Below are 41,453 nucleotides of genomic sequence, written 5' to 3'. Positions count from 1 at the left end.
TGTGAAATTGACGGGCAAAAAGTGCGTTATGTCGCGTCACCTATGTATAAACAACGTTTTGACTTGGCAACAGGTAAGTGTCTTGATGATGAGCAAGTGGCGTTAAAATCCTACCCTGTGAGCGTGACCAATGGCGTGGTAATGATTTAGTCTTTATTAACTGTAAGGACAGATTGAATTTGCCCAAACCCCGCACAACGTTCTCACAAACATAAAAAAGGCATCAAAACCGCATGCCTTTTTTATGTTTTAGGTGTTGACAAAAATAGAGGGTAAGCAATCCGCTCCCCCCTGTGTCAGCATAGTTATTCTTCTCACTACCCACTGAGTAACTGATAAACTATGGCTACAATCTGTACAGTCTTATCATTCCTACAATGCGGCATACGTTAAAGTAGGCGCATTTAATTGATGATACAGCGATACCACATCGCCCATAATCATCACCGCAGGCGATGGCAGTTTAGCGTCATTTTGCAATGCTTGAATAGTGCTTAGCGTACCCACCAAAACTTGCTCGTTAGGACGACTGACATTGGCAATAATCGCAAATGGTGTATCGGCTGATTTACCTGCTTGTAACAGACCTTGGGTTAAATTTGGCAAGGTATTTAATCCCATATAAAACACCACCGTTTGATTATCAGTAAGTAGTTCAGCGAATTGCTCGTTAGGCGTATCAGTCTTTAAAAACCCAGTAACAAACTTCACCGACTGGGCATGGTCACGATGAGTGAGCGGAATATTGACGCTATTGGCGACTGCTAGCGCGGTAGTAATGCCGGCAATCGATTCACACGCTACCCCTGCACCAATCACGGTTTGCATTTCTTCACCGCCACGCCCAAAGATAAACGGGTCGCCCGACTTTAAGCGTACAATAGTTTTGCCTTGTTGCGCTAGGGTGACCAATAAGCCATTGATGTCTTGCTGGGACATGCTGTGCTTGTGGCATTTTTTACCCACATAGATTTTTTCTGCCGTTGTGTTAAGTGCCAAAATCTCATCACTCACCAGATTGTCATAACAAATCACATCCGCTTGCAAGATGGTTTTATAAGCTTTGATGGTCAAGAGTTCAGGGTCGCCTGTACCTGCACCAACCAGATACACTTTGCCCTGATTTTGTACAGCTTTTGCATGTCTGGGGGTTATAGGAAGGTCAAAACGATTTTCTTTCACGCTGTCATGGGGAAAAAATTCGACACTCACAGGGCTACTGATTGAAGGCATAGCAGTTTTCCAACATAATCAAACAAGGTAATTTAAAAATGCAATTACCATGCCTAAATTTTAACTCCTACCCTTAATTGATGAAATTATTTTATATTCTGTTAATGTGAATAATTTCCCAAAATTTGACCTATTTATCCTAAGTCATTGAGTGAGTTCAACGCCAAATCAAATTCATTTTTGGTATTAAAATTTGCTAAAGCTATCCATTCATTCGGCAATGCAGCGGTTTGTATTTTTTTATCCGCCAAAAACTTCATCACTGCGCGCTGACCCTTATCCAAATAATCGTATAATTTTATTAATAAATCCGTACGATACAAACCCAACAATGGATAATCCTTTTCAGCTTTTAAATAAATCACCGCTTCATTATCAGTTACCGCATAACGCAATTTATCAAAAACTTGATGGGCATGAACCAAACTATCACAGCTTATCACCAGTAAATAATGGTAAGGAGACATGACTTGATTCATGGCACTTGCCATGGCTGATAACGCCCCTGCTCCTTTGCCATTTTGTTGATTTGGCAGATAATCATCAATGATTTTGACGGTTGTATCATGACATAAGCGCTTACCATTATCCGCCACCATGACAGGGACATTTAAGCGTTTGGCATGACGAATATGAAAATCAAGCAAGGTTTCGCCATTTGGCAAGCTTAATAGCGCCTTGGGCGAACCCATCCGAGATGATTCACCCCCCGCCAAAATCACCACCCCTGCCAATTTAATGGTCATGTTTTGGATTTTCACGCATCAGATGCGGCACAAAGTTACACGGACGGGTACGGTTGTCGAGCTGTTCTTTGATAATGCCTTCCCAGCCCGTGCGACAGGCACCCGAGGAGCCAGGTAAACAAAAAATCACCGTATTATTCGCCATGCCTGCTAAAGCACGAGATTGCAAGGTTGACATGCCGATTTCATCACGAGATAGCGCGCGGAACATCTCACCAAAACCTTGTACTTCTTTATCAAACAGCGGGCTTAGGGCTTCAGGGATTTGGTCACGGATATAAAAACCTGTCCCGCCTGTGGTAATGATAGCGTGAATCGCAGGGTCGGCAATCCATTGACTCACGATCGCACGGATTTGATAAATATCATCGGTGCGTATGGCTCGCTCCGCCAGGGTATGCCCTGATTCGACAAGGCTATCGGCTAGGTATTGACCAGAGGTATCTTCTTCTAAACTGCGGGTGTCTGATACAGTTAGGATTGCGATATTAAGCGCAATAAAAGGTTTTTCAGGCTTGCTCATTTGGGTTTCCTTATTATTTGATGGGCATACAATTTTATGGGAATATCAAATATTGCCATAGATTAGGCATTTGTTATAGCGTTTTTGTTTGTAACGTATGTTTAGGCTGTCACTCTGTCAATTAACGCCCATTGCTTGACTGCCTAGACAGGCATCAGCTTTGCGACGCTTGCACCCGTCCATTTATGTTAATCAAGAAAAACAATATTAGTCATCTTTAGCCACCACGGGCGGACCGAGCAATAAGTGCTCATCAATAAACTCATTTGCTGAATTATGTTCAGCAGACTCTGTCGTGATATACCACTGTTGATTACGGTACAGGGTCAATCTATCGCGTGTTAGCCCTCGCCATAAACAATACATCATTACAAACACCACAATGGCAAACGGAAAGCCTGCAATAATTGCGACCGCTTGCAACGCAGATAACCCACCTGCCACCAATAATACTGCAGCAATCACCCCTTGGCTCAATGCCCAAAATAACCGCTGGATTTTTGGCGGATTAGTATCGCCGCCTGCCGTGAGCATATCAATCACAAGGCTTGCCGAATCTGATGAAGTGACAAACCACAACATAATCATCACCACAATCACCAGCGTCAAAGGCTTGGTTAAAGGATAATATTCAATCAGTTTAAAAATCGCACTACCATAATCGGCTTTGACTGCTTCTATCAGCCCATAATTGCCCATCAATTCCATGTGTACCGCGCTGCCGCCAAAGGTGGTAAACCAAAAGAACAACAACAGCATCGGGATAAATAACACCCCAAAAATAAACTCTCTGATAGTACGACCCCGAGAAATACGCGCCACAAAAATTCCCACAAATGGCGACCAACTCACCCACCATGCCCAATAAAAAATCGTCCAATTTGCCTGCCAGTCCGTATTGCTATACGCCTCACTCCAAAATCCTAGCGGAATAAGTTGGCTGACATAATTGCCGATATTTTCAATAAAACTATCGATGATAAACTGGGTCGGACCAAACAATAACATAAAGCCAAGCAGCAACACAGTCAGCACAATATTGATATCGCTTAAGCGTTTAATCCCTTTATCCAGTCCCATCATCACTGATAGCGTCGCCATTGCGGTAATAATCGCAATCAAACAAAGCTGTACCGGGACGTTGTTGGGAATACCAAACACATTGCTAAAGCCTGCGTTGATTTGCATGGCACCCAGCCCCAGGGAGGTCACCACCCCAAACATCGTGCCAAACACCGCAAGGGTATCGACCACATGCCCCCATTTGCCATAGATTTTTTGACCAATCAATGGGTACAGTACCGAGCGAATCGACAACGGCAAGCCACGGCGATAATGAAAATACGCCAATGACAATGCTACGACACAATACAACGCCCACGCATGAATTCCCCAATGCAAAAACGAAATACTCATCGCTTGTTTAGCCGCTTCTACGGTTTCGGCTTGCCCCATCGGAGGCGACATAAAATGATACAAGGGCTCTGCCGTCCCCCAATACAACAGACCAATCCCAATCCCCGCACTAAACAGCATCCCAAACCATGACAGTAAACTATACTCAGGATGCTCTGTTTGATGGCCAAGTCGAATATCGCCATAACGACTCAAGGCAATATATAGGCTAAACACCACCGCGACATTCATCAAAATGATAAAAAGCCAACGAAAACGGTGAGTAATAAAAGATTGCAGTTGGTTAAAAACTTCACCTGCCAACTCACCAAATAACGAACCAAAAATAATAAATCCGACAATCAGCAATGCGGAGGCAATAAAAACAGGACGATTAACCCGAGGGAAAGGGCCGAATTTTTCGACTTTCACAGAACTCATAAAGATATCTTTTCATTAGATTAACTGGAAAGCAACCTTAACAAATTATTTACAATAATTCAAATTACAGCAAGATTTAACAGGGCTTATATATTACAAAAACAAAACTAAGTTTCTGATTATGAAGAATATATATCTTAACATACTGTAACATTTCAGTAGAGCCGAGAAAATAGGATTAATTAATTTTATTTAATAACCCAATATCATTACGCAGGGGTTGATTCAACATACATCATCGGTTTATCTACTTTAATTTGGTTAACTGACGCCTCGTCTGGATTGCTACTCCATTGGATAATCAGGATGATTTCAATGATGGGCTTAAATGACGGACTTAAAGGTAAAACGCGTTAAGGCGTTAGTGGATTTTGGTTACAACAAATAGCATAGATAATAGCCATAGATAATAACATAGATAGATGGTAATCCCCCGACCATGCCAGCTACTTCACCGCAAAATAAAGCGAGATAATGCCGATTTTGTACCCATTTTATAACCATTTTATAACCCTTTTATAAATAGACACTTTGTACATAAACACTCAATTTTTAGCTACGCCATTTCTAGTTACACCATCATCGACTCACAACATCAGACTTTATAAGTTGTCAATAAAATGCTCGTTTCGGTATTATAAATGCCTGAAATTTTGCGAATTTGTTCTAATACTTTATCAAAATTTTGTAACGTATCTGCCGTGAGCTCTACTAATAAATCCCATTTACCATTGGTTGTGTGCAGCTCATGAACCGCGGGATTAAGACGCAGCTGTTGAATCACCAAACTTGCCTTATTACCTTCCACCTGAATACTCATCCACGCTCGAATCAAATTTTTTTCTGCAGTTGGCTTCATTCGAATGGTATAGCCTGTGATGATACCTTTTTTCTCCATGTATTCAATACGCTTCTTCACCGTACTACGAGACAGCTTTAGTACGTCAGCAATCGCGCTAATCGACAAGCGGGCGTTGTCTCGTAATAAACCCAGAATCTTTTCGTCATTATCATTCATTTTGACTTTTCCTATTAGCAATTTGCTCATTATAAATTAATTATAATCACTTTGTGACTTTTTTACTGGCAATTTGATTGTCTATACTAATGAACAAGCTTTGGATATTTTTACATTCGGCAATTTGCCAACGAGCACTTAGTATTTAACACCTTTTATACACAGTTATTTCTACCATTTTTTTTGATAAGGAAATCGTATGACCACGCAACCCAATCCACCAACCCGCCAAGATTTTGATAAATACATGGTCCCTGTTTTCGCCCCTGCTTCGTTTATTTTGGTTAAAGGCGACGGGGCAAAACTATGGGCACAAGATGGTAAAGACTATATTGACTTTGCCGGTGGTATTGCCGTGAACGCTCTAGGTCATGCTCACCCTGTGGCGGTGAAAGCCTTGATAGAACAAGGTCAAAAATTGTGGCATATCGGCAACGGTTATACCAATGAGCCTGTATTAAAACTGGCGAAACAGTTGGTTGATCATACTTTTGCCGACAAAGTATTTTTTGCCAATTCAGGGGCAGAAGCCAACGAAGCGGCACTCAAACTGGCGCGTAAAATCGGGCTTGCCAAGGGTAAAAGCAACATCGTGGCGTTTGACAATTCATTCCACGGTCGTACGCTGTTTACTGTGGCAGCCGGCGGTCAACCAAAATATTCAAAAGATTTTGCCCCGCTACCTGGCGGTATTATCCACGTGCCGTTCAATGATTTAGCGGCAGCAAAAGCAGTGATTGATGAGCAAACGTGTGCAGTGATTGTTGAGCCAATTCAAGGTGAAGGCGGTGTGTTGCCTGCGGATGCTGAGTTTTTACAAGGCTTACGTCAATTGTGTGATGACAAAGGGGCGCTGCTGATTTTTGATGAAGTCCAAACTGGCGTGGGGCGTACAGGGGCGCTGTATGCTTATATGAATACAGGGGTTGTGCCCGATATCTTGACCACCGCCAAAGCGCTGGGTGGCGGTTTCCCGATTGGGGCGATGCTTACGACGGATGAATTTGCCAGTCAATTTGCGGTTGGCGACCATGGCACGACCTATGGCGGCAATCCACTTGCCAGCGCGGTTGCAGGCGCGGTGTTTGAGTTTATCAATACGCCTGAGGTGTTATCAGGGGTCAAGACTCGCTCACAGCGCATCATTGATAGACTACACGCCATCAACCAAACCTATCCTATTTTTGAGACCGTGCGAGGTCAAGGGTTGTTACTGGGGGCGGTACTAAAACCTGCCTATGCAGGCAAAGCCAAAGACATCGTTACCCTTGCTAGTGAAGAAGGCGTGTTGGTCTTGGTAGCGGGTTTAAATGTCGTTCGCTTTGCCCCCTCGCTGATTATTAGCGATGACGAAATTGACGAGGGCTTAAACCGTTTAGCGCGTGCGATTGCTCGCTTTGTCGCCAATCAACCCAATGCCAATCAAGCCAATTAAGTCGATAGGTGACCGCTATGTTTATCGTTCGACACGCAAGCGTCAATGACTTGGATGATATTTTTGTGTTGGCAGAAAAATCGGGTATTGGTATGACGACCCTGCCTGCCAACAAAGAAGTGTTATTAAGCCGTCTTAAACGCATCGAAAAAACCCTCAAAGGCGACGCCAAAAAGTGTGAGCAAGGCTATTTGTTTGTGCTTGAAGACACCGACAGCCAAAAAGTCGTGGGACTTAGCGGGATTGAGGTGGCGATTGGGTTGGGTGATTCGTTTTATACCTACCACGTCGGCAAACAGGTGCACTCTTCACAAAGTCTTGACACCCATAACATCATGAAAACTTTGATTTTGGGCAATGATTTGACGGGCAGTAGCGAGCTTTGTACCTTGTTTTTGGACGAAGACTACCGCCAAAACCACAACGGCAAATTATTGTCAAAAATCCGCTTTTTGTTTATCGCTGCCTTTTCGCAGTATTTTGAAGAAAAATTGATTGCTGAAATGCGCGGCTATTCAGATGAAAACGGGCGTTCACCGTTTTGGGATGCGGTGGGTAGTCATTTTTTTGATATCGATTTTGCCGAAGCTGATTATCTTACAGGCATTGGCAAAAAAGCCTTTATCGCTGAGCTGATGCCCCGCTTCCCCATTTATGTGGACTTGCTGACCGCTGAAGCCCAAGCCGTCATTGGCAAAACCCACCCAAAAACTTTGCCTGCTAGTAAAGTCCTAGAAAGCGAAGGATTAAAGTATCAAAATTATGTCGATATTTTTGATGCAGGTCCGACCTTAGAAGCCGAAATTTGCAATCTTCGAGCGGTGCATGACAGTCAGCTTGTGACCGTCACTATTAGCGATTCAACCGCTGATAACCCGTCTGATACTCAGCCATATTTGTGTGGCAATGATAATTATTTGGACTACCGAGCGTGCTTGCTTGAATTACCGAGCGAGCTTAACGGCGCCCTATCGTTGACCACAGAACAAGCCAAACAGCTTCATCTCACAGACGGTCAGAATGTGCGAGTGTTACCGCTCAATCCTACGCGTTAATGGGTTTATAAAAGTCGATTAACATTAGGTTAATTAACATCAGCCTAACAGCACCGCGTGACCGATAAAGCATTTTACCCAACTATTTATAGTTTTATAAAAGCTATGTTTTTGTAAAAAATGGCAATCAATCATTTAAGGAAGATAAGATGACAACCGTTGACAACAAACGCCCAAACAGCCTGCAGGCGACGCTACTTATTAATGGTGAATGGGTCACAGCTCACGGTGACGTGTGGCAAACAACCAACCCGGTGAGCCAAGCGGTGATTTGGCAAGGCAACGCAGCGACGGCGGAGGATGTTGAAGCGGCGTGTCAAGCGGCGCGTCAAGCGTTCCTCAGTTGGGCAAAAAAGCCGATTAGCGAGCGAATTGCGATTATCGAACGCTTTGCCAAATTGCTAGAAGACAACAAGACTGCCCTTGCCGAAATCATCAGCCAAGAGACCAGCAAACCCCGATGGGAAACCCTCACCGAAGTACAATCGATGATAGGTAAAGTGGCGATTTCGATTCGTGCTTATCACGAGCGCACGGGCGCGAGCGAAACCAAAATGGCAGATGGCGTGGCATCCTTACGCCATCGCCCGCACGGGGTACTGGCGGTGTTTGGTCCTTATAATTTTCCAGGACATTTGCCCAATGGTCATATCGTCCCTGCCTTGATTGCAGGCAACACGATTGTGTTTAAGCCCAGTGAGTTGACCCCATGGACTGCCGAAGCAACCGTCAAGCTTTGGCAACAAGCAGGTCTGCCCAATGGCGTTATCAATCTGGTGCAAGGCGGACGTGACACAGGCGTGGCATTGGCACAATCCAAGCACATCGATGGTTTGCTGTTTACAGGCAGTGCCAACACAGGCTATCAATTACATCAGCAGTTGGCAGGTCGTCCTGACAAAATCCTTGCCCTTGAAATGGGTGGCAATAACGCCTTGATTATTGATGACTTGGATGACAGTGAGCCAGACAGCCTAGATGCGGCAGTGAATTTAACCATTCAATCGGCGTTTGTCTCGGCAGGACAGCGTTGCACCTGTGCCCGTCGTTTACTGGTCAAAAATGGCAAAGCGGGAGATGCGTTTATTGAACGCTTGGTTGATGCCAGTAAAAAACTGGTAATTGGCGAATGGGACGCTAAGCCCCAGCCATTTATGGGCGGCGTGATTTCGCTAAAAGCTGCCAACGATATGCTAGCTGCCCAACAAAAACTCATTGAGTTGGGGGCAAAACCGCGGTTAATCATGCGGTCTGTTAAAGACAACAGCAGTCTATTATCACCTGCGATTTTGGATGTGACCGATGTCAAAGACATCCCTGATGAAGAATACTTTGGACCCTTGTTGTGCATTTATCGTTACAACGATTTTGACGCGGCGTTGCGTCTTGCCAATGACACGCGGTTTGGGTTGTCGGTAGGTTTGGTATCGCCAAAGCGTGACTTGTTTGAGCGTTTATTACTGGAAGCCCGCGCGGGGATTGTCAATTGGAACAAGCCTTTGACAGGGGCATCGAGTGCCGCACCGTTTGGCGGGGTTGGTGCATCGGGTAACCATCGTGCCAGTGCGTTTTATGCGGCTGATTACTGTGCGTGGCCGATGGCGTCGCTTGAGAGTGAGCAATTAACTTTGCCCGAGAAATTATCGCCAGGAGTTGTGTTGTAAGTTACTAAAATATTATCGAAGCGAATTTTTTAAATTAATCATAGGGATATAGGGATGTCAAAAACAGGATATGAAGTCAATTTTGATGGTTTAGTGGGGCCGACACACCATTACGCAGGGTTGTCATTTGGCAATGAAGCTTCAACCAGCAACCGTAACCATGTCGCGAACCCAAAACTTGCCGCCAAACAAGGTTTAATCAAGATGAAAGCCTTGGCAGATATGGGACTAAAACAAGGCGTGATTGCCCCGCAAGCTCGTCCTCACTTACCAAGCCTACGCCAACTGGGCTTCACAGGCGATGACGCCAGTGTGATTCGTCAAGCAATGACAACCTCGCCCAGTTTGCTGTCTAACTTGACCTCAGCGTCTTCGATGTGGGTCGCCAATGCAGCAACGGTTTCACCGTCAGCCGACAGTTACGATGGGCGGGTGCATTTTACCGCCGCCAATCTCAATAACAAATTTCATCGCTCGATTGAACATGACACTACAAGCAAAGTGCTCGCAGCGATGTTTAACAACCCCAATCACTTTGTCCATCATCCTGCCCTGCCCCCTGTGGCAATGTTTGGCGATGAAGGCGCCGCCAATCACAATCGCTTGGGGGCAAACTATGCTGACCCTGCGGTACAGGTCTTCGTGTATGGTCAGCAGTTTTTAGGCGGTGACATTGCACCCAAACGCTATCCTGCCCGTCAGTCGCTCGAAGCCAGTCAAGCCATCGCCCGTTTGCATGGTCTAGATGCGCAGCGAGTCGCTTTTATCCAGCAAAACCCCGATGCCATCGACCAAGGCGTGTTTCACAATGATGTGATTGCGGTGAGCAATCAGCAAGTATTATTTTGCCATGAAGCCGCTTTTGTCAATCAAGCCCAAGCGCTAGATGAGATTCGCCGTAAGATGGCAGGCATTGAGCAAGAATTGATTGCCATTGAAGTGCCTATCAATCGAGTAACAATAAGCGATGCCGTGGCGACTTATCTGTTTAACAGTCAGCTTTTGACCCGTCCTGATGGTGGCATGAGTATTGTCGTGCCTGAAGAATCTCGTCAGCACCCAGCGGTGTGGGCGTATTTAAACGACATGATTGCCATGGGTACGCCGATTGATGATATCAAAGTGTTTGATTTGCGAGAAAGTATGCGAAACGGTGGTGGTCCTGCGTGCTTGCGGTTGCGAGTCGCCCTCAACGACACCGAGCTACAGGCGGTCAATCCGCACGTGTTGATGAATGATGGATTGTTTGAGCGTCTAAATCGATGGGTGGATAGCCATTACCGTGATTCGTTAAGTCAAGCGGATATCGGCGACCCTGCGCTAGTACAAGAGAGTTATGAGGCGTTGGATGAATTGACCCAGATTTTGCAGTTAGGCTCGGTATATCATTTTCAGCAATAAAATTGACCAAGGTTTTATCAAAGGATAGCTTGTTATGCCAAGTTTTTTGCAAGACGTGTTAAGCCGAACACGCCCCACCACCAAAGCAGGGAAAATCCACAATATCACTTGGCAATGGCTGGGTGAAGGTGTGGTGAGTATTACCCCTGCTACTTATGACAAATCAGTGGTGATTTCGGCAGGGATTCATGGCAACGAAACTGCCCCAATTGAGATGTTAGAGCAGATTTATCAAGATATATTTGCAGGTGAGTTGACGGTCAATAGCCGATTGCTGTTGATTTTGGGCAATCCTGAAGCCATTCGCCAAAACAAGCGTTTTATCGGGTTTGACATGAACCGCTTGTTTTATCAGTCGTATCAACCAAACAAAACCTCGCTCACCTCTCAAGAAGCCCTGCGGGCAAAATTACTTGAGCAATGGGTTGGCCAGTTTTTTGCTACGGTGGATAAGCGCCTTCCTCGTTATCATTATGACTTGCACACCGCGATTCGCTCATCGCTGTTGCCCACATTTGCGTTATTTCCCTATCCAGCAACCGCGGTGGATGATTTTTTGCTCAGCAGCCTAGCGGCAGCAGAACTTGATGCCTTGGTGTATCACAATACCAAAGGTGGTACGTTCACCCAGTTTAGTTGCTCAGCGCACCAAGCGTTTAGTGCCACGCTAGAGCTGGGTAAAGCCAAGCCGTTTGGGCAAAATGATTTGCGGCAGTTTGCTTCTATCGACCGTGTGCTCCGAGCGATCATCAGCGGTCAGACATTACCCACTCGACAAACAGCTGCGATACGGGTGTTTGATGTCAGCGATTCTATCATCAAGCAAAGCGATGAATTTGTACTATATGTCGAGCCGACTGCCCCTAATTTTACCGCCTTTGAAGCAGGCACACCGCTTGCCACTGATGGCGGTCAGACCTACGTAATGCACGATGGCACGGCTTATATTTTGTTTCCCAATCCCAATGTTGCAAAAGGACTGCGCGCGGGTTTGGTATTAAAAGAGCGAATGGCTGTTTAGCTACTCACTTTTACTAGGAAAAACTATTTACCCATTTCAACTCATGTATTCATTTGTCAAAGCCAGTTTTTAAGGTAGGACTCAGGGATATTGTTTTTACAGGATAACTTATGGAACGGACGCCAAGTTTAACCCACCGCTTATTGCGCCAAAAACCCATCGACCAATTGGTGGAGGAAACCCGCCAAGAAGGCAAACATCTTAAACGCTCGATTTCGTTGTTTCAGCTTACCATGTTTGGGGTGGGAGCAACGATTGGTACGGGTATTTTCTTTGTATTAAGTCAACAGGTTCCTGTAGCAGGCCCTGCCGTGTTGATTTCTTTTATCATTGCGGGGATTACCGCAGGTTTGACCGCACTGTGTTATGCTGAACTTAGCTCGATGATTCCTGCCTCTGGCTCGTCGTATTCCTATGCCTATGCCACGCTTGGTGAGGGGGTGGCGTTTTTGGTGGCAGCCTGTTTGATTTTGGAATACGGCGTATCAGCGGCGGCGGTGGCGATTGGCTGGAGTGAGTATTTAAATAACTTGATTGTCAATGTGTTTGGTGTGCATTTGCCGAGTTGGATGCTGTCTGCACCCCTACAGGCGGACGGTATCGCCTGTATTTTGGCGGTGATGGGGGTATCAATTTGCCTGCGTCGGTTTTGGTGTTTTTGTGCTGTGTACTGTTGATGCGTGGGGTGGCGGAGTCTGCCAAGGTCAATGCCATCATGGTAGTGGTCAAGCTTGCGGTGTTGGTGCTATTTATCGCCATTGCAGGCAGTGCATTTAATGCAGGCAATCTCACACCGTTTGCCCCACATGGCATAGCAGGGATTGGGGCGGCAGCAGGGTCTATCTTTTTTACCTTTATCGGGCTAGATGCGGTGTCTACCGCTGGCGAAGAGGTCGAAAATCCGCGCCGTAACCTGCCATTGGCGATTATTGCCGCTTTGTTTGTGGTGATTACTTTCTATATTTTGGTGGCGTTGACTGCCCTAGGCGCTCAGGCTCAAGGCTTGTTTGAAGGACAAGAAGCGGGCTTGGCGGTGATTTTGCAAAACATTACAGGCTCAAAATGGCCCGCCATCGTGCTGGCAGCAGGGGCCGTGGTGTCGGTGTTTTCGATTACGTTGGTAGTGCTGTACGGTCAAACTCGGATTTTGTTTGCCATGTCTCGAGATGGACTTGCGCCCAAGATTTTTCACCGGGTCAATCAACGCACTCTGACGCCCAATGCCAACACCTTGATTGTGGCGATCATTGTATCATTGTATCATTGATTGCCGGTTTTATCCCTGCTGACGTACTGTGGGATTTGACCAGTATGGGCACACTGATTGCCTTTACCGTGGTGTCGATTGGGGTGATTTTGCTACGCTATCGCATGCCCAATGCCCTTCGTGGCTTTAAAGTACCGCTGTTTCCTGTATTACCGATATTAAGCATTTTGGCGTGTTTGTATTTGATTTCAAGCTTAGCTATCATTGTGTATGTGATTGCAGGGATCTGGGTAGTCATAGCGGGCTGTTACTACTTTTTTGTCGCCTCAAAAAATTCAGCATTAGAAAAACACTCAGGGAGTCGAGTATGAAACTGTTAGTCGGTTATTTGGACAATGCAGTTGGCAAAGATGCGTTAAAACTTGGCATAGTATTGGCAGAAATGCTAAAAAGCGAGCTCGTGATATGTCAAATTTTGCCCAAACCTGCCAAAGCCAAAAAATCCTCCAAAGTTGATGAGGAATATCACCAGTTTTTGCATGAAGAAGCCAAAAAGTCATTGGATAAAGTCAAACTTGAAGTACCTAGCCACATTGATGCACAGTATGTGATTCGTTGCGCTGATTCTCCCGCTCAAGGTTTGCTGCAAACCGCCAAGGATATGTATGCTGATATCATTGTCATCGGCAGTGACAAAATGGCACTCAATGGCGAATTTATCTTAGGTAAAGTGACGCAATATTTGCTCAATCATGCGACGATACCTTTAGCACTTGCCCCAAAAGGATTTCATAAAAATCATGGATTTAGTGAGAAAATCACCCGTTTAAGCTGTGCAGTATCTGGCTCAAAAAAATCTTACGAACTGGCAGAAACTGCCGCAGAATGGGCGGCAATGTTTGATGTGCCGCTGCGGTTTGTCACTTTTGGGGTACGAGACACGGATATTACGCCTACGGCAGCAGGGTTTGATGCAGAGAATATCATCATCAACGAATGGCGTGACCAGCTTCAAGCAGGTTTTGACCACGCTACCGAGCATTGGGAAAGCGAGGTGCCAATTAGTCTAGAGATTGGCGATGGTGATAATTGGAAAAAATCTATTCGCTCGGTAACGTGGTCACCCAATGAAATACTGCTGATTGGCTTTAACAAACCTGAAAAACTCAAACATTTATTCACCAGTCACGATTTTGACAAAATCGTGCGCTATGCTTTTGTGCCTAGACTGGTTTTACCTCGACTCGATAAATAACTGAAATAAACAAGAAGAAATGACCATGAATACTAAAAAAACCGTCACTACCGCAACCCTTGCCGCGCTCGACATGGACGACATCAAGCAATTTACCCACAAGTATGTGAGTGACAGTCCAGTACTCGACAAATTTGTGGATAATTATTACCAAAACAGTCAGCAACACTTTGGGCAGGGAGCGGAAAAGCCCTTGACTAGCGAAACCTTGGCAGGGATTGCATTAAACCATTTTAGCCTATTACAACGCCATCGCTTGGGAACCCCGCAAGTGGCAGTGTTTAACCCCGATTATGAAAGCCAACACTTTCACTCAGCACACAGCATTATTCAGATTGTGGCATCTGACCGCCCGTTTTTGGTCGATACCTTGCTGATGAGCTTAGAGTCGATGAATATCACCGTACATCGCTTGCATCACACCATCATGGCAGTCAGCCGTGACGACACGCAGCAAGTGATAGATGTCAGCGTCAGTCAAAGTAGCGACACCAAGTTTATCTCATTGATTTATTGTGAAATTTCTCAGCAGTCAGCCGACAGACTTGCTGAGATCCAGACGGCGATTTTGGATAAAATCAAAGTGCTTGATAAGGTGGTCAATGATTGGCAAGCCATGCGACAAAAACTGATTGATGTCAAACAACAACTGGCAACTAGCCAGCTACCTGCCCAACAACAAGCCGAAATTCCCGAAATTCAAGCGTTTTTGGATTGGATTTTAGACAATAATTTTATCTTTTTGGGGTATCGAGAATACCATTATCGAGATGAAGCCGATGGCATCGAAATTTATCAACAAACCCAAACAGGGCTTGGGCTACTTGGCGATGACCATGATAATAAAACCTCTGATATGCAAGCCGCTAGCACCCAAAACCTAGATCATGAAAAACCGTCTGAGAGTTTTAACCAATTGCCAAAAACGTTGCGAGCGTTGGTGAATGAACCGCAAGTATTGTTATTGTCAAAATCTCGTCATTTATCGCCTGTGCATCGCCCTGCGTACATGGATTTTTTGGGGATTCAGCAATTTGATGATAACCGCAAAGTGATTGGCGAACACCGTTTTGTTGGTTTGCTTACCGCCAACGCCTATCAATTAAGTGTCACCCAAATCCCCATGCTTCGTCAAAAAGTCGCCAGTGTACTTGCAATGGCTCATTTGCCGACCAATGGGCACGCTTATCACAAGTTTCAGCATATTTTGAACACTTTGCCGCGCGATGACCTGTTTCAAGCCAGTAGCGAAGCCCTGTATCCGATGGTGATGGGTATCGCCAATTTACACAACAAACACCGTCTGCGGTTGTTTGCCCGTATTGACCATTATCAGCGCTTCGTGTCGTGCCTTATTTTTGTGCCACGGGATAAATTTAACACCCAACTGCGTAGGGCAATTCAACAAATTTTGCTTGATGCCTTTGGCGGTGAGTCGTCACAGTTTAAGGTCGATTTTGATGAGTTGCATCATGTACGTCTGCACGTACACGTTCGCACCCAGCCAGAAAATCTCAATCACATCGACATAGATACCCTACTACCGAACCTTGAGGAGCAACTCAACAAGTCCATGCAAGGATGGGAAGATGAAGCAAGACAAGTGTTTGCCGATGAACTGGGCGAGGCTCAAGGCACGCAGCTGGCGGATAACTATCTAAGAAGTATTCCTTTGGCGTATCAAGAAGATTACACGCCCCGTGTCGCTTTACAAGACCTCAAACGACTCGATAGCATCGCTACCCAGCAAGCCCTACCGATGCGCTGGTATCTGTATCAAAAGACCAACGAGCCTGCCCAAAACCTGCACCTCAAAGTGTATGGCAAATCGCAACCTGCCACCTTGTCACACATTTTGCCAATTTTGGAAAATTTTGGCTTAAATGTCATCAGTTCTCAAAGCTATGAGTTAGAAAATTTGGACTTGTGGATGCAGGCGTATGTCTTGCAACTGAAACACAGCGCCGATGCCGCCAATATTGATATGGGAGTAGTGGCAAAACAGGTTGAAGAAGGGCTTGGCTTGATTTGGCAAGGCGCTATCGAAAATGACAGCCTAAACCAACTGATTTTGACGACCCCACTCGATGCTTATGAAGTGGTGATTCTGCGAGCCTTGAGCCATTATATGTTACAGGCAAAAGCCCCATTTTCATTGCCTTATATCAAGCAAACCTTGATTAAATACCCACAATTGTGTGTCAGCTTTGTACAACTGTTTCATGCCAAAATGCGTCCGCAAGACGCGGTATTAGCAAGTGAAGTGATGTCTGACCCTACTTTAACCGTGGAAAATATTGAAGCAACCATTCAAGACACGCTTAAATCCGTGCAGACGCTCGATGAAGACCGTATTTTGCGTTGGATACTTGATTTACTGCATGCTTTACTTCGTACCAACTATTATCAGCGTGACGAACAAGGCGAGCGTAAAGACCGCTTGTCGTTTAAATTCTCTGCCAAAGACATTCCAAATTTACCAAAACCCAAGCCGATGTTTGAGATTTTTGTGTATTCGCCAAAAGTTGAAGCCGTGCACTTGCGAGGTGGTAAAGTAGCTCGGGGTGGACTGCGTTGGTCAGATCGCATGGAAGATTTCCGCACCGAAGTATTGGGGTTGGTCAAAGCCCAAATGGTAAAAAATGCCGTGATTGTGCCGGTGGGTTCAAAGGGTGCTTTTATCGTCAAAACCAAGTGGATGAAAGACGGACGAGAAACCTATATGGCAGAAGGTGTGCGTTGTTATCAGACATTTATTCGAGGGCTGCTTGATATCACCGATAACTTGGTTGATGGTCATGTCGTACCGCCTGCCAATACCCTGCGTCATGATGGTGACGACCCATATTTGGTCGTTGCGGCTGATAAAGGTACAGCGACGTTCTCCGATATTGCCAATGCTTTATCGGCTGAATACGGCTTTTGGCTAGGGGATGCCTTTGCATCGGGTGGTTCAGTCGGTTACGACCATAAGGCGATGGGTATCACAGCAAGAGGGGCGTGGGAATCGGTAAAACGTCACTTCCGAATAATGGGCAAAGACATCCAAAACCCAAACAATCCTAGTCATCAATTCACCGTGGTCGGTATTGGCGATATGGGTGGCGATGTGTTTGGCAATGGGATGTTGCTATCGCCCAATATCAAGTTGTTGGCAGCCTTTAACCACTTGCATATTTTTATCGACCCAACCCCTGACGTGGCGGCAGCCTTAAGCGAGCGTGAACGTCTGTTTAATTTGCCCCGCTCAACATGGGACGATTACAACAAAGCCTTGATTAGCCAAGGCGGTGGTGTGTTCTCTCGTCAAGACAAAGCAATCGCCATTAGTTCGGCTATGAAACAAGCATTTACCATCGAAGCCCACAGCCTTACTCCTGATGAATTAATTCATGCCTTACTAAAATCACCTGTTGATTTGATTTGGAATGGTGGTATCGGCACGTATGTCAAAAGCACCCAAGAAAGCCACGCCGATGTTGGCGACCGTGCCAACGATGCGGTGCGGATTGATGGGCATGAACTGCAAGCCAAAGTGATTGGTGAAGGCGGTAATTTGGGCATGACCCAACGTGGGCGCATTGAGTTTGCTCAAGCAGGCGGACGACTCTACACCGATGCCATCGACAACTCGGCAGGGGTTAACTGCTCTGACCACGAAGTAAACATTAAAATCTTACTCGATGGTATCGTGGCACAAGGCGACATGACCGTCAAACAACGCAACGAACTGCTTGCCAGTATGACCGATGATGTCGCAAAGCTGGTGTTGCGTCAAAACTATCTTCAGCCGCAAGCCATCGAACTATCCGCCATGCAGGCAACCGCCAATCTTAGCTTACAACAAAAATTCATGCAGTATCTTGAAAGCGAAGAGCGCTTAGATAGAGCGATTGAATTTTTGCCAAGCGATGAGGAAATCGCTCGCCGTCAAAAAGCGGGACAAGGCTTAACCAATCCTGAGCTGTCAGTGTTGTTGGCGTATGGCAAAATGTGGGTGTATGACCATCTGTTAGAATCCGATGTCCCTGATGATGGTTACTTTATTCAAGAAATGCGAAAATATTTCCCCACGGTGTTGTCTGAGCGATACTTTGAGCAAATGCAGCAAAATCCATTACACCGAGAGATTATCAGCACTTATTTGACTAACAGCTTGGTCAATCGCTTAGGTATCGAAGATATCTATCGCATGGTCGATGAGTTAGGTGTATCGATTTCTAGTGTGGTCAAATCCTATAGCGTGATGCGAGATGTGTTTGATATTTCGCAGTATTGGCAGTTGTTTGAAGCCCTAGACAATCAAATCGACTCACAGCACCAGCTAACCCTTGAGTTATGCTTACGTCAGGACTTGACCCAAAGTATGTACTGGCTGATTCAGCAGTTTGGGGAAGACTTTGATGTGACTGCGGTATCGACCCAGTTGTCCGATGGCATGGCAAGCTTGACCCGTCAAACCTTTGACAATCAGCCTCGTACCAGTTACTTTAGGGATTATCTCGATAAACTCACCGCCCAATACAGCGATATCTCGTTATTGCAGTCGCATTCTGCAACCTTGCCTGTCTCACCACAGGTGCTGGATGCGGTATGGTTTGCCAAGAAAAATAGCCAAGATGTCGAGCAAGTCACGAAAGTTTACTTTAAGGCATATGAGCTACTGCATATAGATTGGCTATTGATGCAAGTTGAATCCTTACCACAGACTAGCTACTGGGAACGCCGCGCCGCTCATGCCCTGCGTGAAGATATCATGACCACGTTTCGCCGTTATGTCAGTCAGTTTTTAGCACAGCCTGACCCACTTTCAGCGATTGAGGCGTTTGCTAGCCAACGTGGCGATACCTTGGCAGAATTGGTACAAGCCAAAGAAGGCGATTTACCCATTACCTTCGCCATTTTGTCAGTGTTAGTGAATCAGTTAAAAGAAGGCATTACTGACTAAACTTGTAATCTCTCAACACTAAAGAGGCATAAAACAAGAGCCTTAAAAAACTGGCATACTGAGAATTAGCTGTATATACATTCTTCGGTTTTATCAGTTTTTTTAGGCTTTTTTGCTAGTGCTCAAATGTATCAACCTAGTTCTATGTTAATTTTATGAGAATTTAGTCTCGACATTGGGCATACGTGAGTGTGCGTTATCTTAAAATTGCTAAGTTCAAGTAAGATAACATTACCTCCTGACAGGTAACGGCTTGTAACCTTGAAAGCCGTAAGCCAAAATTTTTGGTCACAAGCGTTCGCTCACGTTAGTTTTACTTAAATATTAAAAATAGATATCTTTTGAACTTAGCAATTAAAACCAATTTTCCTAATCACATTAAGAGAGAAATACGTAAAATAATAAATTTTTTAAAATCAATAACTTATCATTTATTTCAAGCCAAAAAAAACCTCAAATCAGGGGAGATTTGAGGCATAAAACTTAAAAAATTTTGTTTTTAAACACTTATAAAATAAGTGGCGCAGCGGACGGGACTCGAACCCGCGACCCCCGGCGTGACAGGCCGGTATTCTAACCAACTGAACTACCACTGCACGGTAGCTGATGACGATGACCCAAACTTGTCAAATTGGTGGGTCGTGACGGATTCGAACCGCCGACATTCTGCGTGTAAGGCAGACGCTCTACCAACTGAGCTAACGACCCATCGTCTGTGGTGGGTATTATAGAGAATTTATTTTTGCTGTCAATGATTTTTTTTGGCAAATATTAAAATTTTTAAAAAATTTTGCTGAGCATGTCATGTGGTTGTCACATAAAAACCTTATCATACCTACATGGCCAGCAAGGTCATAGCTAACAATAAGAATAATAAGATAACAATAATAACAATGTCTCTATCGCTTGTCACCCAAAGGATTTAATTCCCCCAATTAAATCCTTTTTATTTTTCTCTCTCCCGCATTTTCTCACTGTTGCGCCAGTAGTGCTTTGATATCCGCTTCAAGGTCTTGGGGGGCTTTGGTCGGTGCAAAACGATCTACGACTCTACCATGTGCGTCAACTAAAAACTTGGTAAAGTTCCATTTGATGGCGTCGCCCAACATACCCTTACCCTGTGGCTGTGATTTTAAAAACTGATAAACAGCATGGGTGTCTTTACCATTGACGTCAACTTTCGCCATCATCGGAAAGGTCACGCCATAATTGATTTGGCAAAACTCACTAATTTGCGCTTCATTGCCAGGATCTTGCTGACCAAATTGGTTGCAGGGAAAACCCAACACCACCAACCCTTGGTCTTTGTAAGCTTGGTATAGCTTTTCTAAGCCCTCAAACTGTGGGGTAAAACCACATTTGCTCGCGGTATTCACAATCAATACGACTTTACCTCTAAGGGTGTCAAAATCAAATAGCTGACCTCGAATATCGGTCGCGGACAATTGGTAAAAATCTTCCATAGCAAATCTCCTTGTTGTTAGTTAAAAAGTTGTTAGTTAAAAAATTGTAAGTTTTTCTTGCATTATTATGCTGACAAGCGTAGTTTATCTATTGGCAGTTATCCGCCAATATTTATACTTTAACTTTGTCAGTATTTCTGACAAAATATCGATAAAATTCATTGATATTCAACCGGAATCCCCCGCTATGCTCACTGATGCTAAACTATCGGCTGGACAACGCTTGACGCAGCTGCGTAAAAGCAAAGGTTTGACCACTGCTGAACTTGCCGATTTAATGACCCAAGCTGGTGCTAAAGTTAGCCGTGCCGCGATTTCTAATTGGGAGCGCGGTTCCAATGGCATCGTGTCCAATAAACTGCCTGTGCTTGCCAGTTTGTTGGGCTGCAGCGAAAGCTATTTGCTATCAGGTACTGGGGTGGAAAGTCATAACGTCAATACCCAAGCGTTAGCAGCGCATACGCTCAATGATACTACTGTAGCACAAGCATCAAGCGATGCCAATCAAGCGAATCCGTGGCAGGGTCAAACGGCTCAAGCGACGACGCCCGCTGCTACCAATTTTCAAACCAACCCTCCCAACCCTAATCCCAAACCCAATCCCAAACCCAATCCCAAACCTAGTAGTGATGTATCTACCATGAAAACTTTGAACAAATCCAACAAACTGCAAAACGTGTGCTATGACATTCGCGGTCCTTTGCTACAAACTGCCAACCGCATGGAGACACAAGGTCATAAAATCATCAAACTCAATGTCGGCAACCCTGCCCCATTTGGGTTTGAAGCGCCGCAAGAGATTTTATCAGATGTGGCGATGAATTTGCCCAATGCGATTGGCTATTCAGACTCTCAAGGGATTTTTGCCGCGCGTAAAGCGATTTTGCAGTATTACCAAGCCAAAGGATTGTTAGAAGCGGTAGACGTTGCCGATGTGTATTTGGGCAATGGCGTCTCTGAACTCATTGTGATGACCATGCAAGCGTTACTGGACGATGGCGATGAAGTGCTGATTCCAATGCCTGACTACCCGCTTTGGACAGCGGCGACGAATTTGGCAGGGGGTAAAGCGGTTCATTATTTGTGTAATGAAGCAGACAACTGGCAGCCAGATATTGCCGATATCGAAAGCAAAATCAATGAGCGTACCAAAGGCATTGTGGTCATCAACCCAAACAACCCAACAGGCGCACTTTACTCTACCGAAAATTTAAAAAAAATCGTGGCACTGGCAGAAAAACACGGGCTTGTGCTGATGGCGGATGAGATTTATGACCGCGTGCTGTATGATGATGCCGTGCATGTACCGCTGTGCACCCTTGCCAAAAACTGCTTGGTTATCTCGTACAATGGCTTGTCAAAGTCGCACCGTATCGCAGGTTTTCGCTCAGGCTGGATGATGTTATCGGGTAAAAAACACCATGCGGCTGATTTTATTGAAGGGTTAACCATGCTATCATCGATGCGGCTGTGTGCCAACGTCCCTTCACAATACGCGATTCAAACGGCGATGGGTGGCTATCAAAGTATGCAGGCCTTGACCGCACCAACCGGTCGCCTGTACCAGCAGCGCAACATCGCTATCGAGCGCCTAAACGCCATTAAAGGTATCTCATGTACCATGCCACAAGGGGCGTTTTATTGTTTCCCAAAAATTGACCGTGAAATTTATCCAATCGAAGATGATATGCAGTTTATGATGGAATTGTTACTGCAAGAAAAAGTCTTGATGGTACAAGGTACGGGTTTTAACTGGCATGCGCCTGACCATTTTCGTGTGGTATTTTTGCCCAATGCATCAGATTTGCATGAAGCGATGGATCGACTTGAGCGCTTTTTTGCCACAAAACGCCAAGAATATGGCACTGATTAATGTTTCAGTGAAAGAAAAAAACCCCGACGATTCGGGGTTTTTTATTGTGAGCAATTAATTACATAAAGCTATTGAGATAAAGCCATTGGGATTAACCCAGTAACTCCGTTAAAAATACAGCAATGATACCAATCGGTGCGACAAATTTTACCACAATTTGCCAAATCGTCCATTTCATGCCATCTAGCCCCAATTCACGTTTTACCGATTCTTGGTTAATAAACCAGCCGATGAGGATAATGGTACCCAAACCAATCAATGGCAGCATGATTTTACTGGACGTATAATCTAGCGCGTCAAAGATACCTTGTGGGATGTCTTTACCATTTTTGTGGATAGTAAATACCGCAAAATCAGACAATTTATTGAATGACAATAACGCAAGTACACCCACTGCCCACGTTGCCACTGCCCCTACTATCGTGCAGATTTTACGGCTCATTGGGGTTTTTTCTTCCAAGAATTCGACAATAGGTTCAAGAATTGAAATCGACGACGTCAATGCCGCAAAAGTCAATAACAAGAAGAATAAAGTACCCACCACCACACCTAGGCTCATTTGACCAAAGGCGATTGGCAAGGTCACAAACACCAAACCGGGACCTGCCGCTGGATCAAGATGATTGCTAAATAAAATTGGGAAAATCGCAAGACCTGCCGCCAATGAGAAGATAATATCCCAAATAATCACCGTACGCGCGGTTGCCAATAAATCCACATCTTGTTTTAGGTATGAACCATAACTCACCATGATCGCCATACCCAGTGACAGACAGAAGAACGCATGTCCTAGCGCTGCCATCAGCACTTTACCCACGCCAACTTCCTGCATACGCTGCAAGTCAAACTTAAACAAAAACTCTGCGCCTTTGGCAAAATCCATATTAATCGCGTTATATCCCACGATAAATAATAGGATAAAAGCTAACGCAGGCATCATGATTTTTGATGCTTTCTCAATACCTGCTGATACACCGCCTGCCACAATTAGCGCCGTCAAGCCCATAAACGCCGTGTGCCACAACGTCATTTCGGTTGGATTGGCTAACATCGTCTCAAAAATTTTGCCAGTGGCGTCGGCATTGAGACCACCAAATGCATTGATACCGGCTTTTAAGGTGTAATTAAGCGACCAGCCGCCAATCACACTATAAAATGACAAAATCATAAAAGCAGCTAAAATACCAAAGTAGCCAAGCAGACTCCAAGCCGGCGAGGTGTTGTTAGCAACTGCCGCTTTGCGAAAACTTGCCGCTGGGTTACTTTGTCCACGGCGACCAATCAGCCATTCAGTGACCAACACTGGAAAACCAATAAGCGCGATACTGATGATAAACACGATAACAAATGCCGAGCCACCGCTATCGCCTGTCATGTAAGGAAACTTCCAAATACTACCGAGACCGACCGCAGAACCCACGGCCGCCATCAAGAACCCAATCTTTGAGCTCCACTGGGAATGAGACGACTTGTGATTAGTGCTCATAATCCCTCCCTAATCGAATGTAAATAAATGAAAAAATTGCAACGAGAATCTTGCAGTATGTAGATTTTTCATGAATCAATAGTTAATGTCAAACTTTCTTTTCACAAAACCCAACCAAAAGTTATACAAGTATGTCATTATTTTTTTGCAGTTAAATAAAATATAATAAAATCAAATATTTATAATGTTTATTTTTAAAATTCATTAAACGCAAATTATTTTTATACTAAATATTACTTTTTGGAATCAATAATTTTTTCACCTATTTGATGGCGAATGACCGGCAAAACTTAGCGGTTAATGTCAATGGTTTAAACTTGCACAATTGTAGGGATTTTGATAGCAATTTTTTGCTATTGAAGGTAAAATTTCATTTTCAAAAATTGCACGCCCAAACGTGCTGACCGTTCGCAAAATGATGACAAGGGATTTATTGATGACGCAGCCTTATAACGTGTTGTTCTTGTGCAAGCACAATGCTAGCCGTAGCCTAATGGCAGAAGCTATTTTGAATAAAATTGGTGGTGACCGTTTTGTAGCCTATAGCGCAGGCGTTGAGCCATCCCCTAGCGCGCATCCATTCACGCTTGAGGTGTTAAAACAAGAAGGTTATGATATCGAAAGCTTATCACCCAAATCCGTCAATCAGTTTTTACAAGACAACGCGCCAAAGATTGATTTGGTGATTGGGCTGTGCAATTCTTTACAGCAACATGCGGACATTGATGGCAAATTCCCGCTGACCGCACATTGGCATATCAATGATACGGACAGTGTATCAGCCGATAGTGATGTGGAAAAAGCCGCCTTTAGCCAAGTATTGCGCCAACTCTCTCAGCGCATTCATTTGTTGACAAACTTGCCCGAAGATAAAATCGCGCATTTAGCAAATCCATCAGCAGATGCCTAACATCGCGATGAACGATTGACCTTAAAAAAGCCCAACTGTCTTGGGCTTTTTTTGTTTATATCATCTAGGTTTGTATCATACAAAGGTGCAGCTATCCATATAGCTATGGAATATATTTATGAATGCACTTTTTGCTGCATTAGCGCTTCAATCGCGTCCGTTGTCTTTGGTACGTCACGGGTGAGAACCAGCGGGTCACCGTCGGTAATGACCACATCATCCTCAATCCGGATGCCCATACCCCGATATTTCTTGGGTACCAATGCATTGTCATGCGCAAAATACAAGCCTGGTTCAACGGTAATCACCATGCCTTTTTCAAGCTTTCTGGGTTTACCGTCGTCGCCAGTATAGCGCCCTGCATCGTGCACATCTAAGCCGAGCCAATGCCCTGTGCCGTGCATATAAAACGGCAAGTAGGCTTTATCAGCAATCAACTCATCGACATCACCTGTCAAAATTCCTAACTCAATCAAGCCTTGGGTCAGTACTTTGAGCGCAGTTTCATGATGGATTTTGCCATGCTCACCTGCTTTTAGGCTGTTGATGGCGGCGATATTGGCATTTAGCACAATATCATATACCTGTTTTTGCACGTCGCTGAACTTGCCACTCACAGGAAAAGTACGGCTAATATCGCCGGCATAATGTTGGTATTCGGCGCCCGCATCTATCATCACCAAGTCGCCATCGTGCAGCGGTTGGTCATTTTCAACATAGTGCAAAATATTGGCATTGTCCCCGCCAGCCACGATACTGTTATAAGAGGGTACGCAGCCGTATTGGGCAAAAGCATAATTGACTTCAGCTTCCAGTCTGCTTTCATTGCCCTGATTTTTCTGCATCAAGGGTGCCACGCTTTGCATGGCGCGAATATGCCCGTAAGCACTGATTTGGGCGGCGACTTTCATGCGTGCAATTTCACACTCATCTTTTATCAGCCGCATTTCATTGATAAGGCTATCAATATTGGTGATGGTATCGACCAAACCTTCGCCGCGCTGCAGCTGCTTGGCTTGATTAAGCCAGCCAATCAGCTCATTATTAAAGCGGGCAAACACGTGTTTTTTACCAAAAATCAGAGTTGGCATCATCTCATTAATTCTGCCAATGGCAATCGCTTTATCCGCGCCAAAATCTGCAGTTGCACCGTCAAGCCCCACCCGTTTACCATCCCAAATCTCACGTAGTTTGTCTTTTTCACGTAAAAATAAAGTGTAGTTAACGGTATGGTCAGTTTTTTCCAAAACCATCACTGATTCTGGCTCGGCAAAGCCAGTTAGGTAGAAAAAACTGCTGTCGGCGCGGTATTTGTACTCAGCATCATTGTTGCGGATATGCGCGGGTGCCGTTTGCAAAATCGCAATGCTATTATCTGGCATTTGCTCGGCAAGTTTGGCACGGCGCTTGGCAAATTGGCTTTGGGGGAGCTTTGGCAACAACTGTATGGTTAATTGATTTGACATGATATTTCCAAAAAAATTAATGGCTGTCACAGCATTGTTGAAGAATTTGCTGTAAGAAACTTTCGCATTTTGCTAATTGGTTTAGACTGACAAACTCATTGGCTTTATGGGCATTGCCAATATCGCCAGGTCCGCAAATCACCGTCGGAATACCTGCATTGGTAAACTGCCCGCCTTCGGTGGCATACGCTACTTTATGGCGCTGCTGTTCATCCACCAAATTTTCTATAAGCTGTTGCAAGGCTTGGCTATCTTTATCGGTCATCGCAGGGACATTTTCGTTGCGAGTTAGCTCAATGCCCGTGTCGCTGTCAATGGCGTGCATCTTAGGCTCAAGGGTTTTGATAAAGGCGCGAATCGGCTCAATCACTTGGCTTTCATTCATGTGCGGCAAATTACGGTAATCAAAGGTGAATTCGCACAGGTTGGGCACGATATTGGTCGCCGTACCGCCGGTAATAGTGCCCACTGACAAGGTCGAAAATGGTACGTCAAACGCCATGTCTTGGTCGTTACGTTGTTGCAATTGCTCGGCAAGTTCATCAATAAAATTGATAATTTTGCTAGCATAGCTGATGGCATTGACGCCTTGCGGGGTCAGCGATGAATGCACCGATTTGCCATGCACGCGGCAGCGATACACTTGGATACCTTTATGCGCGGTGACCATTCTCATCATGGTCGGCTCACCGACGATACAGTAGTCGGGCTTAATATTTTGGGCTTTTAAATCTGCGAGCAGTAAGGGCGCACCCAAACAACCCACTTCTTCGTCATACGACAGTGCCAAATGAATCGGTTTGCCGAGCATCTTATCGCGGCTTGCTTGCACCACAGTGGGCAACAGGGTTAAGGCGCAAGCAATAAAGCCTTTCATATCACAAGCCCCACGCCCGTATAGCTTATCTTCAATAATGGTCGCCACAAACGGATCGGTATCCCATGCCTGCCCATCAACGGGTACCACATCAGTATGCCCGGAAAACACAAAACCCCCTGTCGTTACGGTATCACCCTTACCCATCGCAGGTACAGTCACAAAGAGGTTGGCTTTGGTATTATCGGCATTAAAGGTCAAACGTGGCGACAACCCCAACTGCTCACAATAGCCCGCCACATACTCAATCAATTGCAAATTGGAGTAGCGACTGACGGTGTTAAAACCAATCAGTTTTGTTAACCAGTCTACGGCGTTGGATGGATAGCCCATAGTCGTTCCATTTTTCTCAAATTTTAAACCATTAAAACACCCTATTAGGGTAAATCTAGTGGAAATAGGGTATTAGCATCAATTCGGCTTTTTACCGGTCATGGCATCTATGACCATATGGGTAACAAAATCATCATTGGTATCTTTTTCTGCTTCCCAATCGAGTTCATCATCCCGTAGCTGCTCAATAAAATCCAAATGCTCCTCGTCAATCTCTTGGGCTTTGCCCACAGGGCGATTTAGCGCAAATCCTGCGATGAGCGGCAACTTGGCGACTGATTTACGCACTCGCCCTTGTGACACACTCACAGGAATCATGCGCACAAACTCAAGTAGCTCCATATATTCAACTTCGCCTTCAGCATTGTCTGTGCCTTGCAGCGCCTCATCATACACATCAATCCGCAGCGCGCCGATTTTTGCCAAGTCATTAAATAGGTTGTTTTCTTCCGGACGTAGCGCACTATCGGTGACGCCAAAGCCTGTCAAAAAGCCATTTGCCCAGTTCTTAAGTGCCATCAAACGCTCATACAGTGGATGGTCATCATCAGGCAACAACGGCATAAACTGGTAGCTATCGGCATCATCGGTTAACACCGCCACCATATCCTCGCCTTCTTCGGTCACTATCTCTAACGCTTTTGGCTCAAGCTCGGTAAAGCTCAGCTCAGTCAGTAGCAGTTGCCACTCTTGCTCGGTTGGCGCATCACACACACTTAGCACCCCTGAGAGTAGCCCATGTAACTCACTAATTGTGACGTCGTGCCAATCCTCAAATGCTTGTGTCCAATCTTGCCAACCCGAAATATAATCATCCATCGCTTTACCCTTTTTTCACAAAAAATTATATCAACATTGAGATAATACTAGCCTTAATGCGGTCAACTATGGCATTATTAAAGTGGTAAAATAATATAAGTATCACTCAAATTTTAAGCCTTCACGCTATAGTTATACCAAAAAACCTTTTGCTATTCATGTCAATGAGCGCCCATCACGTCGCTCTTGATGATTTACTTGATTATTCACTCGATTATTCACTCGATTACTGACTAGACATCATATCATGAGCACCCTAATTGACCAACTGACCCAGCTACAAACCGCATTGACTAAGCTTCGCGATAAATATCAATTCGCCAGTAGCGAGCTAACCCGTATTAAAGCACAGCCAACCATTACCTCAGACCAATTGCAAGCGGTACAAGCTGAGCTCGATAGCAGCAAAGAACTGCAGCAAAATTTGGAACAACAACTTGCCAGACAAGCCGAAGAGTATCAAGCACTTGAGCAGCGCTATCAGTCACTTGCCGAATCTCATAACATGCTAAGTACCGAATACGAACAAACCCAAAACCAATTACAGATTTTTACCGCACAAAATCAAAAACTGATTGAAAAAAATCGCGTTGCGGCAGAGCATACCAAGCTTGTGTTAGAGCGCTTGGCAAAAATTGACAGCGAAAACTAACCCGCCCTTATTTAAGCCAGCCTTAGTGATGTTTAAAACATTTGAATACGTTAGGAAAATCTTATGGCATCTGCCCAAAGCATTAAAAAAGTTGATATCCTGATCAATGGTCGTAGCTATACCATCAATTGCCCAGAATCGGAAGAGCCTGCGTTGCAGCGTGCGGCAAGCTATATTAACCAGTTTATGCAAGAGGTACGCCGCCAAGCGCCTCAGCTACCACAAGAAGAATTATTGGTACTGTGCGCGTTGACGTTGTTTGAAAAATCAGAAAACTTACAACGCTATCAAGAAAACGAAAGCCAAGCGCAAGACCTGGTGGGTAAAATGTTAGAAGACGTTGCGCGTTTTGCCTAACGTATTTAGTGTAAAATAAAATTCGACTAATTTTGAGCGCGCTGGTAGTGCTTGCCAGCATGAAAATCCGCTTGGTGTTCTTGATTACAAAAGAACTTATCCCCTTCTACAATTCCTCGCCACTCTGCTAACGTATGATGGCAAAAATCACACGCTCGCAGCTCGGTACTCTCGCCTGGCTGCGGCTGTAAATAACCTTGCGGTGGTCGCGGATACATCCATTTCATCCCAACCCAGCTAAGCCCCATAATCACCAAAACCACAAAAATTGCGGTAAACATCGCTTCACCTCATTGTCTAATGAACGAATCATCGTTGCCAATTAAGAATTATGACTGCCTGTTAATTAGCATTGTAAGGTTTGATTATACTGCAAAAAATCGCGCATTGATGGGTTATTCATGCTATGTTTAAGCTAATTTTACCAGTTGCAGCGTTTTTCGGTTGTAGTGTCTAAAGATTGCAATTGTAAACACATCATAAAGCGATATAATGTAGAATAATTTTATCTTGTAATGCCATCGCTGTTGCCACCAATAATTAGAATAGCGGCATGATGCTTGCATACCGTTTTAGACGGATATGACTAAAGGGACGACCCCATAACAAATTTTTACTGAAGGATTTTTCATGTCACACCTTGATTTAACCCCCGATGATAGCGTACCAACGCAGCTGCCGAGTGAGTCAATGATCGCCGAAGCTACTACGCCAAACCATGCGCCCACGGCTGATACTAGCAATGCGCCAAACCAACCAGCAAACCCACAGCCAGTTTCTCAAAAACCTGCTCAGCCAACTTCTCAATCAGTTTCTCAGTCAACCTCTCCATCATCAAGTCAGTCATCAAGCCAACCAACTAGCCAAGCAGATTCTATGGTGGGGCTAAAAATTGCGGTGGCACAGCAGCAATTTATTGTCGGCGATGTCATCAATAATGCCAAAAAAATGGTAGAGCTGGCTAAAGACGCCCGTGACAAGGGTGCCAATATCATTGTCTTTCCTGAGTTATCACTGCTGGGCTATCCGCCTGAAGATTTGTTATTACGTCCAAGTCTTGCCTCACGTGTGAAACTTGCTTTTGAATTGCTCTACACAGTCAAAGATATCGTGATGCTAGTGGGTTATCCGCACATTGACCCCAATGGCACGTTTAACTCGGTGGCTATCATTCACAATGGTCAGCAAAAAGGCTTTTATCACAAACAATGCTTGCCAAATTATGGCGTATTTGATGAACGCCGCTATTTTAATACCGGTCACAACCAAGTGTTATTTGACTATCAAGGGCTGACCATTGGACTACTTATCTGCGAAGACTTATGGCAAGACGCTCCCATTCGCGCACTCAAAGAAAAAGGTGCGGAAATCATCATCAGCCTCAATGCCTCGCCCTTTGAGCAAAACAAGCAAGAACAACGTAAGGCTTTATTAAAAAGTCGTGCCACAGAGCACAACATCCCGATTGTGTATGCCAATAGCGTGGGCGGTCAAGATGACTTAGTGTTTGATGGCGGCTCGATGGTCGTCAACGCTCAAGGTAAAATCGTGCAAGAAGCGCCAAGATTTTTGCAGCATACCCTGTATGTGGTTGCTCGTCACGATGCCCAAAGCGGTCAAGTGATACTATCTGAGCAGCGCAAATCACCGCTTGCACTCAGCCAAATCGCTGAAACTTATCAAGCGCTGGTTGTCGGCTTGCGTGATTATGTCAATCATTCTGGCTTTAAAGGCGTATTGGTTGGGTTGTCAGGCGGGATAGACTCCGCGCTCACGCTATGTATCGCGGTTGATGCGCTCGGCGCAGATAAAGTTTATGCGGTTATGATGCCCTATGAGTACACCTCGCAAATCAGCCTGCAAGATGCGCAGGCGCAGGCACACCGACTCAACGTGTCTTATACCGTGTGCCCGATTCATGCCGCCGTTGAAGGTATGCGTCATACGCTAGAGCCGATGTTTAGCAACACCACCGCTGACACCACGGAAGAAAATATCCAAGCCCGTGCGCGTGGCATGATTCTGATGGCATTGTCCAACAAATTTGGTCATCTAGTCATCACCACTGGCAACAAGTCAGAGATGGCCGTGGGCTATGCGACACTATATGGAGATATGGCAGGCGGATTTGATGTCTTAAAAGATGTGTATAAAACCCAAGTATACGCCCTCGCCAACTATCGCAACCGCCTAGAAGAAACGCCAGTGATTCCTGAGCGTGTGATTACGCGTCCGCCTTCTGCCGAGCTTCGCCCTGACCAAAAAGACCAAGACAGTCTACCTGATTATGATACCCTCGATAAAATGCTGGAGCTGTATATCGATCGCGACTTTGGGTATGATGCGATTGTAGAAGCCGGTTATGATAAGGATGTAGTGAAAAAAGTACTCAGCATGGTAGACCGCAATGAGTACAAACGTCGTCAAGCGGCGATTGGCACCAAGATTACCCACCGCGCCTTTGGGCGTGAGCGTCGCTATCCACTCGTCAACCACTGGTCGCTAGAGTTTCCAAAAATCTAATTTCCAAAGCTTTAATTTCCAAAGCTCTAAGGCGGCACAACATAAAAAGACTGCAATTTGGCAGTCTTTTTTTTCATCTTTCACAAAGCATATATCGTAAAGCTTGCACAACAGTTAGGTCATTGTCACATCCAAATGCAAGCTTTCTTTAATCTCTTCCATCACAATCAAGCTGTGGGTTTCCACCGCCGCTGGCAATTGTTTTAAGATATTGCCCAGTAACTTGCGGTAAGAACTCATCTCTTTTAGCCGCGCTTTGACCAAAAAATCAAACTCACCCGAAATCAAATGACATTCCAGTATCTCTGGAATTTCTGACAGTTTTTTGCTCACTTGCTCAAAGACATCGCCCGACTTGGTAGATAGCTTTATCTCCAAAAACACCAACAAGCTTTTATTGACCAAATTTGGATTTAACCGCGCATGATAACCTGTGATAATACCTTCACGCTCCAGCCGTTTAACTCGGTCTGAGCAGGGCGTGGTTGATAGGTTAACTCTGGCGGCCAATTCGCTGATAGAAATTCGGGCTTGCTGTTGCAAGATTTCAAGGATTAAACGGTCGGTACGGTCTAAATTACGCATAGCAAAATGAAAATCCTGTTTTTTGATGATTGGCATGATAAAACCGACAATATCAGCAAAATTCTAGCATAAAAACAGCAAAATTCACTGCAAAACTTTGCTTATACTAGCAAAATTAACTGATAACTAAGCAGATATTTGGGGGTGGGTATGCGCGTATTGGTACTGGGTAGTGGCGTGATTGGGGTTACAAGTGCCTATTATTTAGCCAAGCAAGGTGTAGAAGTCACGGTGATCGACCGCCAAGCAGGTGCCGCACAAGAAACCAGTTTTGGCAATGCTGGGCAAATCTCCCCTGGCTACTCTACCCCTTGGGCAGCCCCTGGTATTCCATTGAAGGCGGTTAAATGGTTATTCCAACAACACGCCCCTTTAGCCATCAAATTAGATGGCAGTCTATGGCAGTTGCAATGGATGCTACAAATGCTCAAAAACTGCAATGCCAAGCGCTATGCCATCAACAAAGAGCGTATGGTACGAGTGGCAGAATACAGCCGCGACTGTCTGCAGCAGTTGCGTCAAGACACCGGCATTCACTACGAAAACCGCTCGCAAGGCACCTTACAAGTTTTTCGCAAACCCGCCCAACTAGATGCTGTACAGCAAGATATTAAGGTGTTGCAAGATTCAGGCGTGCCTTTTAAGCTGATTGACAACAGCAAGGCATTGGCTGAGATTGAGCCCGCGTTGGCAAATGCCACTGATAAGCTGGTTGGTGGATTGCATTTGCCGCATGATGAAACAGGCGATTGCTTTTTGTTTTGCCAAGCATTAGCGCAGCAAGCCAAAGCACTGGGGGTGAAATTTTTATACAATCAAAACATCGAAAAACTGGTAGTCGACGCTGGGGCGATTAAAGGGGTGATGGTAAATGGTGAGTTATTAACCGCAGACCAGTATGTATTGGCGTTGGGCAGTTATTCGCGGGCGCTTTTGCAACCGCTACAGCTTAATCTGCCTGTATATCCTGTCAAAGGCTATTCGCTGACTGTGCCGATTATCAATGCTGATTTAGCGCCCCAATCAACGGTGCTGGATGAAACCTATAAAATCGCCATTACTCGCTTTGACAACCGTATTCGCGTGGGCGGTATGGCAGAATTAAGTGGTTTTGATATAACGCTAAACCCCCAGCGCCGTGCTACACTCGAAATGGTCACGCAGGACTTATTCGCAGGCGGTGATTTGCCAAACGCAAGTTTTTGGACGGGGCTACGTCCGATGACCCCCGATAGCACGCCCATCATTGGTGCGACTCGGTATCGCAATTTATTTTTAAACACAGGACAAGGCACATTGGGTTGGACAATGGCGTGTGGCTCTGGCAAATTAATCAGCGATTTGGTGCTCGGCAAAACGCCTGATATTCGCATTGATGGCTTATCATTACAGCGTTATGCCTAGTATCTATTCTCTTTCAGAAATACCTGTAAATAGCATTTGAAAAGACTATGCATAAATAACATTTATCCATTTACAAGTACAAGGAAAACACCATGACCGCACACATTCAACGATTCGATAGCAATGACTATCTAAGTGAAATTACCATTTTTAACCACGTGGTGTACCTCGCAGGACAAGTGCCAAATACCGACACTGCCGATATCCACACACAAACCAAAGAAGTGCTAGACAATATCGACGCCATGCTCGCCAAAGCCAATAGCGACAAATCACGTCTGCTAACTGCTCAGATTTTTATCAAGGATTTGGCGGATTTTGAGGTGGTGAATAGCATGTGGGGCGACTGGCTAACCGATTGCCCAAAGCCTACCCGTGCGACAGTCAAAGCTGAGTTGGTTAATCCTTTGTGGAAATTAGAAATTGTCGTAGTCGCAGCGCAAAATACCATAGACTAAATAAACCCATAACCGCTCAAAACGTTAAATAAAAAAGGTGCATAAATCGCACCTTTTTTATTTTGTCTAACCTCTACATTAATAGCTCACGTTTACCACTTTTGGTCATGCCGCTCACCAAGCCCGCCTCTTCCATGGCATCAACAATACGTGCTGCGCGGTTATAGCCGATACTAAATTTGCGCTGAATGCTTGATGCAGAGACTTTACGGGTTTCGAGCAAAAACGCCACCACGTCATCATACAGCGGGTCTTCTTCGCCATTGCTAGATCCGCTAGCATCGCCACCACTTGGCGCAGAGCTTAGCTCAAAATTATCAAACATATTATCAATATAATTAGGTGCGCCACGCTCGCGCCATGCATCACATACACGGTTGACTTCCGCATCGCTGATAAAAGCACCATGTACACGGTTAGGCTCGATTTGACCAGGTCCTAAAAACAGCATATCCCCATGCCCAAGCATATCCTCTGCGCCACCGGCATCCAAAATGGTACGCGAGTCGACTTTTGAGTTGACGCGAAGTGCGGCACGGACGGGAATATTGGCTTTAATCAAGCCAGTAATCACATCCACTGAGGGGCGCTGGGTCGCCAAAATCAAATGAATCCCTGCAGCGCGCGATTTTTGCGCCAAACGGGTAATCAATTCCTCCGCTTGTTTGCCCACCTGCATAATCATGTCGGCAAACTCATCCGCCACAATCACAATTTGTGGTAACGGTTTTAATTTTGGCGCTCTATCTTGGCTGACACTGTCATTGGGTCGCCACAGTGGATCCAGTAACGGTTCACCACTTTGTTCGGCTGCCATGACTTTTTTGTTGAATTCATCCAGTTTACGCACTTTGAATAATGACATCAGCTGATAACGACGTTCCATCTCAGCCACACTCCACGCTAGAGCACTGGCTGCTTCGGTCATATCGGTGACTACGGGGGTGAGCAGATGCGGAATATCGCCATAGTTGGCAAGCTCGAGCTGTTTGGGGTCAATCAAAATCAATCGCAGCTGCTCTGGTGTGTATTTGAGCAGCATTGACAATAACAGCGAATTCACCAACACTGACTTACCTGAGCCTGTGGTACCTGCTACTAGCATGTGTGGCGCTTTGGCTAAATCCGCAATAATCGGTCTACCTGCAATATCTTTGCCCATTGCCATGCTGATTAAGCCATCGGGGTCTTGATAAGCTTCAGTTTTCAGCAGCTCGATGAGTCGTACCATTTGGCGCTGCGGATTGGGCACTTCGATACCGATATAAGGTTTACCTGGAATGACTTCTACCACACGCACCGATGCCATGGATAGCGACCGAGCCAAGTCTTTGGCAATACCTGTTACCTTGCTTGCTTTAAGCCCTGGCGCCAGCGACACTTCAAAGCGTGTCACCACCGGACCCATTTGCGCATTGACCACTTCTGCTTTGATATTAAACTCTTGTAGCTTGATTTCTAACAGCGCTGACAACTGCTGCAACTGTTCGCGGCTGTAGCTTGGCTTGCGGTCAGGGTCAGGCAAATCAAGCAGCGATAACTCAGGTAACGGGCTTAAATTGGCACGATAAGCTGCGGTTTGCATGGCACGCGATTTCTGACTAAATAGGCTATCGTCATTGATATCAAGCGGCTGATTGACCTGAGGCGCTGCGGGCTGTTCGATTTGGTCGAGTAGCTCAGACTCCACTGACCGACTATGGGTCGGTATTGAAGACGTTATTTGGTCGGTATCAATCTCGTTACCAGCAATCTGGGTGACGGCTTGCACTGGACGTGCTATTTGGGTTGGCATCGGACTTGCTGCAGGGGTTGAAAATTCCGCTCCCACAGATGCGGTGGCATTGTCATTTGGGGCATTAGCGCTATCTTGCGCTGGGGCTTGTCGCATACCCAATAACGATGCGACTGAGGTAGGTGGTGTTTCAATACCTTCTGCTTCAACGCCTTCTGTCTTAATGCCCTCGAATGGTGGCTCTAGTACAGGATTTTGTGATAATTCATATCCAGCATCTACGCTATCTGCTAAATCATCCAAATTTGACAACCCAATAGCCGCGTCCTGTCCAGCCATCTCTCGACTAGTCATAGGCTCAGAGATTCGTTTATCTGCTAGCTCACCTGTGCCTGCGGCAAACATCATAGATGCGTCATCGATAGTTGGCATAGCTGGCGATACAGCTACACTGTCTACACTTGTCTGAGTTGGTTGAGTGAGTTGCGAATCTACTTGTATCGAATGCGGTCTGTTCAAGGTAGGCATTTTAAACGGTTTTTTAATGATTTCACTTTGCAGTTTTTCATCGAGTTTTTTGGTCAGCTTGGTGTTTGCCACATAGGTTGAGCTGACGGGTTTAAATGGATTGGTGGCATCGTTTTCTTCGAGCCATTCATAATCTTTGATTTCACTAAAACCCGTTTCATCCAAAAACGCATCGAGTGGACTGCCAACAAATGCCTCATCATCCGCTAGACGACTACTGTCGTAAGCCGTTTGCTCTGCGTCATGGGAGGCTAAAGGCAAAGGCAGTTGTGCGGTGTCGTTTGGTTTTGCTTGGCTTGCTTCTTGAGCAGTCGCTTTGAATTCAGTATTGGTTTCTTCTTCATCTGCGGCTTCAGCGTGTAGGCGGCTGCGAATAGCTTGACCCGATAAAATCTCATGCCAATGTAAATCAAAGGTAAACGTCACGGTGATCGCAATAAACACCAATAAAAACAGCAAAGTCCCCCAGTAGGTTAATAAACTACTAAGCCCGTTGCCCACGATTTGCCCGATCATGCCTTGCGCTAACCAGCCAAACGACAACACGCCTGTCAGCCCTGCGGTGGCAATGATTAAAAAGATATAACCCAAAAAACGTAACAAGCCATTAGGCTCTACGTCATGGCGCCATACATTCCAAGCTTCATAACAGGCAATAACGATGAGCCACCAGCTTGCCGCGCCCAAAAACGCATACAAAATATCAGCTAGCCACGCACCACCCGTGCCTGCCAAATTACTGACTTCATTTGCCGCACTACTGATATGCGACCAACTAGGATCATTGGCAGAATAACTGATGAGGGACATGACTAACAACAATGCCACGATTAGCCAGATAATCGTAAGCACACTTTGACGAATATAATAAGACAACGCAATTTACCTTTGAATTTGAACCTGCTTTGGATAAGCCGTAAGCCAACGCTTTGCTGCGCCATGACTGACTGATAATGATTGTGAAAAAACAATGATTTTGGGAAAAACGTTGATTAAAATCACCCTTTTAATCGACTATCATATCAAATCTCAGTGGTGAGTTGCTGAGCTTTTTTTGCGAAAAATTGCTTTGTTAAATCAGCCAATTCAAGCCCTATGACAAATGCGGTTTGAGCCAACAAAGCCGGATAGTAGGGTATTTTTTGATAACAAGCTAACGCTATTTTTGAGCGTTGATTGAGCTTTGATTGCCCGCTGAATCTGTTATAAAAATAACATTTACTTGCTATTTTCGATGTTAGCCCCTATCTTACTTATGAATCAAAAATTAGCATGTTTTATTTAGTTTATTATTCAGCGATTGTTAGGAAAGACGTATGTCAGAAATTATCCATCACCAGCTTATTATTTTGGGTTCAGGTCCAGCGGGTTATTCTGCCGCCGTGTATGCAGCGCGCGCCAATTTAAAACCGGTCATTATCACGGGTATGCAGACTGGCGGGCAGTTGACTACCACCACTGAAGTTGATAACTGGCCTGGCGATCCACAAGGCTTGACGGGACCTGACTTGATGGTACGCATGCAAGCCCATGCCGAGCGTTTTGGCACCCAATTGGTGTATGACCATATCAACCAAGTGAACCTAACTCAGCGACCCTTCACCTTAGTGGGCAATAGCGCCACTTACACGTGTGACGCACTCATTGTAGCGACAGGGGCATCAGCGCAATACTTGGGTCTCGCCTCTGAACAAAAATTTATGGGGCTTGGCGTTTCTGCCTGTGCGACCTGTGATGGGTTCTTCTATCGCGGTAAACCTGTGGTGGTGATTGGCGGTGGCAACACAGCGGTTGAAGAAGCCTTGTATCTATCAAACATCGCAAGCCACGTCACTCTAGTGCATCGACGTGATAAATTAAAATCAGAAAAAATTCTGCAAGACCAATTATTTGAAAAGCAAAAAAATGGCAATGTGACCATCGAATGGAACAGCCAAGTCAAAGAAGTGGTGGGTGATGACGCAGGCGTGACGGGTGTGGTAATTGAAAACCTGCAAGACAAGTCTACCAAAACCATCAACGCCCCTGGTATGTTCGTGGCGATTGGGCACAAACCCAACACCGATATTTTCCAAGATCAGCTTGAGATGAATAATGGTTATATCGTGGTCAAAAGCGGTCTAGATGGCAATGCGACAGCGACAAGTGTCGAAGGCGTGTTTGCCTGTGGGGATGTGGCAGACCATATCTATCGCCAAGCGATTACCTCGGCAGGCACGGGTTGTATGGCGGCATTGGATGCAGAAAAATATTTAGATATCGTCAATCTAGCGAATGCCGATACCACGGTATCAGCCAACACCTCTGCTGTTTAGCTAATGTCTTGAACGATGCCATTGCCAAATCACCACCCCTTACAACGCCCTTTCGTTTGCCGTTATCAATTCCCCGACCCGATGGCGGCAGACCCTGACGGTGAAGGGTTAATTGCGCTGGGAGGTGATTTGGCGGCTGATACCTTAGTGTGTGCTTATCGCCAAGGCATGTTTCCTTGGTTTAATGAAGGCGAGCCCATCGCTTGGTGGTCGCCTGACCCGCGCTGTATTATTTATCCTAGCGATTTTTGCGCCAGTAAAACCCTAAAACGGCGAATCAAAAATGCAGGTTGGACGTTTTCCCTCAACCTTGCCTTTGCTGAGGTCATTGCCGCCTGTGCCGACACCCGTGCCTATGCCCAAGCTTCTACATCAGCCACTTGGATCAGTCCCGCTATGATTGAAGCGTATACGGCGCTACATGCCGAGCAAGTGGCTTACAGTGTCGAGATTTGGGATGATGATGAGCTGATTGGTGGTCTCTATGGGCTAAAGCTAGGACAAGCATTTTTTGGTGAAAGTATGTTTCACCGAGTGACAGATGCGTCTAAAGCGGCTTTTTTTGTGTTAATGCAGCTGTGTGCGCATTCCCAATTTGCTTGGGTGGACTGTCAGTTGCCTAACCCACATTTGCTGCGTTTAGGGGCATCCATCCTACCCAGAGCGGAATTTTTAGATAAGCTCGCGCAACAATTATCGCTACCGAGTATTGATTGGTCATCGATTTGCGGTCAAAAATTGCCACTTAATCAACTGTTAAATGAGGATTTGATGACTTATTACCTACCTCCAACTATGCAAGCTTAGGTAAGTTAAGGGTATTTAAAAGCACCAATGACGTTAAAACCACCCCACTCCCCTACCAGTCTAGCATTGACCAGCCAATTGACGCCGCTACATCAATGTAGTTATTTGCCCGATCGTGCAGCACGTTTAGAACTGATTGAATTAGCAAAGGATGAACGTTTAGATACGCCTATTTTTTCTCAGTTCTCTCGGCTCGGGTATCGGCGTAGTGGACAACATTTATATCGCCCTGTATGCTTTCATTGTCAACGCTGTATCTCTACGCGTGTAGTAGTTAACGAGTTTGAACCCAATCGTACCCAGCGCAAACTATGGCAAAAATCGCACGAGATGGATGTGGTAATTACAGCTTGTGATGATGCCGATGAATCGCATTTTATGCTATATGCTCGCTATATCTGCGCTCGCCATAGTGATGGCGATATGTATCCACCCAATTTACAAGGGTTTAAACAGTTTCTACAATATAGCTTTACCCAGTCATTTTTTATGGAGTTTTGGCTTCACGATGAATTAGTCATGGTGGCAGTTTGCGACCAATTAGATGACGGCATATCCGCGGTCTATACTTTCTATGATCCCGATGCAACCATAAATAGCTTAGGCACCCTTGCGATACTTACCCAAATTGACTATGTTAAACGTCTTGGATTACCTTATTTATATTTAGGTTTTTGGGTACCAGATTCGGATAAGATGGCGTATAAGTCGCGTTTTTATCCCAGTGAGTTATTAATCAATCAACAGTGGCATCGCTTCGATGAGGCTGTCACAGCCGCGCAAGTTGAGCCACTGCTTCAACAGGCGATAAAAGCACATTACCTAAACATGTGGAATACTACTTAGCGTTTAATTTAGCATTGAATTTGTGCTGCATAATTAACGCATGGGTTTTGGTCATGTCATGATTATCGTAGTAATTTTTGCGAATGGCAATCTGTTCAAATCCATGTTTTTGATAAAATGCAATGGCAGCATGATTATCTTCTCTTACCTCTAGCAGCATCCGCTCGGCACCCGTTGCTTGGCTCATTTGCGCCATAGCCGTTAGCAATTGGCTTGCAATACCTTGCTTTTGATATTCGCGACAAGTTCCAATTTTTAAAATTTCACTATCTTCAAATATGTGGCTGTAAATGCAATAGCCAATCAATTGCTGATTCAACTCGTCTGTCGCATAAATTATATGGTTAAATGGCTGCGCGAGCAGTGAATTGATTTGCGCAGCCGACCAAGCATCGTGGACAAATAGCTCGCATTCAATTTGTGCCAGCTGCGTCAGTACTTGCTGCGAAGTATTATCTTGTGTACTCGTTTTATCTAACTTATATATCTGTATAGCAGTCATAATTTATTTCCATAAAAAAAGAGCCACCGAAGTGACTCTTTTGTATGCTTATTAACGATTAGTCGTTAACTTTAGCAACAACACCCGCACCTACAGTACGGCCACCTTCACGGATTGCAAAGCGTAAGCCTTGGTCCATTGCGATTGGGTGGATTAGCTCTACGTTCATTTC

The 41,453-nt window shown here is 45.2% G+C and carries 36 protein-coding genes and 2 tRNA genes; 21 read left to right on the top strand and 17 right to left on the bottom strand.

Translation table 11 applies throughout. The features are described 5' to 3' along the window. The first annotated feature begins 21 nt into the window (after window positions 1-21). Window positions 22-150 (top strand): nitrite reductase (NAD(P)H) small subunit, encoded by a 129-nt coding sequence (locus tag ACH0AB_RS09615; protein WP_406878029.1) that lies wholly within the window; start codon window positions 22-24, stop codon window positions 148-150. A gap of 222 nt (window positions 151-372) precedes the next feature. Here the strand turns inward: ACH0AB_RS09615 and cobA are convergent, their stop codons facing one another. The 5 genes from cobA to ACH0AB_RS09590 form a co-directional block, all read right to left on the bottom strand. Then, the gene (cobA, locus tag ACH0AB_RS09610) at window positions 373-1,233 is read right to left on the bottom strand and encodes a uroporphyrinogen-III C-methyltransferase (RefSeq protein WP_406878027.1); all 861 of its coding nucleotides are present in this window, start codon (window positions 1,231-1,233) and stop codon (window positions 373-375) included. A gap of 134 nt (window positions 1,234-1,367) precedes the next feature. Then, window positions 1,368-1,979 (bottom strand): molybdenum cofactor guanylyltransferase, encoded by a 612-nt coding sequence (gene mobA / locus ACH0AB_RS09605; protein WP_099833564.1) that lies wholly within the window; start codon window positions 1,977-1,979, stop codon window positions 1,368-1,370. Beyond that, on the bottom strand, window positions 1,969-2,502 hold the full coding sequence (gene moaB / locus ACH0AB_RS09600) for a molybdenum cofactor biosynthesis protein B (RefSeq protein WP_065253265.1): 534 nt from the start codon (window positions 2,500-2,502) through the stop codon (window positions 1,969-1,971). The genes mobA and moaB overlap by 11 nt, the downstream gene beginning before the upstream one ends. 207 nt (window positions 2,503-2,709) lie before the next feature. Then, on the bottom strand, window positions 2,710-4,338 hold the full coding sequence (locus tag ACH0AB_RS09595) for a BCCT family transporter (protein WP_406878026.1): 1,629 nt from the start codon (window positions 4,336-4,338) through the stop codon (window positions 2,710-2,712). Between the two features lie 595 nt (window positions 4,339-4,933). Further along, entirely contained in the window at window positions 4,934-5,356 is a 423-nt protein-coding gene (locus tag ACH0AB_RS09590; RefSeq protein WP_406878025.1) for an Lrp/AsnC family transcriptional regulator, read from the bottom strand. A gap of 199 nt (window positions 5,357-5,555) precedes the next feature. Here ACH0AB_RS09590 and ACH0AB_RS09585 point away from each other — a divergent pair, with 199 nt between their 5' ends. The 10 genes from ACH0AB_RS09585 (at window position 5,556) to ACH0AB_RS09540 (ending at window position 19,342) form a co-directional block, all read left to right on the top strand. Continuing rightward, window positions 5,556-6,791 carry a bifunctional succinylornithine transaminase/acetylornithine transaminase gene (locus tag ACH0AB_RS09585; protein ID WP_406878024.1) on the top strand — a complete coding sequence of 412 codons (1,236 nt, stop codon included), beginning with the start codon at window positions 5,556-5,558 and terminating at the stop codon, window positions 6,789-6,791. A gap of 17 nt (window positions 6,792-6,808) precedes the next feature. Beyond that, on the top strand, window positions 6,809-7,846 hold the full coding sequence (gene astA / locus ACH0AB_RS09580; protein ID WP_312540283.1) for an arginine N-succinyltransferase: 1,038 nt from the start codon (window positions 6,809-6,811) through the stop codon (window positions 7,844-7,846). Window positions 7,847-7,995: 149 nt separating this feature from the next. Then, window positions 7,996-9,510 (top strand): succinylglutamate-semialdehyde dehydrogenase, encoded by a 1,515-nt coding sequence (gene astD / locus ACH0AB_RS09575; protein ID WP_406878023.1) that lies wholly within the window; start codon window positions 7,996-7,998, stop codon window positions 9,508-9,510. A 54-nt stretch (window positions 9,511-9,564) separates the two neighbouring features. Beyond that, the gene (gene astB / locus ACH0AB_RS09570) at window positions 9,565-10,911 is read left to right on the top strand and encodes an N-succinylarginine dihydrolase (protein ID WP_406878022.1); all 1,347 of its coding nucleotides are present in this window, start codon (window positions 9,565-9,567) and stop codon (window positions 10,909-10,911) included. A gap of 34 nt (window positions 10,912-10,945) precedes the next feature. Further along, window positions 10,946-11,932, top strand: a complete 987-nt coding sequence (gene astE, locus ACH0AB_RS09565) for a succinylglutamate desuccinylase (RefSeq protein WP_219330841.1) — start codon at window positions 10,946-10,948, stop codon at window positions 11,930-11,932. A gap of 110 nt (window positions 11,933-12,042) precedes the next feature. After that, window positions 12,043-12,609: an APC family permease gene (locus ACH0AB_RS09560; protein WP_257619556.1), complete on the top strand. Its 567-nt coding sequence runs from the start codon at window positions 12,043-12,045 to the stop codon at window positions 12,607-12,609. Then, entirely contained in the window at window positions 12,567-13,199 is a 633-nt protein-coding gene (locus tag ACH0AB_RS09555) for an amino acid permease (protein WP_257619555.1), read from the top strand. The genes ACH0AB_RS09560 and ACH0AB_RS09555 overlap by 43 nt, the downstream gene beginning before the upstream one ends. Continuing rightward, window positions 13,196-13,510: an amino acid permease C-terminal domain-containing protein gene (locus tag ACH0AB_RS09550; protein WP_257619554.1), complete on the top strand. Its 315-nt coding sequence runs from the start codon at window positions 13,196-13,198 to the stop codon at window positions 13,508-13,510. Before ACH0AB_RS09555 ends, ACH0AB_RS09550 begins: the two co-directional genes overlap by 4 nt. Further along, entirely contained in the window at window positions 13,507-14,394 is an 888-nt protein-coding gene (locus ACH0AB_RS09545; RefSeq protein ID WP_219330840.1) for a universal stress protein, read from the top strand. Before ACH0AB_RS09550 ends, ACH0AB_RS09545 begins: the two co-directional genes overlap by 4 nt. A gap of 25 nt (window positions 14,395-14,419) precedes the next feature. After that, on the top strand, window positions 14,420-19,342 hold the full coding sequence (locus ACH0AB_RS09540) for an NAD-glutamate dehydrogenase (protein ID WP_406878021.1): 4,923 nt from the start codon (window positions 14,420-14,422) through the stop codon (window positions 19,340-19,342). 519 nt (window positions 19,343-19,861) lie between these two features. On the opposite strand, the gene ACH0AB_RS09535 is transcribed toward ACH0AB_RS09540, so the two are convergent. The 3 genes from ACH0AB_RS09535 to ACH0AB_RS09525 form a co-directional block, all read right to left on the bottom strand. Next, window positions 19,862-19,938 (bottom strand) — tRNA-Asp (locus ACH0AB_RS09535). A 36-nt stretch (window positions 19,939-19,974) separates the two neighbouring features. After that, a tRNA-Val gene (locus tag ACH0AB_RS09530) sits at window positions 19,975-20,050 on the bottom strand. Window positions 20,051-20,313: 263 nt separating this feature from the next. Continuing rightward, the gene (locus ACH0AB_RS09525; RefSeq protein ID WP_050325991.1) at window positions 20,314-20,805 is read right to left on the bottom strand and encodes a glutathione peroxidase; all 492 of its coding nucleotides are present in this window, start codon (window positions 20,803-20,805) and stop codon (window positions 20,314-20,316) included. A gap of 187 nt (window positions 20,806-20,992) precedes the next feature. On the opposite strand from ACH0AB_RS09525, the gene ACH0AB_RS09520 reads away from it, so the two are divergent. Further along, window positions 20,993-22,678 carry an aminotransferase class I/II-fold pyridoxal phosphate-dependent enzyme gene (locus tag ACH0AB_RS09520; protein ID WP_406878028.1) on the top strand — a complete coding sequence of 562 codons (1,686 nt, stop codon included), beginning with the start codon at window positions 20,993-20,995 and terminating at the stop codon, window positions 22,676-22,678. A 91-nt stretch (window positions 22,679-22,769) separates the two neighbouring features. On the opposite strand, the gene ACH0AB_RS09515 is transcribed toward ACH0AB_RS09520, so the two are convergent. After that, entirely contained in the window at window positions 22,770-24,164 is a 1,395-nt protein-coding gene (locus ACH0AB_RS09515) for a sodium-dependent transporter (RefSeq protein WP_095356904.1), read from the bottom strand. Window positions 24,165-24,600: 436 nt separating this feature from the next. On the opposite strand from ACH0AB_RS09515, the gene ACH0AB_RS09510 reads away from it, so the two are divergent. After that, window positions 24,601-25,074, top strand: coding sequence for an arsenate reductase ArsC (locus ACH0AB_RS09510; RefSeq protein WP_406878020.1), 474 nt, complete (start codon window positions 24,601-24,603; stop codon window positions 25,072-25,074). 116 nt (window positions 25,075-25,190) lie between these two features. Here the strand turns inward: ACH0AB_RS09510 and ACH0AB_RS09505 are convergent, their stop codons facing one another. From ACH0AB_RS09505 to ACH0AB_RS09495, 3 genes are all read right to left on the bottom strand, one after another. Next, complete coding sequence (locus ACH0AB_RS09505; RefSeq protein ID WP_406878019.1) at window positions 25,191-26,540, bottom strand: aminopeptidase P N-terminal domain-containing protein; 1,350 nt, start codon at window positions 26,538-26,540, stop codon at window positions 25,191-25,193. Between the two features lie 16 nt (window positions 26,541-26,556). Further along, window positions 26,557-27,750 carry an acetylornithine deacetylase gene (argE, locus tag ACH0AB_RS09500; RefSeq protein ID WP_406878018.1) on the bottom strand — a complete coding sequence of 398 codons (1,194 nt, stop codon included), beginning with the start codon at window positions 27,748-27,750 and terminating at the stop codon, window positions 26,557-26,559. A gap of 78 nt (window positions 27,751-27,828) precedes the next feature. After that, window positions 27,829-28,569, bottom strand: coding sequence for a UPF0149 family protein (locus ACH0AB_RS09495; protein ID WP_406878017.1), 741 nt, complete (start codon window positions 28,567-28,569; stop codon window positions 27,829-27,831). 247 nt (window positions 28,570-28,816) lie between these two features. Here ACH0AB_RS09495 and ACH0AB_RS09490 point away from each other — a divergent pair, with 247 nt between their 5' ends. After that, window positions 28,817-29,221, top strand: coding sequence for a hypothetical protein (locus ACH0AB_RS09490; RefSeq protein ID WP_406878016.1), 405 nt, complete (start codon window positions 28,817-28,819; stop codon window positions 29,219-29,221). Window positions 29,222-29,284: 63 nt separating this feature from the next. Continuing rightward, window positions 29,285-29,578: a cell division protein ZapA gene (locus ACH0AB_RS09485; RefSeq protein ID WP_007115956.1), complete on the top strand. Its 294-nt coding sequence runs from the start codon at window positions 29,285-29,287 to the stop codon at window positions 29,576-29,578. Between the two features lie 26 nt (window positions 29,579-29,604). On the opposite strand, the gene ACH0AB_RS09480 is transcribed toward ACH0AB_RS09485, so the two are convergent. Beyond that, complete coding sequence (locus tag ACH0AB_RS09480) at window positions 29,605-29,859, bottom strand: hypothetical protein (RefSeq protein ID WP_101965116.1); 255 nt, start codon at window positions 29,857-29,859, stop codon at window positions 29,605-29,607. Window positions 29,860-30,454: 595 nt separating this feature from the next. Between ACH0AB_RS09480 and ACH0AB_RS09475 the strand changes: the two genes are divergently transcribed. Then, on the top strand, window positions 30,455-32,101 hold the full coding sequence (locus ACH0AB_RS09475; RefSeq protein ID WP_224054829.1) for an NAD+ synthase: 1,647 nt from the start codon (window positions 30,455-30,457) through the stop codon (window positions 32,099-32,101). Between the two features lie 114 nt (window positions 32,102-32,215). On the opposite strand, the gene ACH0AB_RS09470 is transcribed toward ACH0AB_RS09475, so the two are convergent. Beyond that, window positions 32,216-32,686, bottom strand: a complete 471-nt coding sequence (locus ACH0AB_RS09470) for a winged helix-turn-helix transcriptional regulator (protein WP_099807639.1) — start codon at window positions 32,684-32,686, stop codon at window positions 32,216-32,218. 150 nt (window positions 32,687-32,836) lie between these two features. Here ACH0AB_RS09470 and ACH0AB_RS09465 point away from each other — a divergent pair, with 150 nt between their 5' ends. Together ACH0AB_RS09465 and ACH0AB_RS09460 are read left to right on the top strand one after the other, a co-directional pair. Then, window positions 32,837-34,090, top strand: coding sequence for a D-amino acid dehydrogenase (locus tag ACH0AB_RS09465; RefSeq protein WP_309593468.1), 1,254 nt, complete (start codon window positions 32,837-32,839; stop codon window positions 34,088-34,090). Window positions 34,091-34,182: 92 nt separating this feature from the next. After that, entirely contained in the window at window positions 34,183-34,548 is a 366-nt protein-coding gene (locus ACH0AB_RS09460) for a RidA family protein (RefSeq protein WP_065253256.1), read from the top strand. A 73-nt stretch (window positions 34,549-34,621) separates the two neighbouring features. Here ACH0AB_RS09460 and ACH0AB_RS09455 read toward each other — a convergent pair whose 3' ends face one another. After that, window positions 34,622-37,687 carry a DNA translocase FtsK gene (locus ACH0AB_RS09455; RefSeq protein WP_406878015.1) on the bottom strand — a complete coding sequence of 1,022 codons (3,066 nt, stop codon included), beginning with the start codon at window positions 37,685-37,687 and terminating at the stop codon, window positions 34,622-34,624. A 440-nt stretch (window positions 37,688-38,127) separates the two neighbouring features. Between ACH0AB_RS09455 and trxB the strand changes: the two genes are divergently transcribed. The 3 genes from trxB to ACH0AB_RS09440 are packed head-to-tail and all read left to right on the top strand — an operon-like array spanning window position 38,128 to window position 40,779. Beyond that, the gene (gene trxB, locus ACH0AB_RS09450; RefSeq protein ID WP_309593471.1) at window positions 38,128-39,126 is read left to right on the top strand and encodes a thioredoxin-disulfide reductase; all 999 of its coding nucleotides are present in this window, start codon (window positions 38,128-38,130) and stop codon (window positions 39,124-39,126) included. 15 nt (window positions 39,127-39,141) lie between these two features. Continuing rightward, window positions 39,142-39,933: a leucyl/phenylalanyl-tRNA--protein transferase gene (gene aat, locus ACH0AB_RS09445; protein ID WP_406878014.1), complete on the top strand. Its 792-nt coding sequence runs from the start codon at window positions 39,142-39,144 to the stop codon at window positions 39,931-39,933. 27 nt (window positions 39,934-39,960) lie between these two features. Further along, a complete protein-coding gene (locus ACH0AB_RS09440) occupies window positions 39,961-40,779 on the top strand; it encodes an arginyltransferase (RefSeq protein ID WP_406878013.1) in 819 nt (272 codons plus the stop codon). On the opposite strand, the gene rimI is transcribed toward ACH0AB_RS09440, so the two are convergent. Beyond that, entirely contained in the window at window positions 40,772-41,281 is a 510-nt protein-coding gene (gene rimI / locus ACH0AB_RS09435) for a ribosomal protein S18-alanine N-acetyltransferase (protein WP_406878012.1), read from the bottom strand. The two genes, ACH0AB_RS09440 and rimI, sit on opposite strands and share 8 nt — an antisense overlap. Before the next feature lie 58 nt (window positions 41,282-41,339). Next, window positions 41,340-41,453, bottom strand: a 114-nt coding sequence (locus tag ACH0AB_RS09430) for an EF-Tu C-terminal domain-related protein (RefSeq protein WP_472797688.1), incomplete at its 5' end; no start/stop codon positions are given.

The organism is Moraxella sp. 179-F 1C4 NHS (assembly GCF_045370505.1).
Lineage (GTDB): Bacteria > Pseudomonadota > Gammaproteobacteria > Pseudomonadales > Moraxellaceae > Faucicola > Faucicola tetraodonis.
Note: the sequence above shows the minus strand (reverse complement) of the source record. Positions and strands in the feature narration are given on the sequence as shown.

Excerpts from the sequence above, each read along its gene's own strand:
- cobA (WP_406878027.1), bottom strand. The coding sequence starts at position 1,233 with ATGCCTTCAATCAGTAGCCCTGTGAGTGTCGAATTTTTTCCCCATGAC.
- mobA (WP_099833564.1), bottom strand. The coding sequence starts at position 1,979 with ATGACCATTAAATTGGCAGGGGTGGTGATTTTGGCGGGGGGTGAATCA.
- moaB (WP_065253265.1), bottom strand. The coding sequence starts at position 2,502 with ATGAGCAAGCCTGAAAAACCTTTTATTGCGCTTAATATCGCAATCCTA.
- ACH0AB_RS09595 (WP_406878026.1), bottom strand. The coding sequence starts at position 4,338 with ATGAGTTCTGTGAAAGTCGAAAAATTCGGCCCTTTCCCTCGGGTTAAT.
- ACH0AB_RS09590 (WP_406878025.1), bottom strand. The coding sequence starts at position 5,356 with ATGAATGATAATGACGAAAAGATTCTGGGTTTATTACGAGACAACGCC.
- ACH0AB_RS09585 (WP_406878024.1), top strand. The coding sequence starts at position 5,556 with ATGACCACGCAACCCAATCCACCAACCCGCCAAGATTTTGATAAATAC.
- astA (WP_312540283.1), top strand. The coding sequence starts at position 6,809 with ATGTTTATCGTTCGACACGCAAGCGTCAATGACTTGGATGATATTTTT.
- astD (WP_406878023.1), top strand. The coding sequence starts at position 7,996 with ATGACAACCGTTGACAACAAACGCCCAAACAGCCTGCAGGCGACGCTA.
- astB (WP_406878022.1), top strand. The coding sequence starts at position 9,565 with ATGTCAAAAACAGGATATGAAGTCAATTTTGATGGTTTAGTGGGGCCG.
- astE (WP_219330841.1), top strand. The coding sequence starts at position 10,946 with ATGCCAAGTTTTTTGCAAGACGTGTTAAGCCGAACACGCCCCACCACC.
- ACH0AB_RS09560 (WP_257619556.1), top strand. The coding sequence starts at position 12,043 with ATGGAACGGACGCCAAGTTTAACCCACCGCTTATTGCGCCAAAAACCC.
- ACH0AB_RS09545 (WP_219330840.1), top strand. The coding sequence starts at position 13,507 with ATGAAACTGTTAGTCGGTTATTTGGACAATGCAGTTGGCAAAGATGCG.
- ACH0AB_RS09540 (WP_406878021.1), top strand. The coding sequence starts at position 14,420 with ATGAATACTAAAAAAACCGTCACTACCGCAACCCTTGCCGCGCTCGAC.
- ACH0AB_RS09525 (WP_050325991.1), bottom strand. The coding sequence starts at position 20,805 with ATGGAAGATTTTTACCAATTGTCCGCGACCGATATTCGAGGTCAGCTA.
- ACH0AB_RS09520 (WP_406878028.1), top strand. The coding sequence starts at position 20,993 with ATGCTCACTGATGCTAAACTATCGGCTGGACAACGCTTGACGCAGCTG.
- ACH0AB_RS09515 (WP_095356904.1), bottom strand. The coding sequence starts at position 24,164 with ATGAGCACTAATCACAAGTCGTCTCATTCCCAGTGGAGCTCAAAGATT.
- ACH0AB_RS09510 (WP_406878020.1), top strand. The coding sequence starts at position 24,601 with ATGACGCAGCCTTATAACGTGTTGTTCTTGTGCAAGCACAATGCTAGC.
- ACH0AB_RS09505 (WP_406878019.1), bottom strand. The coding sequence starts at position 26,540 with ATGTCAAATCAATTAACCATACAGTTGTTGCCAAAGCTCCCCCAAAGC.
- argE (WP_406878018.1), bottom strand. The coding sequence starts at position 27,750 with ATGGGCTATCCATCCAACGCCGTAGACTGGTTAACAAAACTGATTGGT.
- ACH0AB_RS09495 (WP_406878017.1), bottom strand. The coding sequence starts at position 28,569 with ATGGATGATTATATTTCGGGTTGGCAAGATTGGACACAAGCATTTGAG.
- ACH0AB_RS09490 (WP_406878016.1), top strand. The coding sequence starts at position 28,817 with ATGAGCACCCTAATTGACCAACTGACCCAGCTACAAACCGCATTGACT.
- ACH0AB_RS09485 (WP_007115956.1), top strand. The coding sequence starts at position 29,285 with ATGGCATCTGCCCAAAGCATTAAAAAAGTTGATATCCTGATCAATGGT.
- ACH0AB_RS09480 (WP_101965116.1), bottom strand. The coding sequence starts at position 29,859 with ATGTTTACCGCAATTTTTGTGGTTTTGGTGATTATGGGGCTTAGCTGG.
- ACH0AB_RS09475 (WP_224054829.1), top strand. The coding sequence starts at position 30,455 with ATGGTGGGGCTAAAAATTGCGGTGGCACAGCAGCAATTTATTGTCGGC.
- ACH0AB_RS09470 (WP_099807639.1), bottom strand. The coding sequence starts at position 32,686 with ATGCGTAATTTAGACCGTACCGACCGTTTAATCCTTGAAATCTTGCAA.
- ACH0AB_RS09465 (WP_309593468.1), top strand. The coding sequence starts at position 32,837 with ATGCGCGTATTGGTACTGGGTAGTGGCGTGATTGGGGTTACAAGTGCC.
- ACH0AB_RS09460 (WP_065253256.1), top strand. The coding sequence starts at position 34,183 with ATGACCGCACACATTCAACGATTCGATAGCAATGACTATCTAAGTGAA.
- trxB (WP_309593471.1), top strand. The coding sequence starts at position 38,128 with ATGTCAGAAATTATCCATCACCAGCTTATTATTTTGGGTTCAGGTCCA.
- aat (WP_406878014.1), top strand. The coding sequence starts at position 39,142 with ATGCCATTGCCAAATCACCACCCCTTACAACGCCCTTTCGTTTGCCGT.
- ACH0AB_RS09440 (WP_406878013.1), top strand. The coding sequence starts at position 39,961 with ATGACGTTAAAACCACCCCACTCCCCTACCAGTCTAGCATTGACCAGC.
- rimI (WP_406878012.1), bottom strand. The coding sequence starts at position 41,281 with ATGACTGCTATACAGATATATAAGTTAGATAAAACGAGTACACAAGAT.